The 57,671-nt window shown below is 41.2% G+C and carries 51 protein-coding genes and 1 pseudogene (1 of these 52 running past the window's edge); 29 read left to right on the top strand and 23 right to left on the bottom strand.

Translation table 11 applies throughout. The annotated features are described in order from the left end of the window. The 11 genes from AC1DV1_RS13830 to AC1DV1_RS13780 all read left to right on the top strand — a co-directional run. On the top strand, positions 1–111 hold the 3' portion of the coding sequence (locus AC1DV1_RS13830; RefSeq protein ID WP_477360093.1) for a complex I subunit 4 family protein. Its footprint begins 1,365 nt before the window's first position; only the last 111 of its 1,476 coding nucleotides appear in the window; its start codon lies beyond the left edge, outside the window; it ends in the stop codon at positions 109–111. 64 nt (positions 112–175) lie between these two features. Next, positions 176–550 (top strand): four helix bundle protein, encoded by a 375-nt coding sequence (locus tag AC1DV1_RS13825; protein ID WP_477360091.1) that lies wholly within the window; start codon positions 176–178, stop codon positions 548–550. Positions 551–635: 85 nt separating this feature from the next. Beyond that, a complete protein-coding gene (locus tag AC1DV1_RS13820) occupies positions 636–2,018 on the top strand; it encodes an NADH-quinone oxidoreductase subunit N (protein ID WP_477360089.1) in 1,383 nt (460 codons plus the stop codon). 55 nt (positions 2,019–2,073) lie between these two features. Next, entirely contained in the window at positions 2,074–2,721 is a 648-nt protein-coding gene (locus AC1DV1_RS13815; protein ID WP_477360087.1) for a DedA family protein, read from the top strand. A 21-nt stretch (positions 2,722–2,742) separates the two neighbouring features. Further along, complete coding sequence (locus AC1DV1_RS13810; RefSeq protein WP_274209777.1) at positions 2,743–3,288, top strand: inorganic diphosphatase; 546 nt, start codon at positions 2,743–2,745, stop codon at positions 3,286–3,288. A 7-nt stretch (positions 3,289–3,295) separates the two neighbouring features. Beyond that, complete coding sequence (locus tag AC1DV1_RS13805; RefSeq protein ID WP_477360085.1) at positions 3,296–4,636, top strand: hemolysin family protein; 1,341 nt, start codon at positions 3,296–3,298, stop codon at positions 4,634–4,636. Between the two features lie 12 nt (positions 4,637–4,648). Continuing rightward, positions 4,649–5,359 carry a 16S rRNA (uracil(1498)-N(3))-methyltransferase gene (locus AC1DV1_RS13800; RefSeq protein ID WP_477360083.1) on the top strand — a complete coding sequence of 237 codons (711 nt, stop codon included), beginning with the start codon at positions 4,649–4,651 and terminating at the stop codon, positions 5,357–5,359. Beyond that, the gene (locus AC1DV1_RS13795; RefSeq protein ID WP_477360081.1) at positions 5,356–6,018 is read left to right on the top strand and encodes a DUF4159 domain-containing protein; all 663 of its coding nucleotides are present in this window, start codon (positions 5,356–5,358) and stop codon (positions 6,016–6,018) included. The genes AC1DV1_RS13800 and AC1DV1_RS13795 overlap by 4 nt, the downstream gene beginning before the upstream one ends. 130 nt (positions 6,019–6,148) lie before the next feature. Further along, the gene (locus tag AC1DV1_RS13790) at positions 6,149–6,646 is read left to right on the top strand and encodes an acyl-CoA carboxylase biotin carboxyl carrier protein subunit (protein ID WP_477360079.1); all 498 of its coding nucleotides are present in this window, start codon (positions 6,149–6,151) and stop codon (positions 6,644–6,646) included. A 127-nt stretch (positions 6,647–6,773) separates the two neighbouring features. Further along, positions 6,774–9,893, top strand: a complete 3,120-nt coding sequence (locus AC1DV1_RS13785) for a SusC/RagA family TonB-linked outer membrane protein (protein ID WP_477360077.1) — start codon at positions 6,774–6,776, stop codon at positions 9,891–9,893. A gap of 17 nt (positions 9,894–9,910) precedes the next feature. Continuing rightward, a complete protein-coding gene (locus AC1DV1_RS13780; protein ID WP_477360075.1) occupies positions 9,911–11,308 on the top strand; it encodes a RagB/SusD family nutrient uptake outer membrane protein in 1,398 nt (465 codons plus the stop codon). Positions 11,309–11,710: 402 nt separating this feature from the next. Here the strand turns inward: AC1DV1_RS13780 and AC1DV1_RS13775 are convergent, their stop codons facing one another. After that, on the bottom strand, positions 11,711–13,411 hold the full coding sequence (locus AC1DV1_RS13775; protein WP_477360073.1) for an SUMF1/EgtB/PvdO family nonheme iron enzyme: 1,701 nt from the start codon (positions 13,409–13,411) through the stop codon (positions 11,711–11,713). A 237-nt stretch (positions 13,412–13,648) separates the two neighbouring features. Here AC1DV1_RS13775 and porV point away from each other — a divergent pair, with 237 nt between their 5' ends. Both porV and ispF read left to right on the top strand, forming a co-directional pair. After that, positions 13,649–14,818 (top strand): type IX secretion system outer membrane channel protein PorV, encoded by a 1,170-nt coding sequence (gene porV / locus AC1DV1_RS13770; protein WP_477360071.1) that lies wholly within the window; start codon positions 13,649–13,651, stop codon positions 14,816–14,818. Positions 14,819–14,820: 2 nt separating this feature from the next. Continuing rightward, positions 14,821–15,303: a 2-C-methyl-D-erythritol 2,4-cyclodiphosphate synthase gene (gene ispF, locus AC1DV1_RS13765; RefSeq protein WP_477360069.1), complete on the top strand. Its 483-nt coding sequence runs from the start codon at positions 14,821–14,823 to the stop codon at positions 15,301–15,303. Between the two features lie 81 nt (positions 15,304–15,384). Here ispF and AC1DV1_RS13760 read toward each other — a convergent pair whose 3' ends face one another. From AC1DV1_RS13760 to AC1DV1_RS13750, 3 genes are all read right to left on the bottom strand, one after another. Continuing rightward, positions 15,385–18,840 carry a trifunctional glycoside hydrolase family 18/polysaccharide deacetylase/glycosyltransferase family 2 protein gene (locus AC1DV1_RS13760; RefSeq protein ID WP_477360067.1) on the bottom strand — a complete coding sequence of 1,152 codons (3,456 nt, stop codon included), beginning with the start codon at positions 18,838–18,840 and terminating at the stop codon, positions 15,385–15,387. A gap of 68 nt (positions 18,841–18,908) precedes the next feature. Then, positions 18,909–19,070: a FeoB-associated Cys-rich membrane protein gene (locus tag AC1DV1_RS13755; RefSeq protein ID WP_147053364.1), complete on the bottom strand. Its 162-nt coding sequence runs from the start codon at positions 19,068–19,070 to the stop codon at positions 18,909–18,911. A gap of 58 nt (positions 19,071–19,128) precedes the next feature. Beyond that, positions 19,129–20,322, bottom strand: coding sequence for a hypothetical protein (locus AC1DV1_RS13750; protein WP_477360065.1), 1,194 nt, complete (start codon positions 20,320–20,322; stop codon positions 19,129–19,131). 317 nt (positions 20,323–20,639) lie between these two features. Between AC1DV1_RS13750 and AC1DV1_RS13745 the strand changes: the two genes are divergently transcribed. Genes AC1DV1_RS13745 through AC1DV1_RS13735 form a run of 3 tightly spaced genes read left to right on the top strand, consistent with a single transcriptional unit; the run spans position 20,640 to position 22,372 of the window. After that, complete coding sequence (locus tag AC1DV1_RS13745) at positions 20,640–21,641, top strand: NAD(P)H-dependent glycerol-3-phosphate dehydrogenase (RefSeq protein ID WP_477360063.1); 1,002 nt, start codon at positions 20,640–20,642, stop codon at positions 21,639–21,641. Between the two features lie 33 nt (positions 21,642–21,674). Beyond that, positions 21,675–21,986 (top strand): hypothetical protein, encoded by a 312-nt coding sequence (locus AC1DV1_RS13740; protein WP_477360061.1) that lies wholly within the window; start codon positions 21,675–21,677, stop codon positions 21,984–21,986. Positions 21,987–22,036: 50 nt separating this feature from the next. Next, on the top strand, positions 22,037–22,372 hold the full coding sequence (locus AC1DV1_RS13735; protein WP_477360059.1) for a hypothetical protein: 336 nt from the start codon (positions 22,037–22,039) through the stop codon (positions 22,370–22,372). Between the two features lie 313 nt (positions 22,373–22,685). On the opposite strand, the gene AC1DV1_RS13730 is transcribed toward AC1DV1_RS13735, so the two are convergent. From AC1DV1_RS13730 to AC1DV1_RS13715, 4 genes are all read right to left on the bottom strand, one after another. Continuing rightward, on the bottom strand, positions 22,686–24,533 hold the full coding sequence (locus AC1DV1_RS13730) for a DEAD/DEAH box helicase (protein ID WP_477360057.1): 1,848 nt from the start codon (positions 24,531–24,533) through the stop codon (positions 22,686–22,688). 203 nt (positions 24,534–24,736) lie between these two features. After that, positions 24,737–25,378 carry a response regulator gene (locus tag AC1DV1_RS13725; RefSeq protein ID WP_477360055.1) on the bottom strand — a complete coding sequence of 214 codons (642 nt, stop codon included), beginning with the start codon at positions 25,376–25,378 and terminating at the stop codon, positions 24,737–24,739. Beyond that, positions 25,365–27,311, bottom strand: a complete 1,947-nt coding sequence (locus AC1DV1_RS13720) for a sensor histidine kinase (RefSeq protein ID WP_477360053.1) — start codon at positions 27,309–27,311, stop codon at positions 25,365–25,367. The genes AC1DV1_RS13725 and AC1DV1_RS13720 overlap by 14 nt, the downstream gene beginning before the upstream one ends. A gap of 115 nt (positions 27,312–27,426) precedes the next feature. Beyond that, positions 27,427–27,897 (bottom strand): DUF4293 domain-containing protein, encoded by a 471-nt coding sequence (locus tag AC1DV1_RS13715; protein ID WP_477360051.1) that lies wholly within the window; start codon positions 27,895–27,897, stop codon positions 27,427–27,429. A 133-nt stretch (positions 27,898–28,030) separates the two neighbouring features. Between AC1DV1_RS13715 and AC1DV1_RS13710 the strand changes: the two genes are divergently transcribed. The 5 genes from AC1DV1_RS13710 (at position 28,031) to AC1DV1_RS13690 (ending at position 31,279) form a co-directional block, all read left to right on the top strand. Beyond that, positions 28,031–28,561 (top strand): DUF892 family protein, encoded by a 531-nt coding sequence (locus tag AC1DV1_RS13710; RefSeq protein ID WP_477360049.1) that lies wholly within the window; start codon positions 28,031–28,033, stop codon positions 28,559–28,561. A gap of 293 nt (positions 28,562–28,854) precedes the next feature. Then, positions 28,855–29,136, top strand: a complete 282-nt coding sequence (locus AC1DV1_RS13705; protein ID WP_477360047.1) for a hypothetical protein — start codon at positions 28,855–28,857, stop codon at positions 29,134–29,136. 159 nt (positions 29,137–29,295) lie between these two features. Further along, positions 29,296–29,700 carry a DUF983 domain-containing protein gene (locus tag AC1DV1_RS13700; RefSeq protein ID WP_477360045.1) on the top strand — a complete coding sequence of 135 codons (405 nt, stop codon included), beginning with the start codon at positions 29,296–29,298 and terminating at the stop codon, positions 29,698–29,700. Continuing rightward, the gene (locus AC1DV1_RS13695; RefSeq protein WP_477360042.1) at positions 29,678–30,340 is read left to right on the top strand and encodes a DUF2461 domain-containing protein; all 663 of its coding nucleotides are present in this window, start codon (positions 29,678–29,680) and stop codon (positions 30,338–30,340) included. The genes AC1DV1_RS13700 and AC1DV1_RS13695 overlap by 23 nt, the downstream gene beginning before the upstream one ends. Positions 30,341–30,472: 132 nt before the next feature. Further along, positions 30,473–31,279 (top strand): OmpA/MotB family protein, encoded by an 807-nt coding sequence (locus AC1DV1_RS13690; RefSeq protein ID WP_477360040.1) that lies wholly within the window; start codon positions 30,473–30,475, stop codon positions 31,277–31,279. Positions 31,280–31,431: 152 nt separating this feature from the next. Here the strand turns inward: AC1DV1_RS13690 and AC1DV1_RS13685 are convergent, their stop codons facing one another. From AC1DV1_RS13685 to AC1DV1_RS13670, 4 genes are all read right to left on the bottom strand, one after another. Further along, a complete protein-coding gene (locus AC1DV1_RS13685; RefSeq protein ID WP_477360038.1) occupies positions 31,432–31,734 on the bottom strand; it encodes a type II toxin-antitoxin system RelE/ParE family toxin in 303 nt (100 codons plus the stop codon). Beyond that, complete coding sequence (locus tag AC1DV1_RS13680) at positions 31,719–31,952, bottom strand: hypothetical protein (RefSeq protein ID WP_477360036.1); 234 nt, start codon at positions 31,950–31,952, stop codon at positions 31,719–31,721. Before AC1DV1_RS13680 ends, AC1DV1_RS13685 begins: the two co-directional genes overlap by 16 nt. 167 nt (positions 31,953–32,119) lie before the next feature. After that, positions 32,120–32,422 (bottom strand): DUF4286 family protein, encoded by a 303-nt coding sequence (locus tag AC1DV1_RS13675; protein WP_477360034.1) that lies wholly within the window; start codon positions 32,420–32,422, stop codon positions 32,120–32,122. A 183-nt stretch (positions 32,423–32,605) separates the two neighbouring features. Further along, on the bottom strand, positions 32,606–34,411 hold the full coding sequence (locus tag AC1DV1_RS13670) for a tetratricopeptide repeat protein (protein WP_477360032.1): 1,806 nt from the start codon (positions 34,409–34,411) through the stop codon (positions 32,606–32,608). Positions 34,412–34,563: 152 nt separating this feature from the next. Between AC1DV1_RS13670 and AC1DV1_RS13665 the strand changes: the two genes are divergently transcribed. The 3 genes from AC1DV1_RS13665 to AC1DV1_RS13655 are packed head-to-tail and all read left to right on the top strand — an operon-like array spanning position 34,564 to position 38,792. Further along, positions 34,564–36,450, top strand: coding sequence for an alpha/beta hydrolase family protein (locus tag AC1DV1_RS13665; protein ID WP_477360030.1), 1,887 nt, complete (start codon positions 34,564–34,566; stop codon positions 36,448–36,450). A gap of 5 nt (positions 36,451–36,455) precedes the next feature. Beyond that, entirely contained in the window at positions 36,456–38,096 is a 1,641-nt protein-coding gene (locus tag AC1DV1_RS13660) for a sensor histidine kinase (RefSeq protein WP_477360028.1), read from the top strand. 3 nt (positions 38,097–38,099) lie between these two features. Next, the gene (locus tag AC1DV1_RS13655) at positions 38,100–38,792 is read left to right on the top strand and encodes a response regulator transcription factor (RefSeq protein WP_477360026.1); all 693 of its coding nucleotides are present in this window, start codon (positions 38,100–38,102) and stop codon (positions 38,790–38,792) included. Between the two features lie 86 nt (positions 38,793–38,878). Here the strand turns inward: AC1DV1_RS13655 and AC1DV1_RS13650 are convergent, their stop codons facing one another. From AC1DV1_RS13650 to AC1DV1_RS13640, 3 genes are read right to left on the bottom strand one after another with little or no spacing between them, the layout of a single operon-like run. Continuing rightward, positions 38,879–39,496 (bottom strand): class I SAM-dependent methyltransferase, encoded by a 618-nt coding sequence (locus tag AC1DV1_RS13650; protein WP_477360024.1) that lies wholly within the window; start codon positions 39,494–39,496, stop codon positions 38,879–38,881. A gap of 1 nt (position 39,497) precedes the next feature. Next, positions 39,498–40,385: a UbiA prenyltransferase family protein gene (locus AC1DV1_RS13645; protein ID WP_477360022.1), complete on the bottom strand. Its 888-nt coding sequence runs from the start codon at positions 40,383–40,385 to the stop codon at positions 39,498–39,500. A 27-nt stretch (positions 40,386–40,412) separates the two neighbouring features. Continuing rightward, on the bottom strand, positions 40,413–41,693 hold the full coding sequence (locus tag AC1DV1_RS13640; RefSeq protein ID WP_477360020.1) for a metallophosphoesterase: 1,281 nt from the start codon (positions 41,691–41,693) through the stop codon (positions 40,413–40,415). Between the two features lie 133 nt (positions 41,694–41,826). Here AC1DV1_RS13640 and AC1DV1_RS13635 point away from each other — a divergent pair. Next, positions 41,827–42,771 (top strand): annotated as a pseudogene (locus AC1DV1_RS13635) (Rpn family recombination-promoting nuclease/putative transposase). A gap of 156 nt (positions 42,772–42,927) precedes the next feature. Here AC1DV1_RS13635 and AC1DV1_RS13630 read toward each other — a convergent pair. The 3 genes from AC1DV1_RS13630 to AC1DV1_RS13620 form a co-directional block, all read right to left on the bottom strand. Further along, on the bottom strand, positions 42,928–44,433 hold the full coding sequence (locus tag AC1DV1_RS13630; RefSeq protein WP_477360018.1) for a sigma 54-interacting transcriptional regulator: 1,506 nt from the start codon (positions 44,431–44,433) through the stop codon (positions 42,928–42,930). A 108-nt stretch (positions 44,434–44,541) separates the two neighbouring features. Continuing rightward, positions 44,542–45,639 (bottom strand): vWA domain-containing protein, encoded by a 1,098-nt coding sequence (locus AC1DV1_RS13625; protein ID WP_477360016.1) that lies wholly within the window; start codon positions 45,637–45,639, stop codon positions 44,542–44,544. A gap of 233 nt (positions 45,640–45,872) precedes the next feature. Then, on the bottom strand, positions 45,873–46,751 hold the full coding sequence (locus tag AC1DV1_RS13620; RefSeq protein WP_477360014.1) for a carbohydrate kinase family protein: 879 nt from the start codon (positions 46,749–46,751) through the stop codon (positions 45,873–45,875). Positions 46,752–46,914: 163 nt separating this feature from the next. On the opposite strand from AC1DV1_RS13620, the gene AC1DV1_RS13615 reads away from it, so the two are divergent. Together AC1DV1_RS13615 and AC1DV1_RS13610 are read left to right on the top strand one after the other, a co-directional pair. Further along, positions 46,915–47,334, top strand: a complete 420-nt coding sequence (locus AC1DV1_RS13615) for a YybH family protein (protein WP_477360012.1) — start codon at positions 46,915–46,917, stop codon at positions 47,332–47,334. Positions 47,335–47,390: 56 nt separating this feature from the next. Then, on the top strand, positions 47,391–48,383 hold the full coding sequence (locus AC1DV1_RS13610; protein ID WP_477360010.1) for an AAA family ATPase: 993 nt from the start codon (positions 47,391–47,393) through the stop codon (positions 48,381–48,383). A gap of 4 nt (positions 48,384–48,387) precedes the next feature. Here AC1DV1_RS13610 and AC1DV1_RS13605 read toward each other — a convergent pair whose 3' ends face one another. Continuing rightward, positions 48,388–49,236, bottom strand: a complete 849-nt coding sequence (locus AC1DV1_RS13605; RefSeq protein WP_477360008.1) for a helix-turn-helix domain-containing protein — start codon at positions 49,234–49,236, stop codon at positions 48,388–48,390. 120 nt (positions 49,237–49,356) lie between these two features. Here AC1DV1_RS13605 and AC1DV1_RS13600 point away from each other — a divergent pair, with 120 nt between their 5' ends. Then, complete coding sequence (locus AC1DV1_RS13600) at positions 49,357–50,334, top strand: phytanoyl-CoA dioxygenase family protein (RefSeq protein WP_477360006.1); 978 nt, start codon at positions 49,357–49,359, stop codon at positions 50,332–50,334. Between the two features lie 64 nt (positions 50,335–50,398). On the opposite strand, the gene AC1DV1_RS13595 is transcribed toward AC1DV1_RS13600, so the two are convergent. The 4 genes from AC1DV1_RS13595 to AC1DV1_RS13580 form a co-directional block, all read right to left on the bottom strand. Beyond that, positions 50,399–50,953, bottom strand: a complete 555-nt coding sequence (locus AC1DV1_RS13595; RefSeq protein ID WP_477360004.1) for a hypothetical protein — start codon at positions 50,951–50,953, stop codon at positions 50,399–50,401. 499 nt (positions 50,954–51,452) lie between these two features. After that, the gene (locus AC1DV1_RS13590; protein ID WP_147053222.1) at positions 51,453–52,334 is read right to left on the bottom strand and encodes a cupin-like domain-containing protein; all 882 of its coding nucleotides are present in this window, start codon (positions 52,332–52,334) and stop codon (positions 51,453–51,455) included. 262 nt (positions 52,335–52,596) lie between these two features. Further along, complete coding sequence (gene hemW, locus AC1DV1_RS13585) at positions 52,597–53,718, bottom strand: radical SAM family heme chaperone HemW (RefSeq protein ID WP_477360002.1); 1,122 nt, start codon at positions 53,716–53,718, stop codon at positions 52,597–52,599. Between the two features lie 85 nt (positions 53,719–53,803). Further along, on the bottom strand, positions 53,804–56,308 hold the full coding sequence (locus tag AC1DV1_RS13580) for a mechanosensitive ion channel family protein (protein WP_477360000.1): 2,505 nt from the start codon (positions 56,306–56,308) through the stop codon (positions 53,804–53,806). A 987-nt stretch (positions 56,309–57,295) separates the two neighbouring features. Here AC1DV1_RS13580 and AC1DV1_RS13575 point away from each other — a divergent pair. Beyond that, positions 57,296–57,671 (top strand): hypothetical protein (locus tag AC1DV1_RS13575; protein ID WP_477359998.1); only part of this gene is annotated, 376 nt, incomplete at its 3' end.

Here is a 57,671-nt window from a genome sequence, read left to right as displayed (position 1 = left end):
ATCTGCGTATTAATAATTGGTATAGGTATATACCCGCAGCCTATTTTGCATATATCTGAAGCGGCTGTTACTAATTTGATAAATACTTTGAATACAAAGCCAAGCTTTTAATATAAACTCTAAATTCTAATTTCTAAACTCTAAAAAGAAAAGAACAAAATATTGAATGAAGTAGATGGAAACCGGAGATAACAACGCTAAAAAGTTTAATCTGGAAGATAGAACATTTGATTTCGCCAATAATTGTAAAGAGTTTTTAAAGAAGATAGAGAAAAATATACATAATGTTGAATACTACAAGCAACTTGTAAGATTGTCAGGTTCGGTAGCGGCGAATTTTATAGAAGCTAACGAAAGCTTTAGCAGGAACGATTTTTCGCACAGGATAAAGATCTGTAGAAAAGAGGCAAAAGAGAGTCGTTTATGGCTCAGACTAATAGATATAAATGAACAACAACTGGCAAACTCCAGGGGTATGTTAATTCAGGAAACGATGGAATTGACAAGAATCTTTGGAGCAATGCTTGAAAAAATAAAGAATACTAATTAACAGCTAACCCGGGTTTTTGAATTTTAACGAAGCTTTAAGGGTTTTATTTAGAGTTTAGAATTTAGGTTTTAGGATTTATAAAAACATGACTACTTTAATCATCATATCTGTTTTACCAATAGTGTTGCTGTACCTTGGCTTGTACAAGGCTTCAAAGGCATTATTACCTGTTACCATTGTTGGTTTGCTTGCTGCGCTGGCTTGCGCTGTGGCCGAATACAAAAGGCCCGATACCACAATTCCTACTTTTCATGGTATGATGATGTTCAATAATTTTTCTGTTGTATTTTCATCAATAGCTATTATAACAACTATTTTAATCCTGCTGTTATCGGCCGGGTATTTTGAGAAGATAAGCAACCACGTTGCCGAATATTATGCCATTATCCTTTTCTCGTTGGCAGGCATTATTGTAATGGTTTCTTATTACAACTTAGCCATGATGTTTATCGGTATTGAAATCATGTCGGTAAGCTTGTACATACTGGCCGGTATTAAGAAGAGCGATTTTGCATCAAACGAGGCGGCATTAAAATATTTCCTGATGGGGGCTTTCTCAACAGGTTTCTTGTTATTTGGTATTACCCTGCTTTACGGCACAACAGGCTCTTTTAGCCTCGAGGTTATCAGCGATTGGGTTGTTGCTCATCCACACGCCGATCCTATGTTTTATACAGGTATCGGGCTTATCATAGTGGGCCTTTGCTTTAAAGTAGGTGCTGCGCCATTCCATTTCTGGACACCAGATGTGTACGAGGGTTCGCCAACGCTAATCACTGCTTTCATGTCTACAGTCGTAAAAACTGCCGGCTTTGCGGCATTCCTGCGTTTATTTTCGGTATGTTTTGCACCAATATCTGATTTCTGGACGCCAATTTTATTGGTTATCACTGTAGCAACATTGTTTATAGGCAACATTACCGCATTATATCAGCAAAGCTTTAAAAGGATGCTTGCTTTTTCAAGTATCTCACACGCTGGTTACCTGCTTTTTGCAATTGTGGCTTTAGGTGCAAGTTCGGCCAATTCGGTATTTATTTATGCAACCGCCTATTCTGTTGCATCCATTGTAGCTTTTGGTGCCCTTATTTTGGTGCAGCAACAAAGTGGCAGCGATAATTTTGAGAGCTTTAACGGCCTTGCAAAAAAGAATCCTTTCCTGGCATTAGTGCTAACGATAGCAATGCTTTCATTGGCCGGTATCCCGCTTACTGCAGGCTTTATGGGTAAGTTTTATATGTTTACCGGTGCGCTTGCTAAATATCAGTTTTGGTTGGTTATAGTAGCTGTTGTAAACGCCATCATCAGTATTTTCTACTACTTCAGGGTTATTGTGGCCATGTATTTCAGGTCGGCAGACAGGGCCGAGCTGGTGGTGCCGGCCTATTATAAAATTGTTTTTGCTATTTCGGCATTAGCAACTATCATCATCGGTGTTTACCCTGATTTTATTTCCTATTTCATTTAATGGTAACTGGGTACTGCAAATTGATATAATATTTGTAGTTTTACAGATATAGTGAATGGAAAGTTTTTGGGATTACCTTCAAAATTTAACGGACGCTCAATCCATCATAAGTAGGGGAGGTTTTTATTTCCTGCTTGTTGTTGTTTTTGCTGAAACCGGGTTGTTTTTTGGTTTTTTTTTACCAGGAGACTATTTGCTATTTATGGCAGGCTTGTTGTGTTCTGCAGGCAAGGTTGACKTAAATATATCTACATTGGTGTTATCGCTCATTGCAGCAGGCATATTAGGAAATTTTACGGGATATTGGTTTGGTCATCGAACGGGACCGGTATTGTTCAATAGAAACGACTCGCTGTTTTTTAAGAAGCGATATGTGATACTGGCCAGCGACTTTTATAACAAATACGGTGGTATGGCTTTGATTTTGGGCAGATTTTTCCCTATCGTTAGGACATTTGCCCCTATATTTGCAGGTGTTGTTAAAGTTGATCTTAAAAAGTTTGCTTTATACAACCTTGTTGGTTGCGTAGCATGGGTGTGCACCTTTACCTTAGGCGGCTTTTTTTTAGGAAAAAGGTTTCCGCAGTTGAAGGATTACATGCAGTATGTGGTATTAGGGCTTATAGTGATTACTACCATACCCCTTGTTGTTGCCTACGTACGAAAGAAAATTGCAGAGAATAAAGAACAGAATATTAGATAATAAATATACTACAAATACCAAATGAGTACACAACATCCATGGCACCAGGTTTCTCCTGGCGATAACATTCCCGAAATTGTTAATGCTATAATCGAAATACCTAAAGGTTCAAAAGCTAAATATGAAATAGATAAGGATTCTGGTTTATTAAAATTAGATCGTGTTTTGTTTTCATCGGTGATGTATCCGGCTAACTACGGCTTTATACCACAAACTTATTGTGACGATAAAGATCCTTTGGATATATTAGTGCTTTGCTCTATTGATGTATTCCCGATGTCGATAATTGAGGCAAAGGTAGTAGGGGTAATGCACATGGTTGACAATGGCGAGCAGGACGATAAAATCATCGCAGTTGCAAAAAATGACATGTCGGTTAATTATATTAACGACCTGAATGAATTGCCCCCACATGCCATGACCGAAATTGTTCGTTTTTTTAAAGATTACAAAAAGCTGGAAGGCAAGAACGTAACTATCGAGCATTTATTAGGTGTGCGTTATGCGCATAAGGTAATAAATGAGAGTTTGGAATTGTATAAGTCTACTTTTCCGGTAACCCAATAAATATTAGATGGACCCCGCGCATTACGAAATAAGCACCTTTTATTTAATTGCAACCGTATTCCTGGTTTTGCTCAACGGTTTTTTTGTAGCCGCCGAGTTTGCTATGGTAAGGGTGCGGGGTTCACAAATAGAAATTAAAGCAAAATCGGGCAGCGGCGTTGCCAAAGTTGCACGCGGCATACTGCATAATCTGGATGGTTACCTGGCTGCTACGCAACTGGGTATTACCATTGCTTCACTGGCCCTTGGTGTTGTGGGCGAAGAGGTTGCCACCAATATTGTTATCAGGGCATTTTTGGCAGTGGGGATAACCCTTTCGCCGGGCTTTATCACAGCCAGCCACATCCTTGCCTTTACATTTATTACGGTATTGCATATTGTATTTGGCGAGCTTGCGCCCAAATCAATAGCCATTCAAAAGTCGGTACGTACGGTGCTGGCCATATCGTTGCCACTCCGTTTTTTCTTTGTGTTTTTTAAACCCTTGATTTGGGTATTAAATGGCTTTGCTAACTTTATTTTAAAACTTTTAGGGATCAGTACCTTAGAGGGCGGCGAAGCACACCACAGTTCTGAAGAATTGCAGTACCTGCTTGAGCAGGGTAAAGAATCGGGTGCCTTAGATTCAAACGAGCATGAGCTGATTCAGAATGTTTTTGATTTTAACGAGCGTGTTGTTAAAAACATTATGGTTCCCCGCACCAAAATTTCAGGCATCGATATCACCTCAACCAAGCAGGAATTGCTGGATATGATCATCGACGAAGGCTACTCCCGGATGCCGGTTTTTGATGATGTGATAGATAAGATCATCGGGATAGTACATGCCAAAGATATTTTGCCGTTGCTTGCACGTAACGAAGAGATAGTACTGAAAAATATCATCCGCAAACCGTACTTTATTCCCGAAACCAAAAAGATAAACGACTTGATGGCCGAACTTCAGCAAAAACGTATTCAAATAGCCATAGTGCTGGATGAGTTTGGCGGAACGGCCGGAATGGTTACCCTGGAGGATATTGTGGAGGAACTGGTAGGCGAGATACAGGATGAGTACGATGAGGAAAAACCAATTGTAGAAAAAGTTAACGAGCGTGAGTTTATTGTAAATGCCCTTGCGCCTATATATGATGTAAACGAACACCTGCCCCATGACTTGCCCGAAGACGGCGACTTTGATACGGTAAGCGGCTGGCTGGGCGACATATTTGGTAAAATTCCGGATGTTGGCGAGCAAAAGGAATCAAATGGGTATAATATCACTGTGCTGCGCAAATCAGATCAGAATATCGAATCTGTTAAACTTGAATTGCTGATAAATGAAGAAGATGCTGTAGATTTACATTAATCTGCTTAGCCAATGCATCTTTTTTATACGCCCGATATTGCCCCCACGCATCCCCAATATTTTCTTAGTGAGGAAGAGAGCAAACATGCTATACGTGTTTTGCGGCTGGAGGCAGGCGACGAAGTTCAACTGATTGACGGGCGTGGAGGGTTTTATAATGCGGTTATTCACGATGCGCATCCCAAACGTACCATCCTCAATATTACATCCGTTACTCCGGAGTTTAATAAACGGAACCATTACCTGCACATAGCGGTAGCACCCACCAAAAATATCGAACGCCTGGAGTGGTTTTTGGAAAAAGCCACCGAAATTGGTATCGATGAAATATCGCTTATCATCACCCAACGGTCGGAGCGTAAGGAGGCCAAGGTTGACAGGCTTAATAAAATCATCACCGCAGCTATCAAGCAATCATTAAAAGCATATCATCCTGTATTAAATGATGCGGTTAAATTTAACCAGCTGTTAGCGCTGCCTTTTGACGGGCAAAGATTTATTGCTCATTGTGAACCGGGCGATAAGTTCGATTTACGTAAAGTAATTAACCCACACGGGCGTTATTTGATATTGATAGGCCCCGAGGGCGATTTTAGCCCTGCCGAAATTGAGTTGGCTTTGGAAAGCGGCTTTAAACCGATAACTTTGGGTGAGGCCAGGCTGCGTACCGAAACCGCCGCCCTGGAAGCCTGCTTCGAGGTGAATTTTTTAAACCGGCTATGAAAAAACTCAGTTATATCATCATTGCCTTTGCTGCATTTGTAGTTTTGTGTGGTTTCTGTGCCCCCTCGTATAAAATTGCCCGGCTTAAGTACGCCGGTGGGGGCGATTGGTATGGCGACCGTACAGCCTTAACTAACCTGGCAAAATTCTGTAATGAAAACCTGAAAACTAACTTTGATACCGATGATGAGGTTGTTGAAGTGGGTAGTGCATCAATATTTAATTATCCCTTTGTTTTTATGACTGGGCATGGTAACGTGATTTTTAGCGACCAGGAGGCCCGTAACCTGCGCAAATACCTCACCGGCGGTGGCTTTTTACATATCGACGATAATTACGGATTGGATAAATTCATCCGCCCGCAAATGAAAAAAGTATTTCCTGAACTTGAATTTGTGGAGTTGCCGCTTAATCATCCAATTTATCACCAAAAATACAGCTTCCCCAATGGCTTGCCAAAAATACACGAGCATGACGGCACCCGCGCACAAGGTTTTGGGCTGATATATAAAGGGCGATTAGTGTGTTTTTATGACTATGAGTGCGATTTGGGCAATGGTTGGGAGGATTATGGTACTTACGCCGGCGATACGCAGGAAACCCGTTTAAAGGCGCTTAAAATGGGCGCCAATATGGTGCAATATGTTTTTACGCAGTAGTTTTATTTAACCGCATTAAGTTTGCTCAACTATTTGCATTTTGCCAATAGCCTAATCCTGATATTTGCTTAACTTTAATTTGTCATTACGTTAAGAACTACACCATCCCGAAACTCAAACCCTGCAAAACATGTATCAGATAAAAATAAATGAGAAATATAGCTTTGATGCAGCAAAAGACGGTGACGGTCTGTTTATTAATAATACAGCTACTACGGCCGATATTAAACATATTAGCGAAGGCATCTATCATATTATAGAAGGCAACCAATCGTACAATGCCGACGTAATATCTTTTAACAGTGCCGATAAAACTGCCCAAATTAAGATAAACAATAATACCTATACAATTACGGTAAAAGATCAGTTTGATATTTTGCTGGATAAATTAGGCCTGAGTAGTTTAACCAGTGCTCAGCTAAGCGAAATTAAGGCCCCTATGCCGGGCCTTGTACTCAAAGTATTTGCTGTTGCCGGCGATGAGGTAAAAAAAGGAGATAACCTTTTGGTACTTGAAGCCATGAAGATGGAAAATATTATCAAATGCCCGGCAGATGTAACTATAAAGAAAATCAGGATAAAGAGCGGTGATAAGGTGGAAAAGGGACAAATTTTGATTGAATTTTAAAGATTTATCTATTCTTCACTGTAATTTTGGTACTACAATTGTAAAAAATGCGAGAAATCCTCATCGCTTTAATTGTTTTTTTGCCTTTTTGTTAATAACTTACTTTTTTTAATTAATATTTAACTCTATGAAGAAAAATCTACTAACAATTTTGTTGTTATTTTCCTGCATTTCATTMGTTTTCGCACAAAACCGTGTTATTACAGGTAAAGTAACAGATCAAAAGGATGGTTCGCCCTTACCTGGGGTAAGCGTGACCGTGAAAGGTGCCGCCGGTATTGGCACTCAAACAGATGTAAGCGGAGCCTACAGTTTTTCGGTTCCTGCATCAGCAAAGGTTTTAGTTTTTAGGTTTATCGGTTTTAAGGTTGTAGAATTGCCAATTGCCGGAAAAACTTTGAGTACTGCTTTAGAACAAGATTCTAAGCAATTAACCGAGGTTGTTGTTGTTGGTTATGGTACGCAAAAACGGGCTAATATAACCGGTGCAATATCTTCAGTAAGTGCAAAGGACATTGAAGGTACCCCAACTACATCTGTTGAACAGGCTATTCAAGGTAAAGTTGCAGGTGTTTTGGTTCAGGCAGATAACGGAAAGCTTGGCCAGGGCATCAAGATCAGCGTGCGTGGCACGTCATCAGTATCGGCGGGTACACAGCCTCTTTACATATTAGATGGAGTGCCAATTACTACCGAAAGTCAATCGAGCACCGGTGCTGCTACCAGCCCGCTTGCCGATATCAACTTTAATGATATCGAATCGATACAGGTACTAAAAGACGCTTCTGCATCTGCTATATATGGTGCCCGTGCATCCAATGGTGTAGTTGTAATCACTACCAAAAAGGGAAAAGCAGGTGCTGCCAAAATTAATTTTACAGCCCAGTTTGGTAACAGCAATCCGTCAAGGCATCGTGATTTCCTGAATGCTAAGCAATTTGTGCAGATAGAGGAGCGTGCGGGCGTAGGGGCAGCCAAACAGGATTTTGCTGCCGGTGCTTACGACACACTCGATGATGCTATTGCTGATTACAAATCATATGTTGATGATAACCTTACCTTTTTGTCGGCCGGTACCGACGACTGGAAAACAGGTAAAATTAATACCAACTGGGAAAAACAAGCTTTTCAGAGCGCACCGCAACAACAGTATGATTTAAATATATCTGGTGGTAACGATAAAACCACCTACTATATAGGCGGGCAATACCTTAACCAGGCAGGTATTATAATCGGGAATCATTTTAAAAGATATTCGGGCCGTTTAAATTTGGACAGCAAGATTGATAAAAATTTAACTATCGGGATGAACCTGAGCTTTGCAAATACGGTTAACGACAGGGTATCTGATGATAATCAGTTTAGCACACCTTTGCAAATAGTTGCCCTATCGCCAATTACCCCGTTAATTGACCCGCGCAGCGGTTTAATAAGCGGTACCCCTCCGGGCGAATCGGATGATTTTCCGCTTTATTATAATCCTTTGATCAGTAAAAACAATGCATTTTACCAGGCTAATGTTTACCGTACCATCGGGAACGTTTACGCAAATCTCGATATATTTAAAGGCCTTACCTTCCGCACCGAATTTGGCATCGATCAGTTGAACCAGGCTGAAGATAGTTATTTTGGCGCCCTTACCTACCGTAACACAAGTACCAACAACGGATTTGGCGAAAACACCACCTCGCAGGTTATTAATTATAATACCAATAACTATTTTAGCTATAAAACTCTTTTTGGCGGTAAAACAAGTTCATTGGATATGGTTTTGGGTACAAGCTATCAAAAATCAAAAAACGTAGGTAATGATATTCAAGGTAACCAGTTCCCGTCCGATGCTTACAAAAAGCTGTCGGCAGCGGCTGTTAAAACAGCGGGCTCGTCTTTTGAAACAGGCTACAGTTTTCTATCATATTTCTTTAGGGCGAATTATGCCTATAAAGGCAGGTACCTGTTATCGGGTAGTGCCAGAACAGATGGTTCATCAAGATTTGGCCCTAACAGCCGTTACGGCTTTTTCCCATCCGGTTCTGCCGGCTGGATCCTGTCTGAAGAGGATTTCCTGAAAGACAGTAAACTAATAAGTTCTTTAAAGATTCGCGGGAGTTACGGTTTAACCGGTAATGCCGAGATTGGTAACTTTTCGTCATTAGGTTTATTTGCTCCGGCCAACTATAATGGTGCTGCCGGCCAGCAATTTACACAAATAAGCAACCCTAACCTTAAATGGGAGACAACCGCACAGTTGGATTTAGCTGTCGATTTCGGGTTTTTCAATAACCGCTTATCCGGTAGCTTTGATTATTATCAAAAGCGTACAAGGGATTTGTTATTGAACGTTAACTTGCCGGGATCGTTAGGTATTTCTAACCCAAGTTCGGTGCCACTTAGTACACAGGTACAAAACCTTGGCAAGTTATATAACAAAGGTCTCGAGCTTGAGTTATCGGGCGATATATTTGTAGGGAAATTTAAATGGACATCATCAATAAATGCCGCTTACAACAAAAATATAGTCACATTTATTAACGGACAGGTTTTAGGCAGTAATGACTTAAACCGTGTAATTGAAGGGCAACCTATAGGCGTGTTTTATGGTCATGAATATGCCGGTGTCGATCCTGCTAACGGTGATGCCTTGTATTATCTGAATACCAAGGATGCTAATGGTAAAATAGATCGTACGAAGACAAATGACTATAACGCCGCACAAAATGTGGTATTGGGCAGCCCTACTCCAAAGTATATAGCCGGATTTACCAATACATTCAGCTATAATGGTATCGATTTGTCGTTTACCTTCCAGGGTGCATTTGGCAATAAAATTTACAATGGGGGTGGCCAATATATGAGCACCAGTGCAGGCAACGGTTTTGATAATCAAACCGTAGATCAGCTTAAATACTGGGATAAACCAGGCGACATTACCGATATACCCGAACCACGTTTGTTTTATGGTAACGGAGTGAACGCATCAAGCAGGTATTTATCCAGTGGTTCATATGTACGTTTAAAAACCATGACATTAGGCTACACTTTACCTAAGAATGTGGTGAGCAAGGTGAAATTGCAAAAGGTAAGGTTGTTTATGAATGCTTATAACTTATTTTTAATAACCAAGTACAAGGGATGGGATCCGGAGGTTAACTCGGATTACCAGTCGGGTAATATCAACCTTGGCGTCGATTTTTACTCGGCCCCGCAACCACGTACAATTACATTTGGTGTTAATATAGGCTTGTAATATTAAAACATACTAAAATGAAAAGAAGAAATTATATATATATATCGGCATTGACACTTACTATGTGCCTAAATGCATGTAAAAAACCGCTTGATATTAAGCCAACGGGGTCAATTGATCAAACTCAGGCCATATTAACAGCAAAAGACGTACAAAGTACCCTTGTAGGTACTTATAACCGCATGGCACAGTCAGGTGTGTATGGAGGAGAAGTATTCTTATATTCTGATTTACTGGCAACCCAAAACATTATTAACTGGACGGGTACTTTCCAGGATCTTACCCAGATGGTAAACCAGGAGATAACCAATGATAACAATTTTGCTTTAACTACATGGCAGGAAGGTTACCAGGTTATAAACTTGAGTAATAACGTGCTGGCTAATTTGAAGCTGATTACCGTTGCCGATGACGCCCAAAGAACCGAAGGTGAAGCAAAGTTTATCAGAGGCTTAATGTATTTTGATTTGGCAAGGCTTTATGGGAGGGCCTGGAACGATGGTAGTCCGTCAACAAATCTTGCTGTACCGATTGTATTAACGCCAACAACCGTAGTTAGCGATGCGTCATACGTTCCGCGCTCAACTGTTGCTGCTGTTTATGCACAGGCCATTAGCGATTTGACTGATGCCGAAGCGAAACTACCCGAAGATAATTTGTTTTATGCCAATAAATATTCAGCATCTGCTATCCTGGCCAGGCTTTATTTACAGCAAGGTCAATACGCTAAGGCGGTTGCTGAAGCTAACAAGGTGATTGCTTCAGGGGCTTTTGACCTTACTGCTACTTACGACGCTGAATTTCCTAACGGATCAGATGCTGCGCACTTTGATAATACGTCTGAGGATATATTTGCTATCCAGGTAACATCTCAGCAAGGTGTTAACTCTTTTAATACATTTTATGCTTCATCGGGTTTTGGTGGCCGTGGAGATATCAGGATAAAATCGAGCTTTTTAGCAGGTTTTGAAGCCGCTGATGAACGCGGGAAATTTTATACGGTAACATCTGTTATCAGGACAAAAAAATTCAATAACAATTTTGGTAATGCTCACGTGGTGAGGCTTGCTGAAATGTACCTGATACGTGCCGAAGGAAATATCAGAAGCAATACTGCTGTCGGTGCTACACCACAAAGTGATGTTAACACGATCAGGGCAAGGGCTGGGCTGGCCGGAAAACCTGCTGCAGATTTTGTTCCTGTTGGTGGTACACCAAATCCGTTAGGTGTAGCTGATATATTAACGGAGCGCATACACGAACTGTCGTTCGAAGGTGGTTTCTTCCTACAGGATGCCAAGCGTTTACAGCAAAATGTTGGTGCATTACCCTATAATTCACCTAAATTGATATTGCCTGTTCCATTGCGTGAAATACAGACCAATCCTAAACTTGTACAAAACGAAGGTTATTAATCAAATTGAAATAGTTTTAAGAACCCCGGTGGCTTTATGCCGCCGGGGTTCTTTAGTATAATGGTAGTTGTTTCTCGTTTATAACGTAAGCACTTATGTCACGGCGTCTATCAAACAAGGGCCATTGGCGAAGCATAACTTGCTTATCCCGCTAAGTGCGCCGGACGATTCACGCTGTCTTTTTAATGCCCTGGTAATGAATCACGCTTGCAGTACGCTTCGTTATTATCTCTTCAAAGGCTTTAATATTCCATACGTGGCAACGGGTGTAGCCAGTAAATCACCCGTCAAATTGAGACTGCTTCATTTTCGTAGTTATCAACTATAGCTGCTTTTTCCTGCCAACAAATAAGGCCATTCAATACTGAACGGCCTTAATACTTAAGTTTAAAATTGGGTATCTTATTTAGCCTTAAAGGGCTTTGGTTTTTTAACAGGGTAGTGCGGCTTGCCGTTAGGATAAACTTCCGGAGCACCTACTAAGGTCATCGCGCAACGGAAACCAACTTCGGCACTTGACTCGTCCTCGTCCATAAAGCGACGGGTGGCGGGGTTCATCCAAAAAGCAAGGTCATTCCATGAACCGCCTTTATAAACTTTGGAATGGTCATTTACCAATGAGGTTGTACCATACAGCGCAGTGCTAACAGTATCTTTTTCGCCCCTGAAATCGGGATCGTATTTTTTGCCCGAATCTTTAACCAATGATGCAACTGCGGCTTTAGTAGCCGCCGCGTTGGCTGGTGTTCCTGGTGCTGCAACGGCGCCGTTAGCAGGTGTGCCTTGCGCAGGTGCACTGTTCACAGTGTTTGGATCCTGGCCTTGCTGTAATGCCAGGTAATCGGCATATTTCATTTTTTTGTTTGACTTGGCCGGGTCTTTAATTGGCTTGCCATATTTGTCTTTAGCATATAAGCCTTTTGATGGATCAGCTAAGCGTTTGTTGGTATACTGGTTACCACGGAAGGGATTAAAATCTTCAAATTCTTCAAACGATGTTTGACGATAAGTATCCTGCACCCACTCGTTAACATTACCCGACATTTGGTATAAGCCAAAATCATTTGGCGGGTAGGTACGTACCGGCGCTGTTATGTCGGCTTTATCATTTAAGTAACCGCCCACGCCCATGTTGTCACCGGCTCCTCTTTTAAAGTTGGCCAAAATTAAACCACGGGTTTTGCTTTTTGCCGAACGAACGCCCATTCCGTTCCATGAATACATTTTACCGTCATCAATATTTTCAAACTGCGTATTTCCGGCCAATGCCAATGCAGCATATTCCCATTCAGCTTCTGATGGTAAACGGTAAGCTTGTTTTAAAATACCATCTTCCATACGTACCGGCCTTACGGGTTTTGCATTTTTGCCTGTGCCGGCAGCAGCGTTAGGGCTTAAGTTAGGCAGCATTTTTTTACCGTCTACGCCGGTGCCTCTCATCTGTCCGTTAAGATAAATATCGGTGTTAAAAGGCTGCGATGATCCGTTTGCAGCGGTTGCACGACCACCATTTTTACCTTTTGCATTTTGATCTTTCCAGGTTACTAAACGCCCGGTTTCGCGTAAAATATTTTCATTGGTACGGTCGGTACGCCATGAGCAATAATCCTGTGCCTGATCCCAGCTAACGCCTACAACCGGGTAATCCTGAAATGCAGGGTGACGAAGGTAGTTATCTACGTAAGGATCGTTGTATGATAACGGTTTACGCCAAACCAGGGTATCTGGTAAAGCATTGTAATATAATTCGCGGTCTTGCGGGAATGTAATGCTTAGCCAGTGCAAATAATCCAGCCAATCCTGGTTAGCTACTTCTGTTTCGTCCATATAAAACGAGGGTACGGTTACCCTGCGCCTTACATTGTTATAGTCATAGGTTACGTCCTGATCGGCACTACCGCCCATTACAAAGGTACCACCTTCAATAGGTACCAGGCCCGGACCAGGTGCGGGGTGTGTTTGCCTGTAACGCTCGTAGCCACCATTGCTTTTGTTATTATAAACTAACCCGGTTTTTTGCGATACCGGTGGTTTACTACAGCTGCTTACCAATGCACATGCGGCCGCAAGGGCTAAAGCAGTTTTAGTAAAAAGTATTTTCATAATTTTACAATTATATTAATGACGTAAATTTAGAAAAAAATGGACATAATGCTAACGCTAATGTGCCTTCTTCTAAATAAATCAAACAATTATCAAAGTTTTTAACGAAAAAGTACGGCAAATAGTTGCAATATTTTGTTTTTTTTGAGGGTTTGCTATTAAATATTCCTTTAAAAATCCCATCTAAATTATGGGCCTATATTTATCAATTAAAATAATAAAGCTAAATTGCACCCAATGAAGTTTTTTACATTTCGGAATATAACCTTCTTATCATTGTATTTAGTGCCATTTACTGTTGTGGCGCAAACAAGTACTGATGGTAGCACATATAGAGGATCACGTGTTGAGGTGCCTTTTTTGAACATTACCCCCGATTCGCGTTCGGGTGCAATGGGCGAGGCGGGTGTTGCTATTTCTCCGGATGTTAATGCCAATTTCTGGAACCCCTCAAAGCTTGCATTTCTTGAAAGCAATGATGAACTTTCGTTGTCTTATTCTCCATGGCTAAGGCACCTGGTTCCCGATATCAGTTTATCCTATTTAAGCTATGCCCATAAGCTGGACGACCGTAATACACTTGGGGCATCGCTGCGCTACTTTAATTACGGATCGCTTCAATTGAACGACGATTTTTCAAATAGCCAGGGCACCTATACGCCAAATGAATTTTCGCTTGATGTGAGTTATGCACGCAAGTTTGGCGAAGGTTTTTCTTTAGGGCTAACCGGGCGTTTCATCCATTCAAGTATTTCAAGTGTTTCGTTTGCGACAGCCGGATCAACTCAGACCGGCCGTGCCGGGAATGCTTTTGCTGCCGATGTATCTATGTTTTATAAAACCACTTATGGGGATGATAACCTGTTTGCTTTTGGCGCCAATATATCTAACATCGGTACAAAAATCAGCTATACTACCAACGGGCCTAAATATTTTTTACCTGCCAATTTAAAGTTAGGCGCTGCTAATACCTGGAACCTGGATGAAAATAACCAGATAACGGTTGCTTTTGATGTAAACAAGTTGTTAACACCAACGCCGCCTGTTAAAGATGCTAATGGTAATATTATAAGCGGTAAAAATGATGATGTATCGGTACCGTCGGGTATTTTTCAATCATTTGGTGATGCACCTGGCGGTTTTAGCGAAGAACTGAAAGAAATCAGCCTATCGCCAGGGGCCGAATACTGGTATAATAAGCAATTTGCCATACGTGCCGGTTATTTATATGAAAACCCAGGCAAAAGCGACAGGCGCTATATCACCCTTGGCTTCGGCCTTAAATATGATATTTTTAAATTCGATTTCTCATACCTGGCAGCCAGCCAGCAAAATAGTCCTTTGGCCAATACCTTGCGTTTTAGTTTGTCGGCAAGTTTTGGCGGTACCTCCAATGTGTCAAAATAATAATGGGTAAAATTAAAGTAGGGTTTGGTTTTGATGTTCACCAGTTACGTGAACAACACCCATTTGTTTTAGGCGGTGTTAACTTAGAGCACCACGCAGGCGCTTACGGCCACTCAGATGCCGATGTGCTTTTGCATGCCATTTGCGATGCATTGCTTGGCGCCGCTAACATGCGCGATATAGGTTTTCATTTCTCCAATACCGACAATCGTTGGAAAGGTATCAGCAGCCTTATCCTGCTTCAGCATGTTGTTGAACTTATAAAAGAAAAAGGCTTTAGTATCGGCAACATTGATGCCATGGTATGTTTGGAAGCGCCTAAGATAAATCCGCACATCCCGGCTATGAAGGTTCATATAGCCAAAGCGGCATCTATAAGTGAAGATGATATATCAATCAAAGCTACCACTAATGAGCAACTGGGATTTATAGGCCGTCAGGAGGGTGTTGTTGCTTATGCGGTTTGCCTGATCGAAAGAGAATAACCTAAGAGGCAAGTGAGTCAAGGCAAAAAATATTCCAGACGCGGGATATTTTTTGTCTTGACCTTCATGCAGTTCTTCAGCCTACATGTACCACTTTTTTACCACCCAAAATAGTATTGCGGCAGTTATTAGCAAGATAACAATAATATATATTGCCGAGTTATTCTTCTTTTGATCGCCTTTAATATTTACGTTACCCGTCCGCTTCAGCACGCCCCATCCGCTTAACTCGCCTTTAAGGGCTTTGCGCATCGATTTAAACAGTACGTAATACATTAGCTGCCTCCACAGGAAACGTTGTGGTATAATGTAAACAAGCTTCCTGTAATCTTCTTTTTCCATACGGAAGGCTATGATGCCCACAATGAAATCGACAACCACGAAGGCCACATAATAGATGAGCATTTTCTCCGGCTTTTCGCCAAATAAGGCAAAGATCATCATCAAATCTGCCAGCGGCGAAAACAGCGGTAATATGATCTGGAAGATGAGAATATTAGGCATCCCCACCATTCCGAAGAATTTGTATTTTTTGTTAAACAGCGCGTCGCGGTTTTTCCAGAAACTTTGGATTACACCAAAACTCCAGCGGAAACGTTGTTTAAGCAACATATCGATAGTTTCCGGAGCCTCGGTATACGCAATAGCCTCGGCACAATTTCTTACAATATAGCCCTGTTTAAGGATACGCATGGTTAAATCGCAATCCTCGGCCAATGTATCATAAGTAAAGCCGCCAGCCCGGAAAATGGCTGATTTGCGGAACGCCCCGATAGCACCAGGCACTACCGTAATGCTGTTGATGAGGTCAAAAGCACGGCGGTCCATATTTTGAGCGGTAATATATTCTATCGACTGCCAGCGGGTGATGATATTGGTTTCGTTGCCAACTTTTACCGTACCTGCCACAGCGCCAATTTCCTCATCGGTAAAGTAGCTCATTAAGTGATAAATGGCATCGTTTTTAAGTTGCGTGTCCGCATCAATACACACCACAAAATCGCTGGTGGCATGGGTTATCCCAAAGTTTAATGCCGATGCTTTACCACCGTTGGGTTTAGTTAATATTTTAACCAGCGGATGCCCGTCATAGGCTGCAGATACTACCGCGAAAGTGTCGTCTTTGGATCCGTCATCAACAAAAATAATTTCAAAAACGGGATATTCTGTTTTCAATAAGCTTTGTATGGTGGCAACAGCATTTACCTCCTCGTTATATGCAGGTACAATAATACTAACCGGGGGCAGGGGCAAATTATCGCCACGCAGTTTTGCGGTCTTTTTGTTCTCGCTGTTTTGCCTGAGCGCCAATATGGCAATTAAAACAATACGGCCAATGGCCAGGAATATAGCCGACAAAAACACGTATATTAAAAACCAGTTGAAGTAATAATAGCCATGGACTGCAACATCATACATTGGGCCAAAAATCCCAGTATGGTCGTCCTTTATAGGTGGCATCAAGTCATCCTTGGTTTTGTCAAGCACATCGGCAATGGTGGTAAACTCATAACCATGTGTTTTAAAGTAGTGAATAATGGCAGGTAATGCCTTTACCGTTTCTTCGCGGGTGTCGCCGCCGGCATCGTGCAGCAATATCATTGATCCGTTGCCTGCCTGCCTGATGGTGCGGGCAACGATGCTATCGGCGGTTACGCCGGGCTGCCAATCCCACGGGTCAATGGATTCGCCAATGGTGATGTAGCTTTGTCTGCGGCTTTCGGCAACAGGGATAACTTCGGCAAGCGTTTCAGGCTCGGCATCCGCATTAAATGGCGGGCGGAACAATATAGTACTGCGGCCTGTAACCGATTCGATGATCTTACGGGTGGCATTTAGCTCCAGCACCACACGTTGCAGGCTGATGGTTGATATATCGGGGTGGAAAAACGTGTGGTTTCCTATTTCATAACCGTCCTCATAAATGCGCCTGAGGATGGCTATGTTTTTTTCGGCCATGGAGCCCACTACGAAGAACGATGCCGGAACCTTTTCTTTTTGCAGGATGTCAAGAATGCGCGGGGTGTAATCCGGGTCGGGCCCGTCATCAAAGGTTAAAACAACCTTTTTAGGCTTGTACCCATACTTGCGAATCATATACTTGGTAGGCAGCCTTTTATAAGTTTGGGCAGTGATGGTATAATTGCCGGTATCCAGTTTTACGTCAATCTCACCGGTTTGTGGCGTGGTAATCAGGTCAAGCACCTCGCCATCGCCGTCATACTCCACGTTTTTACGGCTGTTTAAACCAACAGATGTTAATCTGCGCATATCTACACCTGTTTTACGCAACGAATCGATAGATAGGTTTTTTTGAAAAAACGACCAAAGTCTGGGATCTTCGGTACCCATGCGCCACAATGCCACGCCGCCTGTTGCCCAATCGTCGGCCATGCGGATAACGTTAAAGTTGGTAGCCGCATCGGCAAAGTAAATGTCATGGTCAAGGCTGTCCTTATCCATGTATGCAAAATGCGAGTTGGCCGATATGGGATCGAAGGTGATCTTGCTTTGGTTTTCCTGTGCGGTACTAATAGCCTGCTGATAGCCGATAGATTTGCCAATGCTGGTTTCGCGCCAGTCATAAGCGCCGCCTGCAAAGGTTAAAATAATTTTTTCGCTGGGGACTTTGCTGCATACGTCGTCCAGAATTTGTTCAACCCAGTGCTGGTTTGATAAATCGCCGGGGTTACTTAATTCATTATGCTCATCAATAGCCATAATGAACAGGAAATCGTTAACATGTTGTAATCGTACAATATCGTACGATTCATCTTCGGGCACTACGTTTTGGGTAACAAGAAAACCCTTCGCTTTTAATGTTTTGTAAAGCTCGGTTTGAAAAGTGATGTAGTTTTTGCTGTTACGGTCTTTTATTTCGTCAAGATCAACATTGATGCCTTTAAACTTATATTTTGTAAGGGCGTTTGTAACGCTATTGATAAAACCGGCCCGTAAAGCAGGATTTTTAATAATGCGCTCAACATCCTTGCTATCATAACCACCCTCCTGGTTGTTTTTATTTACATAGTTTGATAGCGTGAGTATAATTGGCTTATTGTATTTTTTATTAACATTGATGAGACCGGTATCAACTTTGGTAATTACGGTATCAACACCCGGAAGGATGGAAAAGCCTTCGCTTACCACCATATCCAGCTTAGGCATATTGTCAAGCAACGAGTAATAGGCCTGCGGTTCCCATGGGCGGTAAAAGGCAACATTCAGGCGGTCTTTATTGTTGGGGTGCTTGCGTTGGTGTTGTCGTTTGGCACGTTCAAGCGCTTCAATTTCGCCTTTTTGTATCTTGAAAGACCTGTATTTGGTTGACCGTTTGATTTGCGCAAGCTCCTCTTTCGACATTTTTTTTGGCGCCAGGTCAAGGCTCGGCAAGCTGGGGTAATAGGTAGATTTAATGGTAACTATTACAGCTATAATGCCTATTACCAAAAATGCAAGCAGCACACGGCTGAGCCATTTAAAGCGGTTCCATCTGCCGGGGGTATCTGCCTGAAAAATTTGCTTATTTGAAGCCATTAAGTGAGATTACTTCTGGTTTAAAAGTATAGGTAACAAATGAAGATATGATGAATGGATGTTGTAACTTACTTATGTGTTTTGCCAGGCTCGATGCCGGAAAAATCAACACCGCATTTACAATTGCCGCCGCAGCTTTTTTTTGCCGTGAGGCTTTTATACATCATACGGCCAATGTAAAAAACAGCAGCGGCAAAAAGAACAATAACTAAAATTACCTGGATGTTCATAGTGCAAAAATACTTAATTTTTAATATATACGTACAGACGCTTCTAATAGTATATAGTTTAACGTGGCATAAAGGCAATTGTTCCGCCAACCCAGTCAAAATCTTTATTATATCGTACACCAATCATCTTTCCGCGGCTTAGCCGGGCCAAATTTATGGCCAGTGTGGGTTTCTCGTCTCCATCCGGCCAGAGGTATAATAATCTGATTTCGGCCTTTACACCCCCAAGGGGCGACTGTACAACCGGCTCGTAGTTTACTTTTTGCTGTAATATCCAGTTTTCCGGATCTTTAATATTGCTGATATCATCCAAGGTAACATCAATAATTACACCCTGCCCGGCAAAAGAAAACAGGGGTTTCAATACATAGTTCTCCAGGTCGGCCGGCAGGTAATCTACCTGGTGTAAAAACTGTGTTTTGGGAATATAATCGCCGCTTAAAAAAGGCATGGTAAATTTACTGACGCGGTAAAACCAGTTGGGATGGGTTATCCACTCCACATCAAAAGGCTTCCTGATATCAACAACCTTTTCAAAAATCTCCGGATCGTTGTCAATTTCATCAAAAATCAAGCGGTTATAAATACGCTTAATTAATTGATGTTCGCCATTTGCCATGTAAAATAGATGATTACCTTGTTGTACCAGTTCGCTTAAAGATACCACCGGAATGCCAAGGTATTTTTCTGTAATATAAAAGTCGACAGCGGTTTTTTGCTCCGGGGCATTTACATCCATTAAAACCACTTCGGCGGGTTTGCAATCGCCAATAATTGTCCTTTTGAGCAGGTCAATATAAGTAGCCCTGTTTAGCCCGCTAAAATAAACGGTTTCATCATCGGCAATATCAAAAACATCTGCATAAACATCGCCCAGCAAAGCCTGGAAGCCATATAATGACGGAAACCCCTGCATTTCTATCAGCTGGGGCACAATATTGCCATGGGCATCTTTACAGATTCCAAAATCGAGCGCTATAAAATGAGGATGGTTGGTTTCATTGGCAACACGCCACTTATCGGGTATTGCCCGCTCGGTAAGTTCCTTAAAATCGGGCTTCAGTATAGTGCCGATAATGTCATCACCGGCGGCTATCAGTTTGTCGCGAAAATCGGCTGTCAGAAAAACAGGTGTCTCGGCCACACGGAATTGCACAGGATTGTGCAACCCATCATTAAGCTTTGTTAAAAACTCCTGGTATTTTGCGTTGGTAAAGCCCGTGTTAAATGTTTTCCTGGCTGATGGGTTCATATGGTAAAAAAGTTTTATCCCCCCGTCATGCTGGGGAACGAAGCATCTATTTGCCACTTTTAAGGCGGCGATGCATGTTGGTCAACAGATCCTTCGTTCCTCAGGATGACAGCGCTTGATAGCAGTGACAGTATAAACAAACTTAACCAATTTAGTTTATCATTTTAAAAGCCCTCTAACTTTAATCCCCATTAAAAACATTTCAACCTTTTGCCTTTAACCTTTCGCCTTTTACCTTTCCCCTTATCTGAATAAAAATTCCTTAATTTGCCTTGTCAATTAAAACTTAAACCTGGCATTACTACTTTATTTATTCAATGTACAAGAAAAAGATAACCGTTGTTGGCGGAGGAAGCTGGGCTACTGCCAATGTAAAAATGTTGGTTGATAACACTACAGAAAAAGAAGTTTTTTGGTGGATGAGGAATGCGCAGGCTGTAGAACATTTGCATAAGTTTGGCCATAACCCTTATTATTTAAGTTCGGTTGAAATAAAGCTGCCTAAAGAGAATATATCAACAGATTTAAAATTGTTGATACAGGTGGCCGATTTTGTATTGCTAAATGTACCTGCGGCGTTTTTAAAGGAAGCGTTAACCGGTATTACTCCGGCGGATTTGGCAGGTAAAAAAATTGTATCGGCGATAAAGGGAATCGTACCCGATGAAAATTTAATTATAGGCGAGTTTTTGCACCAAAAGTATGGTATTCCGTTTGAGGATTTTATAGTGATAAGCGGCCCTTGCCACGCAGAAGAAGTGGCATTAGAAAAACTTTCTTACCTCACCATCGCATCGGGCGATGCTGCCTTGGCCGCGGAATTTGCGGGGATGATTAATACCAGGTATATTAAAACCAACGTATCTGATGATATTTATGGCACCGAGTGGGGTGCTGTATTAAAAAATGTATATGCTATTGCTGGTGGTATTTGCCACGGAGTGGGATATGGCGATAATTTTCAGTCGGTACTTATTTCAAACGCGATACGTGAGATGGAACGATTTGTCGCCGAGGTGCACCCCATTAACCGTGATATCAAAGAATCGGCTTACCTGGGCGACTTGCTGGTTACAGCCTACTCGCAGTTTAGCCGTAACCGTACTTTTGGCAATATGATAGGCAAGGGGTACACCGTTACATCGGCCCAACTGGAAATGAATATGGTTGCCGAAGGCTATTATGCAGTAAATTGCCTACAGCAGGTTAACAAACAGTACAAGGTAAATATGCCCATTTGCGATGCTGTTTATGCTATTTTGTATCAAAAACAGTCGCCAGTGGTAGAAATGAGGCTTTTGGCCGACAAATTGAGTTAATGGTAATAACATTAACTCAATTTGTTCATTACCATGAAAAATCTATTCAAAATTGCAATGTTTGCGGCCAGTACCTTTATGATATCGCCAGCATTTGCACAAACCCACAAAGACAGTACAATTGGACATAAAATTTCAAAAACCGCTAAAAAGGTTGGTCACAAAACATCACAGATTGCGGCTAACGGAGCATCGGCGGTAGTTGATAAGAAGTACGAAGGAAAGGTTGGGCCTGGCAACCATACGGTTTACATTGATGAGCACGATAAATACTATTACGTGAACAAAAAAGGTCACCGGGTTTACGTAAAAAAATCTCAGCTTATTGACAAGCCGGAAAAATAAAAGTTGTATCTTAACAGTGCAGGTTTAGGCCTGCACTTACCATGTTTGCCATGAAAAAATATTCTTTAGTAATGCCCGCTGTTTATGCCCTTACGTTGTTTGCATTTGCATGTAACAGTAACCAGGCTGCAAAAAGCGAGGTTAACAAAAAATTAATGGGCAAATGGGTATCAAAAGATGGTGCTACTAAACTGGAGATAACAGAAAAAGGTTTTACTACTGATGATGGGCAACCGGTTACTGAAGATTATTTTGTTCAAAAAGATACCATTTTTACATCGTACCAGGGTAGCCGCCCTTATACCAAATTCCTGATCAAAAACCTGGACGATCATAAGCTTACCCTGTTTTACCCCGATTCGGATTTGGTTGAGTTTGGGAGGTAGGTTTAATTCAAAATTCAAAAGTAAAAATTCAAAAAAACGGTTGGGGTTTTAAAATAAAACTCCCATAAAAAACAAAAGCCCCCATGCTGGCGGCATTGAAGGCTTTGTTAACAAAACTAAACTAAAACTGCTTCCTTACCAGGGGAAGCCCATGAAAACTATCTTTTCTTTATTACAATCAAGAGTTAAGAGTCAAGAGGGAGCTGCAATAGCTATTTTGATTCCTGGTTCTTTTTTAATTAGAATCAAGTAGTAAAGAAAACTGCGTTTGCAGCTATCTTTACCCTTGATTTTAATCTCTTGACTCTAAATATTAGAATCTTCTTTTGCGTTCCGGGCGTTCTTCGCGGGGTTTGCCCGAGAAGTCACGGAAGCCACCACTACGACGATCGCCGCCGCCTGAGTTGCTTCTTTCGCCACCACGGTAACCACCGCCGCCTTCGCGACGTTCGCCACCACGATAACCACCACCGCCTTCACGACGTTCGCCACCACGGTGACCACCGCCGCCTTCACGACGATCGCTGGTGCCTTCGCCGGATACTTCTATCCTAACCGGGCGGCCTTTATATTCGGCACCCTGGAAACCGGCGTTTACTTTTTCAACATCCTCGTTAGGTACTTCGAAGAATGAGTAAACACCCTTAACATCTATTTTACCCACGCTGCGGCCGCTAATTTTTGATTGATTGCAAATGTAACCTAACAAATCGCCACGGTTAAATTCATCAACCGAACCTAAGTTTATAAATAAACGGGTGTAAGCAGATGGGCCGCTTGGTGCACCACCACGTTCGCCACGATCATCCCTATCCCTGCGGCCGGTTTCTTCAACACTTGCGTTAAGATCTGGCGCGTTTTTATAATAATCAAGGAAACGGTTAAACTCAATAGATGCAAAGCGTTTGATAAACTCTTCTTTGCTCATATCCTTAAACTCGTCCATAATACGCGGGATGTATTGCTCAATCTGCTGCTCATTAACCTGTACGTTATGTACTTTATGAACAATAGAGAATAATTGTTTTTCGCAAACATCAAACCCTGTTGGTATTTCGGCTTTAACAAAGCGTTTACCCAGGGTGCGCTCAATCTGGCGTATTTTACCTAATTCTTTGGCGTTAATAATGCTGATAGATACACCTGTTTTACCGGCGCGGGCTGTACGGCCGCTACGGTGAGTGTAGTTTTCAACCTCATCAGGTAACGAGTAGTTAATAACGTGTGTTACATCATTAACATCAATACCACGCGCAGCAACGTCAGTAGCAATTAACAATTGCAGGCTGCGTTCGCGGTAACGTTTCATTACTTTATCGCGTTGTTGTTGCGACAGGTCGCCGTGTAAAGAATCGGCATTGTAACCGTCTTTGATCAGGGCTTCTGCAATATCCTGTGTTTCAATTTTGGTACGGCAAAATACAATACCAAAAATGTCGGGGTTAAAATCAACAATACGTTTAAAAGCGGCATACTTGTCACGGGCACGTACAATGTAGTACTCATGCTCGATGTTGGCGTTGCCGGTGTTTTTTGTGCCCATGGTAAGCTCAAATGGCTCATTCATGTACTTTTTCGCTATGCGGCGAACTTCAGTTGGCATGGTGGCCGAAAACAGCCAGGTTTTTTTCTCGTCCGGAGTGGTAGATAAGATATTATCAATGTCTTCCTGAAAGCCCATATTGAGCATTTCATCAGCTTCATCCAATACTACAAATTTTACCTTCGAAAAATCTATCGCCTTACGGTTAATGATATCAAGCATACGGCCCGGAGTGGCCACAACGATCTGTACGCCGCGTTTAATCTGGCGTAACTGATCCATGATGCTTGCTCCGCCATAAACGGCAACAACGTGAACGTTGTCCATCTTTTTGGAGTAATTTTTAATGTCGTTCGTGATCTGTAAACAAAGTTCACGTGTTGGGCATAAAACAAGTGCCTGTGGATGATTTTCTTCAAAATCCAACAGTTCTAATAATGGTAGGCCAAAGGCAGCAGTCTTACCGGTCCCGGTTTGGGCTAATCCGACAAAATCGTTGCTGCCTGTTAACAATACCGGAATTGACTGTTCCTGGATTGGCGTTGGGTTTTCAAACCCTAACTCAGAGATGGCATTAACAATATCATGACGGATTCCCAGTTCAATAAATGGGTTCATGAATTAAAATAACGAATTTGGCAACATCGCCAAATCGGGCGCAAAGATAGCGCTAATATTTTACAAAAGCAATAAGTATATGCAAACAGATTCGCTTTTCAAGGATATATTTTCAAATTGATGCTAATTGCCTTTAAAATAGCTATTTAATTACGGAGTTTGTAATTTATCGGGTTGTTTTTATAATGCCCAATGTTGTTTTTCTACTCTACAATCCGGTTACTCAATGCAAAAACAATTAGCTCGGTGATGTTCTTTACTTCCAGTTTTCTGAAAATGTTTTTGCGATGGGTTTCAATGGTAAGGCTGCTCAGAAATAATTTTCCGGCTATCTCTTTGGTGGTTAATCCATTTTTTAGCAGTTGAATCAGTTCAATCTCGCGTTTGGTGAGCTTGTACTTTTTGATTAGATCATCACTATAAGTTTGCTGAAAAGGTTGCTGGCGGTTATTATGGTAATAGGTTTGGCCGGCCATAACGGTATTGATAATGGTGATAAGCTGCTCGGTAGTGGATGCTTTAGGGATATAGCCATGCCCGTACTGCATGCATTGTTTAATAATATTCCGTTCCTCGTACATAGATATAAATATGATGCGGATAGCCGGGAAATCTTTTTGGATTTGCTTAGCGGCCTCGATGCCATTCATATAGGGCATTAAAACATCCATCAGGATAAGATGGGGTACTTTGGTATTTAGCAACTGCATTAATTGTTTGCCGTTGGTTACCTTATCTATAACTTTCAGGTTGTCGGCCCGCGCCAATGACTGTTCAACACCAATTGAAAAGGCGGGATGATCTTCGGCAATGATAATTTGGATGGCTGGTTTAGCTGGCGTCATTATCGGGAATTAAATTGTGTTTAAGGTCAAAAGGTATTGATATGATAAATGTCGATCCGTTTTTGCTGGTATCAATGTGCATTTCCCCGTTCAGGAATTCAACCCTCGAGGCGATGTTTTTTAAGCCAATTCCTGCTTTATTGACTACAGTACTCATCCCTATCCCGTTATCTTCAATTATTATCTGGATGCCGGTGCCCAGTACAGCCAGCTGCACGCTGGCTTCAGATGCATCGGAGTGTTTAGTAATATTGGTAATTAATTCATTAATAATACGATAAATTAAAATAGCAGTGGTAACCTTATCTATTTTTTCTTCGTCGCCCTCGGTAACCAGTTGGAATTTTATCCGGCCATGGTAGTTAATATCGTCAACCCGGCTTTGCAGGGCTATAAATAGCCCATCTTCCGAGAAATCGGGCGGGAGCAAGTCATGCGAAATAGCCCGTACATCGTCTGTAATCTTCGTGATCAGGTCAATTGACCGTTTATAATCTAAAGCTTCCTGTTTTGTTTTGGCTTTTTCCGGATGGTTGCTCAAATGCAATTTCAGGGTGCTTAAGGTGGCGCCAACGTCGTCGTGCAAATCGCGGGCTATACGTTCGCGCTCCAATTCCTGTATCTTAATAATTTCCCGGGCCCAACTGGTGCGCAAATTAAAGGTTTCGTTAAGGGCCCGGATGCTGTCGTTTTTTTCTTTTTTGTATTTGAAAACGAATATCACCGTAAGGGCCAGTATCTCGAAAGTAAATGCCACCACGATGTTGCCCGGCGGAATAAAAAAAAGTTGCCCAAGTTTAAGGGTATTTAGTAAAAAGTCAAGAAATGCAAACAGCAGGAAAATGGTAGATATTGAATAAATAATAGTGTAATAATGTTTTTTTATAACGCCGGCAATTACATTAATACCTATCAACATTAGGCCGGCCAGGGTGAGGTAATAGGCGGTAAGGCGCACAAAAGCAACAAAAGTATTATTGGCAGGCAAAACAAATGAATTTGCAAAAACAAGTGCCAGGATAATTAGCGCTATGAATTTATATACCCTGAAAATTTTATAAAGTAATTTAAAATCTTGTTTTTGGTTGATGAAGATTTGTAAAATATTGATGCCCAGGTAAACGGGTAAAAGCAGGAACAGGCTTTTGGGTATAAGCGCCCATGGTTTGTATAGCCAATCGGGGAACGTGAACGTATCTAATAAAAATTCATTGATGTTAAACCCGATGAGCGATAACACGTACGCCGCATGCCACAGGTGTAACTTGTTTTTAAGCGCAAACCAAAGCAAAACGTTAAATACCAGTGCAAACAGAAAATAGCCTATGAATTTGCCCAGCAGGAACGAGTTATGCGTTTCGTATTGTAAATAATCCTCAGTGGTGGTAATATCGGTTGGAAAGTAGATGTTATCGGTATTAATGGCGCGCACCTTTACCAGCAACAGCTTTGTTTGCTGCGGTGCCATTAGTATTTTGAACGATGGGCTCCTTACAGGGTACTCGCGGTTATCAAGCGGGTTTAAACTTGATTGTGTGCCATGAAATTTTAAGGGCAGCCTGCCCTCATCAGCTTCATATAAATCAAATAACAGGTAGTTGTTATAAAAACTCCACAATATGGGGATTTGGATGGTGGTGTCGTTTTTTACATAAACGGCCAGCCAGTAGCTATCGCTCGTAAAACCACGGTTAAACACTTTCCGGTTACGGTCGTGCTTAAATTTATGGGCTTTAAGGCTATCGTAAGCGGCGTTGGGGGTTAGCGTGCCTGTGCCATCCTTAAACCAGGTGTAATAGTTGCTCAGGTAATCATTAACAGGGCCTTTAACAAGTAAGGTGTCGATATTATTTGCCGATACGCGTAAGCAGGYGCACAATATTACCGGTAAAATAAGGCCCTTAAGTTTGGCAAATTTTGTTAATAAACCCATTACATAAATTCACATAAATGTAATGGATTTATTACGCTAAATGAAATACCTGTTAACAGGTATTGTAATGGCAGTTGCCTGTAAGTTATTAAAAATGAGGCGGGAATGTGGTGCGTTACCTAAGCCTATCAGCAGATTTAATTAGCTTTTCGTCGTTTTTAATACCCTTGGTGGCCAATAAAAGCATAACAATGCTTATAGATGTCAGGAACAATCCAATACCCATAGAGTGTGTATCCAGTTGCACACCTTCGCCTACTGCTTTTTTTACAGTTTGTGCCATCCAAAAACTGTAGCCAAATAATGCCAATATGGCGCCATAGCAAAAAGCCAATTGTTGCTTACGGTTTTTGAACAGGAAAATAATAACCAGCGGTATAAGGGCCACTATAGCGGTTACAGCGGTAAGCGCTGTAAAAGATTCGATATTTTTTTGCACGCCGTTAACATTCTGAAAAATGCCGGTGACCGAAATAGTTACCTGGGCATTATTTACATATACGTTATGTGCCAGCGGGAAAAAGTAAAGGGCAAACAGCACCAGGCTGGCCGCAAGCAGGTAAATGCTTTGTATTCGTTGTAGCATAATATTAAAATTATAGAGGCAAATATAGTTGTTTTAATTATTGCCTTCAGGCATTTTATTGACCCTGAAAATTTGCTTTTAATGATAATTATTATAGTATATTTAAACGGATTTTCTAATAACTATTTAAGCGATGACCCCAAGCCCTGATAAAAACCTATCGCCACAGCAGGTGAAGTTTGAAGATGCGCATCTAAAAAAAATCTTCCTCGAACATTTAAACAGCATTTATTGCGGCAAACAACATCTTATCGATTTTTTTGATGAGATAAAAACCCTTGCGACTTTGCAGTATTTAAAAAACGCTATACAGGATTGCCGCGATGACGCCGAGAACCAGATAACGCATATGGACGGCATATTTAACGCGATAGGCGAAGATCAGTCAAAAATAAGCGTGCTGGGTATGAAAGCCATGACGCTGGAAGCCTACATAACCGCCATCCGTACGGGCAAAACACCTATGGAGCGTGATGTGTTTATTGTATTTTACCTGCAACTGGTTGAAGGCATCGAGGTTACTTATTTTAAAGTGCTGAAGAACCTGGCTAAGGCAATAGGTTACAGCAACACTTTTTTAGATAAACCATTTAACCAGGCAGTTGAAGATAAGCTGATGTTTGAAGGGATTTACAAAGAATACATAACCCAGCCAGCAGGATAATTTAAGCAGAAGATTTTCTTAAAGTTTAATTTTTTACCTTCTGGTAGTGTGCCACCCCGTACCAGGGTGTAGCATCAGTACCGGTACACACAATGTTGGTATGCATAGTACCCGAAAATAAGTAAAAAACAAACTGTCTTCAATTAATATTCATTTGATGGAACTACTTGACTTGATCAGTTTAGTTATAAATCCGGGATTGGCGGAGTTTTAAACTTAGAAAGTCTTGAACAATCCTTTAGGCGTAATTAGCCAATACTATTTATCCCAATTTATTACTTAAATTTGCCTTCATGAAACGGGTTTCAAAAATCATTCTTTTCGTAATTGCGCTTGGCTTAATGGTAGGCGTAAAGCAGCCTGTGAAGGCGCAATGCGCGCAATGTGCTGCAACTGTAGAGACTAACACCAAAAGCGGCGGTAACGCGGCTAAAGGTCTTAATAAAGGCATCCTGTTTTTGCTTGGTGCTCCTTACTTTGCAGTTGCTGTAGCAGGGTATATCTGGTACAAAAAATATCGCCGTAAAAACGTTAACCTTAACGAAATGCGGCACGAAAGGCTTAACCTAAACTAATAGAAAAAGATCGTCATTGCGAGGTACGAAGCAATCCCCCACATGCACATCACCATGCCTATCGGGGATTGCTTCGTGCCTCGCAATGACGGAGAAATGTGTTAGGATAGTAATCAAAATAAAGAAGGCTTTACGTTAACATTTCCCCCATTACCCACTATGCCCGAAACGCAAAAATCATGGGCTATGCTCAATTGTAAATGCCCGCGTTGCCGCAGGGGCGATATGTTTCAGGGCGGCCCTTATAGTTTTGCAAACAAAATAAATTTAAACTGCCCGCATTGTAACCTGTATTTTGAAATTGAGCCCGGCTATTTTTACGCGGCCATGTATGTAAGTTACGCGCTTAATGTGCTGGAGGCCTTAGGCCTTGCCTGGCTTACTTATTTGGTTACGCACAATTCCGATTCGCCCTGGTTATATCTTGGTGTATTAATAGGCGGCTGTATTTTTCTGGCACCTATTAATTTCAGATATTCGCGGGTGCTTTTGTTATACTGGTTATCGCCAAAGATACATTACCAGGCTTATTTAGATACCGATGATTTACCAGGAAAGTCTTGATTTTTTAAAAGACCTGGCCGAAAATAATAACCGCGACTGGTTTACGGCCAATAAAGAACGATATGATGCCGCACGTGAAAACGTGATTGATTTTACCAGTAAGCTGCTGGCCAAACTGCAAAAGATAGACCCGGCTATTGATGAAAACACGGACGCCAAAAAACGGGTGATGCGCATTTACCGCGATATCCGTTTCAGCAAAAATAAAACACCTTATAAAAATAATTTCGGCGTAAGCATTCCGTCCGGCGGTTCAAGGGGTGGTACGGTTGAGTTTTATTTGCAAATTCAGCCGGGTAATTCTTTTATAGGAGGAGGTTACTGGATGCCCGAGGCGCCACACCTGAAAGTTATTCGCCAGGAAATTGATTACAATGCTTCGGAGTTGAAGGCTATTATTGACGATAAAGCGTTTGTGAAGCTATTTGGCGATTTCAGAAAACAAGAACAGTTAAAGTCTGTTCCTCGTGAATATAGCGTTGAAAATGAAAACATCGACCTGCTGAAGCTAAAAAGTTTTGTAGCCTGGCATAAAATTACCGACGAGGACATAACTGCAGGGGATGCCGTGCAACAGGTAGCCGATATTTGCAGCAAAATATACCCGTTGAATGTTTTCCTGAAAAATGCGCTTGCATAACAATACTACTGTCCTGTCATGATTAGATTGACGTTTAGTCTTGAGTCGAAAGTCTCAAGTTCTAAGTAAGAAACAAGAAAAATATGACTTGGACTTCCGACTAATGACTTAATACTACATAATATCTATTTTATGAAAATCAAATATCTTCTATTAGCCGCTATTTTTTGTTTGGCCCTTAACTCATGTAAAATATTATCGCCAAAAGAGTATAAGTCGTTAGTCGCGCAGCGCGATTCGTTGAATACGCGTACCGGTAACCTGGAAGAAGAACTTTCGCGCCTGCAAAATGATACCGCACGCCTGCACCGCCAGATTAACGATTTACGCGACAATAACAACGCTTTAAATAACAACCTGGATGTTACTTCAACCAAAGCAAACCAACTGGCTGTCGACCTGCAAAAGCGCGAAGCACGGCTGAAAGAGGTAGAGGAGATCCTTAAAAAACGCGACGAGGCAACTAATGCTTTAAAAAACAAATTACAAAAAGCATTATTGGGCTTTCAGCAAAGCGGCTTAACGGTTGATATCCGTAACGGCAAAGTATATGTATCGCTTACGGATAAACTCCTGTTCCCGTCGGGTAGTATCATTATTGACGATAAAGGCAAGGAGGCGCTAAAACAACTGGCCGCCGTATTGAACAAAGAGCCAGACATTAACATGGCTGTTGAAGGGCATACCGACGATAAAAAAGTAAAAAACCTTGGCCAGATTAAAGATAACTGGGATTTGAGCGTATTGCGTGCTACATCGGTAACCCGCTACCTTACTGAAGTAGAAATGGTAGATCCGCACCGCCTTACCGCCACAGGCAAAGGCGAGTTTCAACCCATTGACACCGCCGACAGCGACGAGGCCCGTACCAAAAACCGGAGGATTGAAATTGTGCTCACCCCGAAACTGGATGAACTGTACAACCTGATTAGCAAATAACAAAAAAGCTCCCGAATCCTGGGAGCTTTTTTGTTATTTACTGCTGCTACCGCGGGTTTTCAACCCGTGGTATTTATGGTTTCAACTTTTAGCTGAAATTAGGCTAGCCGTTAAATTATGGAGCCGAAGAGTTACGCTACACTGTCTTTCGATCAATAATTTTGCCGCCTCGGATTTTGCCTGTTACCAATAAATGCTATTAATTCAATCGTTTGAGTTTTTGGCTTTATTCTATATACGATAGAAACTTGTTTAATAAGAACGCCAATATGCGTATGCTTCAGCTTTGATGATTTGCGGAACATCAATGGTTGTGTTTGGAGAGTTAGTAAATATTCATTAACTCTTTTAGTAAAGTTGAATATTTCTTTATCTGTCCAATGCTCCTGAAGATAGGCGATCCTTTTACCGAATGTTTCAACAGCTTTAGGTGTCCAGGCTATTTTAAGCCCCATTTTCCAAATAGCTTTACAACTTCATCATGGGGGACAATTTCGCCACCGTCGGCCTGAGCGATTCCTTCTAACACATCTTTTTGTTGATCGTCAGTTAACTCGTCAAACCAATCAGCTTTTCTATCTGATAAAAAAGCTTTTACATCCATAATTAAGCTTTCGTCATTAATGCCAATAATGGTTTGCAAAATATCTAATTTCTCTGCTTGTATATTCATGACCTAAAGTTTAATACTAAAATAAACATTTATTTTGTCAATTTAGATACAAAAACTAAACCCGCAGCCCGCGTTAGTGATAGCAGCGGATACCGGCCGTGAGGCTAAGGCAGGTGCAGTATGAGCGGATAGCACGGGCCGCAGGCAACGCCCATATCATTTAAAGTCTACTCCATCTCCTCCATCAGCGTATTAAAAATTACAAACTTTTCATCAAACATTTGCTGATGGGTGGCCTGTAACTTGTGCAAATGGTTCATGTAATACTGCTGAAACTGATCAATATTATCGGCATTGTATTGGATGCAGTAAGTAACTCCCTCGTTCGGAGAATCGATAACCCTTAAAACGCGGTGTGAGCTAAAATGTCCGGTAGCCATTACAGCCGGAATATGGACGGTTTTCATATAATGAAGCCACTCGTCGTGAATAGCTTCGTCAAGTATTATGGTGTCGTTATATACAATCATGGCGCGAATTTAGTTAATTAGGTTGATTAGGTGAATGGTTGATTGAGTTGATTAGGTGAGTGGTTGAATGAGTTGATTAGGTTCAGTGGTTATTGGTTGAATTGGGCTATACATTCAAAAAACTTACTTAGACGCTTATCTTAACCTAATCACCCCATTCAACTTAATCAACCACTCACCAACCTAAGAATCTGTTTTATCGCCCCTCAATAATCTGAACCGTTTACGGGCTTCGTTTATCCAAAGGCTGCCGGGATAATCGGTGATTATTTTTTGGTACCAGGCTTTGGCATTTGTTTTATCGTCAAGGTGGTTTTCGTAAATATCGCCCAGCATAAAAACGGCGTCATCAGCCCAAAGTTCGGTAGGGTGATCGTTGAAGATTTTTTTGAGCAGGGGCACTGCATCATTATAGTTTTTCTGCTGAATGAAAATGCGTGATTTGGCCATCAGTATATCGTCGCTAAGGCTGTTGCCCGGGAACTTTTTGTCAATACTGTCTAACGTCATTAAAGCCTTTTCGGGTTGCCCGGCAAAAATCTGGAGGTCGGCCCGGGCATATATTTTTAAAGCACCACCGGCGCTGTCGGCCGCAGTGTTGTCATTAATTAATAATAGCAGGTTGAGGGCGTCATTTGCTATTAATTGCGATGTAGCCGCCTTCAATACATCCAGCTGCCCTTTGGCCCAGGTAAAATCGCCGGTATAATAGGCCATTTTTGCATTACGAAATTTGGCATCCTGGCCTATATTGGTATTCACAAAGCTCTTTTCAACCTGGCTATATGTCAGGGTAGCTTCCCAGGGCAGGTTATTCAGCATGTAAACATCGCCCAAATCAAGCTTACAACCGGCAAGCAACTCGGCGCGGATATTAGGTATTGTGATAGCGCTCTCCAATAATTTTTGAGCATCATTAAGTTTGTGGAGTTTAAACGCCTGCAAATTGGCCAGCTTTTGCATGGCGAAAACCGTGTTGTTGTTGCGCCCAAATTCGGCAAGCAGGGCTATGTAGTCCTGTTCAAGGCCCAGTAAGTCGGCAGGCATGTATTTGCCCGTAGTAACCTTCAAGTTTTTGGTGTTGATGAGTTCGATCTTAGCAGGAATATATAATGGATTGCCTGCACCCTTGGCAATAATATATTCATAACCACGAATAGCGGCATCGTAAGCCTCGCTGCTGGTAAGCGTGCGGCACAACTCGTAAATATTATTACCATCATCATTTTGCCTGCGGCTGAGTGCTAAAGCCTGGTTAAGCGCCAGGTCGTATTCTTTTTGCTGCATATACTGCCAGGTAAGCAACTCAATATAGATGGTTTGCTGCGGGTCTTTTTGAATACGCCTCAGCAGTGCTGCCTTAAGCAGGTCATAATCGGCTGCACCCTCAAAAACTATGGCAAAATTGCTTTCGGCCTGGGTAATAAAGCTCGGGTTTGCCGGCAAAAAATTAAGATACTCGTCGGTAAGTGATATCTTATCGCGTTTAAAGCGATAAAGATTAATGAGCTCATATGTAAAAGCTTCGTCGTTTTTAAGCAGTTTACGGCCCTGTATAAATATTTTTATGGCATAGTCAATATTGGCATTCTGGTAAAACTGGTTGGCCAGGCTGGCAATCTCCATTTGGTCGGCAGGTAAATTTTTCAGCAGATCGTCATATATATTGTTTGCTTTATCAAGTTTGCCCTGCTGAGTGTAAATGGTGCCCAGCATTATCTGATACTGGTTTATGTTGGGGTGTTTACGCTGCAGTTTTTTGGTAATGCTTTCGGCCTCGTCAAATTTTTTGAGGTTTAAAAGAATATTTACGTAATAGGAGTAATAGGTTTCGTTGTTTTGCTTGTATAGTTTTTGGTAAATTTCAAGCGCTTTTTGTGTTTCGCCATTGGCATTGTATTGCATGGCCAATTGAAGTTCATTATCCTGTGCAAACAGTGTACAGGTACCCAACAAAACGAAAATAATAATTGCAAATAAAACCCTCATCTAATCAAAAATAGGTAATTAATACGAATGCCGGGGTTACTTTCGGTTAATATCCGTATAAAGGTGACACCGGGTAAAATTGTAGTGACATTTTGATAACCTTAACTAATTTTATCTAATTTGACCTGATTAATAAAATTGCATAAGCAAATATGTTTGGGCGTTTAAGGATTTTTCTTTTTATTGTATTTACAACAATTATATGTTCATGCAAACATGTAAAGCAAATCCCAATTGCCGATTTTTTTAAAACCCCTGAGAAAACAGTTTTTAAAATATCTCCCGACGGCAAGTATATAGCATACCTGAAGCCATACAAGGATAAACAAAACCTGTTCATACAATCGCTGGCCGATGGTACCGAACATATGGAAACATCCTTTGATGATTATCCTGTAAATGGATGGTATTTTTGGACTTATAATAATCAACTGGTTTTTAACCAGGATATTGTAGCAAACGATGGGTTTAAAATGTACGCGCTTGATATATCTACACACCAGATGCGTACAATCCTGTCGCTCGAAAAAGTACGGGTAAACCTGGTTAACCGCAACAAGCAACAGCCGGATATCATCACCATCAGGATGAACAAACGCGATCCGGCTAATTTTGATATCTACCGCCTGAATATTAAAACTGGAGAGCTTTCGCCCTATCTCATAAACCCTGGCAATATAACCGAATGGTTTCCGGATGCTGATGGAAAAATCCGACTGGTAAAATCGTCAGATGGGGTAGACGAAACTATTTTATACCGGCCCGATGATAACTCACCCTTTAAACCTATTATTCAGAATAATTTTAAAAACTCGGTAAGGCCGATTGCTTTTGCGGGCTCGAAAAATAATTTTTACGCGTTATCAAACGTAAATCGCGATAAAATGGCGCTGGTTGAAATTAATGCCGAAGATGGAAAAGAACAACGTACCGTTTTTAGTAACAGCAATGCCGATTTAATGTATGTTGAATATTATAAAAATAAACATCGCCTTGAATTTGCCAGCTGGGATGAGGCCAAACCACGAAAATATTTTTTATCGCCCGATATACAACGCCTTTATAAAAAGTTGGGAGACTTGCTAAAAGGCAACGAAGTAAGGGTTGTTGACCGGGACAGTTCTGAAAATAAGTTTATTTTGTATACCTATACCGATCGCAGTCCGGGTACTTACTACCTGTATGAGGCCAGCAACTGTAAACTAACTAAACTGGGCGATAATAATCCGTCTTTAATTCCAACGGAGTTGTGTTCTATGAAGCCCATTGCCTACAAAGCCAGCGACGGCCTCACCATTAATGGCTATTTGACCATGCCATTGGGCAATAAAAAAACTAATTTACCTGTGGTAGTAATGCCGCACGATGGCCCCTGGGCCCGCGATACCTGGGGGTACGACGAGCAGGTACAATTTTTGGCCAATAGGGGCTACGCGGTTTTCCAGATGAATTATCGCGGATCAACCGGGTACGGCAAAGCTTTCAGGAGTGCGGGGTATAAGCAGGTAGGCGGCAAAATTCAGGATGATATAACCGACGGTGTACATTGGCTGATAGATCAAAAAATAGCCAACCCTAAAAAGATAGCCATTTTTGGTGGTCGCTTTGGTGGCTTCTCTGCATTATACGGCGTGTCTTTCCATCCCGAGTTATATAATTGCGCGGTTGTACAATATGGGCTCATCAACTTTTTTACCTATATTAAAGATGCCCCGCCGTTTTTTAAGCCTTATTTAAAAATGACCTATGAAATGGTTGGCAACCCCGAAACGGATGCGGATAGGTTAAGGGCCATATCGCCGGTGTTTCATACCGATAAAATAAAAGTGCCTTTAATTATTTTTCAGGGCGCTAAAGATCAGCGAGCCAATATTAGTGAACTGAACCATTTTGTGTATGAATTACGGAAGCATGATGTTGATGTAAAATATTTTTTAAAACCCAATGAACGCGCTTTTTTCAGGAGGGAGCGTAACAGATTTGAAATGTATACCGAGATAGAAAAATTCCTGAATTACAACATGAGGGTTAAACCATGACGGTTATGCCTGCACAAAAAACTGCTTACCGGAAAAACTTTTTGCTGATCATCATCTTCCTGGTGCTCATATCCATAACATTTGTGGTAGCGCTTTTTATATCGTACAGCCTTACATCCAAATATGTTGAAAACGAGTTCTCATCAAAAAAGGTAGATGTACTGGAACAAACGTTAAAGCCATACTACGATTTTTTTCAGAATAAGATCCCCGAGATACAATTTTACGGTGGTTTTTTGGATTCGGCTTCGGCCCGCAAATATGCTTCAACGGTTTTTAAAGAATACCGGTTTGTAAAAAAGATTGTTTTTTATGATGTGCAGATAGGTACCCGTAAGCCAGTGGTGCCGCGTGCCAATAACCTGGATATCTCGGTAAAAGCGATTTACCTGTACGGCCAGGGCAAAGATAAAATATGGGGCGCAAGGCAGCGGCATATTGGCGATGAACCTGATTTTACCGCGATGGCGTCCAAATTGCGTAACTATATTGCCTTTTCGGATACGACACGCCTGCCCAGCCAGGATGAGATGTATAAAACCTTCTGGGATGTAAAACCTAATAAAATAACCTACACCAATACTTTACGCCCCCTTGATGTTAAAAACTACCGCGAGCTCCTGAGGGGCAAAACAGTATCGGAACCGTATAAACAAAATATGATGACCTTTTACCTTGAGCCACTTTTGCTAAAGGTAAGAAATACCCATCACGAACTTTATCAGAATGTATCTATACAGCCGGTGGTTTATGATCCTATTGATAGCGATGGAAAAAAATTGATAACAGAAATACCTTTCGGTGCTTTTTCTGACTATAAATTGTTTTTTAGCTCTGAGCAAGGATACTTAACCGCCGAAACAAACCGGCGCTTTATGCCCATCGGGGCAGCAGTATTGATAATAACGCTTTTTTTAGTGGCCATAGGCTGGCTTATTTACCGTAACCTTAATGTGAATATCAAGTTGTTTAAGTTACAATACGATTTTATAAACAATTTTACCCATGAGTTTAAAACACCTGTAAGCGTAATAAAAATAGCTGGTTCAAATTTAAAAGGCGACGGGGAACTTACCGAGCGGCAGCGCAAACATTACGGGAAAATTTTGGATGAAGAAGCAGATAAACTAAACGATTTGATGAACAAGTTGTTATCATTCACCCAACTGGAAAATAAATCGATCAATATTAAAAAAGAGGAAATTGTAGTGGCCGATTTTGTAGAGCGTTATATTGATACTTTTAAAATTAAGTATCCCGATTTTAAGCTAAATTATACCAGTAACGGTGTGCATACTTTTTATACCGACCCGGTGCTTCTGGGTAGTATTTTTCAAAACCTGGTTGAAAATGCTTATAAGTATTCGCACCCTAAAAAAAAGGAGCTTAACATCAATATCATACAAAAAAAAGGCAACATCGTGTTTTCCTTTATAGATAAGGGGATAGGGATTCCCAGGCATGAACAGCACAACGTGTTTAAGAAATTTTACAGGATAGAGAACCAATATAACCAAAACGGGAGCGTTGGTTTGGGTTTGGCATTTTGTAAAGAACTGGTTAATTTTATGGACGGCGAGATAACGGTGAACAGTAAGGTTAATGAAGGTTCGGAATTTATAGTTACGCTTCCAAACGAAAATTAAAGTATGAACAAAGAAATCAAAATTGCGCTGGTTGAAGATGATGAAAACCTGCGTTTCCTGGTTGCCGAGCGTTTGCAAACCGAAGGTTACAAAGTGCTGGAAGCCGACAACGGCGAAGATGCGGAGACAATGATACTGGCCGAACATCCTGATATTGTACTGCTTGACTGGATGCTGCCCGGTAAAACGGGATCGGAAGTTTGCGGCAATATCAGGGAAAGCGGGTATGATAAGCTGGTGATTATGATGACAGCCAAAGCCCAGGATGTTGATAAGATTGAAGCTTACAACTTTGGCGTATCAGACTATATCACCAAGCCGTTTAATATGGACGTGCTTGTGGCTATGATTGACAGCAAAATTAAATTCAGCCTGAACAGCGAGAAGGCGGAATCATACAAGTTTGCCAACATGGAGCACCTGCCTAATACCCACTTACTCATTCGCGATGGCCGTAAAATTGAACTTACCATATTGGAGAACCGGATATTACTATACTTCCTTAAAAACAAAAACAAGGTTATTAACCGCGAAGAACTAATGATGGAAGTATGGGGCTACAACGCCGATGTAAATACCCGCACCCTGGATATGCACATTGTACGCCTGCGCAAAAAGATAGAAACAAATGCAGATTCGCCGCAATATTTACAAACTGTGCGGGGGATAGGTTATAAGTTTGTGTATAATCAGTAATGATTTCGGAATTGGGATGTTCGATTTCGGATTTAGAATTGAATAGATATATGATAACGTCATTGCTTTTACAGGTAATGACGTTCCTATTTCCTGTAGACCCTAGCCACAATAAAATCGCCCAAAAAAGTTCGTTCGCTTTTGGGGGAGTAGTTGTTGCGATTAAAGCAAGCCTCAATCTCCGGTAGCTTATTAGCTTCTATACCGTCAATCATCCTGAAAAATAAAAACATACTTTTTAAAAGAAAGGCCTGCCACCATTTACCTGTTAATTGAAAATCGCAATTGAGCCAAAGTGCACCAGGTTTTAGTAACGAGTGGATCTTATTAAATACCGTTTTTAACGTTGCTTCAGTAAAATTATCGAATAGAAAAGGTGTGATCGCCACATCAAAGCCAGGGGACAGGTTTACAGCTTCAATAACATCATTTATAAAAATAATTTCATTGCCGCCGGTATCCCTCTTTTGGGATAGCGCCATCATTCGTTTTGCTGCTTCTACATAGGTTATCTTTAGCCCTGTTGGATGTAACCTTGTAATTTCTTCGAGTATCCAGCCTGTGCCACCGCCAACTATGAGTATATTATTGTTGGGGTGGATGTGATTGATTAAATAAAGCTGCGTATTGATTATGGCTTTACCATAAACTAAACGCGAAAGGATATCATAAAAACTGGCCGAATTATTAAAGCTGGCGGCCATATCAACGGCCCTTGAAAATGAGATTAACGGCCAATAACACTACGTACTGAAGAATAAGTACGCCATCCATAAAGAAGAAATAATAGTACTCGTCTTTTTTCCAGGCCGATTTAAAGATAAGCCAGCCGGTTAAAAATACGGTCAATGTCAACGCAAAAAAGTCGAGACTAAAGCCGTTATCCCTGAAAATAAACAGGAGGACCACATAGCCCGCTAATAACACCTGGCAAAACAGGTACGCATTTTTTTCGCCCCAGACTACGGGGATGGTTTTCAGGCCCATTTTGCGGTCGTCAAAAAGATCGCGAATATCAAAAGGAATAGTAAGCGCTCCTATGAACAAAAATCGTTTGGCTATCAGTATAGTAGTATCGCGCATGGATACGCTGGCGGCATGGAGATGCATAGCCTCCAGTATAGGGAATAGTACGCAACTCATTGTCCATACCAGGGTAATAAGAAATGGTTTTAGGCCGGGTATATTGCGCAGCCCGAATTTTTGCTCACCTACAGCAAACAAGGGCAGGCCATAGGCAAACGATAAAATACCCAGAAAAACGAGAAGGATTTTTGATTCAGTGGTGATCAAAAAAAATAATGGAACCAGCGATAATAACGAAACTATGGTAAACGTAACCATGAGCCGGTAATGGGCAAAAAACCAGCGTACACGTTTATAAGGTGATTTTTCGGGTTTTTGAGGTTTGGTAATAATAATACAGAAGTTGTAGATTCCTAATGTAGAGGTAAACAACAAACCCAATACCGGCAACACCGGTTTTGACCCTATCAAATGGAATGTTACCAACGCCTGAGCCACCGCGCAAAGCGACATGAAGATATTACTGAACAGCAGGAAATCAAAAACAGACTGAAGCGTTCTTTTCATTGGTAATGAATGTGCCTGGGGTTGATGTTACGTAAGCTTACCCGAAGGAGCATGCCCGGCTTTTAATGTAAATATCGTAATCTCTGGTAATATTCCAACCCTGCCGTATAAACCAACAAAGCCATAGCCCACATTTACATATAATTGTTGCATACCTTGCTGGTAATGCCCCGCCCACTCGTTATAAACATATTTTATCGGGCTCCACTGAAAATCATTTGTACGCACACCAAATTGCATACCGTGCGTATGACCCGAGAACATCACATCAATTTGCGGGTAATCTTTTAAAACCTGCGCCCGCCAATGCGAAGGATCATGGGATAGCAGGAGTTTTACCGGCAGGTCATCCGTGTTTTTGGTAGCCAGGTCCATGCGGCCGTGTTTAGGGAAGCGGCTGTGCAGGCTCCAGTTTTCGATGCCAAGGATACCTATTTCTTCGCCCTCTATTTTAAGGCGGCGGTTCTCGTTACGCAATAAATCCCAACCCATATTTTTGTGGGTGAGTATCAGATCATGCTGATCTTTTATTTTGTCGGCCGGATTTGGCCAGTCGCAGTAATCACCATAATCGTGGTTGCCTAAAGAGGAGTATACGCCAAGCGGCGCCTTTACTTTACTAAAAATATCCTGGTAATCCCTCATTTCGTTGGCTTGGGTGTTAACCAGGTCGCCGGTAAAAAATATAAAATCGGGCTTCTCTTTCAAAAGCATTTCTACCCCGCCCAGTACCGCTTTCTTATTATAAAAACTCCCCGAATGGATATCAGAAATTTGCCCCAATTTAATGCCGTCAAATGCGTTTGGCAAATTGGGCAGGTATAGGGTTTGATAACGTACATGGTAGTCATATAACCCCTTTGGCATATTGATTTTTATGGCAGCCAAGGGGACAGCGCCGGCAAGTAACCCTGCCTTTAATAAAAATTCCGACCGGGGGATAGCGTCCGGCGGCACCAGGGTATTATGAGCAGATGTTTGATTTTTAAACCTGTTTTTACGCCATACCAGCAATCTATTTGCATCGTCAATGAGCAGGAATGGTAAAAATGTAAGTTTACCTATAAAAAGCAACGAAAATATGAGCAGGCCCGCTGCCCTAACGCCAAGGCCTGCAAATTGTACATAAACACCGGTAAGCAAGCCAAAAATAACAATAAGGCAAGTTGTCCAATATAAAAAGATAAATACCTTTTTTCGTAAAAAATGCCATTTCCGGAAAGCGCCACGAATGCCGTTTAATACATAAAGGTCAATTAGCAAAAGCGCCGAAATGATTAATATGATATTAAGTGCCTGTTCCGCCATTTAGAGCAAATATATCAATATTAAAGTTTTTTGTGATTGAATACAAAAGCGAATCTGGTGTAATGCAGTAAATCGGCAGGGCATTAAGTTTTCCGGGAGCAATTTGAAATAATATATTCTTTTATATTTGATAATGCACAAAAGTAAACCACCCGTTACCGGGAAATATATTGATCCTTTAGTAGATTTTGCTTTTAAAAAGATATTTGGAAGTGAACCTAATAAGGATTTGCTGACTGCTTTTTTAAACGAAGTTTTCAGAGGGCGTAAACACATTGTTGACTTGGTTTATAATAAGAACGAGCATCCGGGAGATTTAAAAGATGAAGGTGCCGCCATATTCGATTTACTTTGTACTGGTGCGGGGGGCGAATAATTTTTGATAGAGGTGCAAAGAGGGCGGCAAGGGTACTTTAAGGAAAGAGCTTTGTTTTATACCAGCCGCTTAATAAGCGACCAGGCACCAAAAGGTAGACGCAGCGATTGGGCTTATAATTTAACCGAAGTATACCTGGTTGCTTTGCTGGAGGATTTTACATTAGAGATTGACGCTGAGACGGGTTACTTACATGATATTTGCCTGTGTAATAGGGAGACCGGTAAAATATTTTATGATAAACTGGGTTATACATATATTGAATTGAGTAGATTTGTGAAAACGGAAACCCAATTGGAAACCGATTTAGACAAATGGTTATATGTTTTAAAGAACATGAGTCAGATGGATAAGATCCCGGTTTACCTGCGGAAACCGATATTTGAAAAACTATTTAACATAGCGGAATATACTAACCTGAGCAAGGAGGAAAAAACGATGTACGATAGCAGCTTAAAATACAAATGGGACAATAAAAATGTACTGGATTATGCCTTAAACGAAGGTAGAGAAGCGGGTAGGCAGGAAGGCATTAAAGAAGGTATTAAAGAGGGTATTAAAGAAGGCATTAAAGAGGGTATGGAGAGGGGGAAATATGAAGAAGCCGTTGCAATTGCCCGTGAAATGAAAAGGGAGGGCTTTCCGGTTGTTCAAATAATAAAGTTCACTAAACTATCAATTGAAGAGATAAAAAAACTTTAGTTTATATATTGGAAAACATATAAATGAAAACCCACAACTTGTTAAAGCTTGTGGGTTTTTTAATTGGATTTGAAAAGCTGACAATTCAGTTCTTCTCCTGGCCCAGGAAATAGTGCTATATCTAAAGTTATAGAACGCTAAAATTTCTTCAATAATTTAATAACGGTCATCATCTAAATCAAGATCGTCTTCATCAGGTTGCAGGTTAAACAAACTGTTAAACATATCTGAGAAGGCAAAGCCATTATCTAAAAAGCCTTTGTTTAATTGCGAAAATTCAGACAGGCCATGCAGTACAAACTCCATCAGCAACAAAGTTTGGTTTTCGCTCAGGCGCGGATGCAGCTTTTTAACCAGGTCTTTTAAGCCGGCAACCTCAGATAGCTCTCTTTTATAGTCAATTGCCGACATGTCATCAACTAAAGCCAGGTTATTGCCTTCGCCAAACCAATTGATAATGCTGGCATAAGGGTTTACGCCTTTAGCCTTTTTAGCCTTTTCAGGATCAGGAAAAAACGTTAGCAACAATGTTTTAATAGCTTTACCTATCAGGATGTTGGCCACTTTGCCGGGGCCTTCCAGTTCGCCTTCATAAACCAATTCAATTTTGCCGGTTATAGCCGGGATAACCCCTAAAAAGTCGGTAATGCGTACAAAGGTGCCTGGTTCATGGTTCATGATCATGCGGCGTTCGGCATTGCTTACCAGGTTTTCATAAGCTGATATGGTTAAGCGCGCTGATACGCCCGATTTTTTGTCGATATACTCAGAGTTGCGGGCCTCAAAAGCAATTTGCTCAATAAGGTCTTTTACCAGGTCGTCGGCTTCAACGGTGTTACGTTGCTCGTCGGTTAACGATGCTTCCTGCTGGGTGATCTTCCTTGAAATTTCGACTGTACGGGGGTAGTGCGTTAATATCTGGCTTTCAATCCTGTCTTTTAGCGGCGTTACAATGGAGCCACGATTGGTATAATCTTCAGGGTTGGCTGTAAATACAAACTGGATATCTAAAGGCAGTCGCAGCTTAAAACCGCGTATCTGGATATCTCTTTCCTGTAAGATATTGAATAGCGATACCTGGATACGTGCCTGTAAATCGGGCAACTCGTTGATCACGAAGATACCACGGTGTGCACGCGGGATTAATCCAAAGTGAATAACACGTTCGTCAGAATAGGTTAGCTTTAAGGTGGCGGCTTTAATAGGATCAACATCGCCAATTAAATCGGCTACAGTAACATCGGGCGTAGCCAATTTTTCGGTATACCGCTCAGAGCGGTGGATCCAGCCTATTGGCGTATCGTCTCCTTTTTCTTCGATAACACTATGGCCGTACCATGATATTGGATTATACGGATCGTCAAACAGATCTGACCCTATAACATAGGGTACATATTCGTCAAGTAAATTGATTAGCAAACGCGCTATACGGGTTTTAGCCTGGCCACGTAAGCCAAGCAGTAAAATGTTGTGGCGCGATAAAATGGCTGTTTGTAAATCGGGTATTACTGTATCCTCAAAACCTATGATACCTGCAAATCCACCTTCGCGTTTTTTAAGCTGTTCTATCAGGTTAGCACGTAATTCATCCTTAACCGAACGACTTTTATAACCACTTTTTTTTAGCTGACCGAGGGTTTTTATATCTAATAATTTACTCATGTTTCTTTTATAGTCCGGAAGTCGGGAAGACCGAAAGTCCGAAAGTTTATTGATGATTTAATGTAGCTTCTTTCGGACTTTCCGGACTTTCGGACTTCCCGACTAAACTTATCTAACCGTTTTTCTTCTGTTCTTAATATAATCTTCAAAAATGTATTCACCTAAACCATTCAGCGAGCTGTAAAAGGCCTTGCCGCCATTGGTCTCTGTGAATTTACGCACAAACTGCTGCAGGTAAGGGTCTTTGGCTATCATAAATGTGGTTATAGGTATTTTTAGGCGCTTGCATTGTGCGGCCATGTTCAGGGTTTTGTTAACCACTTTTCTATCCAGGCCAATGCTGTTTTTATAATACTTGGTACCTTCCTTTAAACAGGTTGGCTTACCATCGGTAATCATGAATATCTGCTTATTGTGTGTTTTACGGCGGCGCAGCAAATCTGCTGCCAGCTCCAGCCCCGCATAGGTATTGGTATGGTAAGGGCCAACCTGCAGGTATGGCAAATCCTGTAGGGTTATGGGCCAGGCATCGTTACCAAAAACAACAATATCCAGCGTATCCTTGGGGTATTTGGTGCGGATGAGCTCGGCCAAAGCCATGGCTACCTTTTTGGCCGGGGTAATCCTGTCTTCGCCGTAAAGGATCATCGAGTGTGAAATATCTATCATCAGCACGGTAGAGGTAAGGGTTTTATAATCCATTTCCTCAACTTCCAAATCGCGTTCGGTCATCATAAAATCACCGATGCCATGGTTAACCTGGGCATTATGGATAGATTGGGTCATGTCTATCTGATCCAAACTGTCGCCAAACTCAAACTCACGGCGTTCAGCATTTTTTTCATCGCCCTGCCCTGATTGTGGCGAGCGGTGATTGCCTTTACCCGATTTTTTAAGTTTGCCAAAAATCTCCTCTAATGCCGATTGCCGGATGCTTTGTTCTGTTTTAGCCGTAATATTAAAACCGCCGGTTTGCTGGTCGTCGCTTAAATATCCCTTTTGCTTAAGTTCATCAATAAAATCGCCCATACCATAATCATCGTTGGTAAGGTTGTATTGTTTATCAAGTTCGTTTAGCCAGGCTAAAGCTTCGCCTGCATCGCCCGATGTATAGTTGAGCAACTCAAGGAATAATTTCAGTAATTCTTCAAATCCGCCTTTAGGGATCTGGTTGGGGGTAAATCTTGAAAATCCAAAACCACGCATATCTTGTCCTTTCTGTACTATAAAGGAACGGATAATTATTCTGAAAAGTTTCGCGGTATGAGGATTAAAACAAATTGTTAGGTAAGAATGACAAATGGCAGATGTGTGGGTGTGCAGATTTCAGATGCGCAGATTTTGGTATTTAAAAATGGAAGCCGCCGACATAAAGGGCCGATAGCAGTCTTTACTATCAGCCCTCAAGATATTTTGAATTTTGAATTTTTACTTTTGAATTAAATATACACCAAGCTATTCAACAACTCGGTGGGGTAAATAGGGTTGGCACCTCGCTGACTGGCAACATAGGCGCCTACGGTACATGCTTTATCAACAACCATTTGCATAGGGTGATTGGCCAGCAACCCTGCCACAAAAGTGGCCAGGAAGGCATCACCTGCGCCTACCGAATCTCCAACTTTTACAGGGCATCCGGGGCTTTCATAAAACTCATAATCGTGCCATACTATCGCGCCGTGCTCACCGCGGGTTACACATATGGTACGGTTATGGTATTTGGAGCGGAATTCAGTTATCTGGTCGCGTAAAGAGCTGTTGCTACCACCAATTAACAGGTTGGCCTCTTCTTCGTTCATTTTCACCACATCGGCGCGGGCCACAAGCGTTTCGATAGTAGATAGTGTATAATGCGGCGGGCGCAGGTTTACATCAAATATTTTAAGGGCATCAGTTTCGTCGAGCAGGTTCAGCAAGGTTTCGCGCGTTTGGGTGGAGCGGCAGGCCAGGCTACCATAAACAATGGCCGCCGAATTTTTCGCCGCGGTATTAAGCGCATCGGTAGTTTCAATACAATCCCATGAAACAGGCTCGGGAATGATGTAAGTAGCCTGGTTATTCTCGTCAAGCTGCACCGTAACCTCGCAGGTTGGGTATTCATCCTCTTGTTGGATGAGGTCGGAATACAGGCCGTTTGATTTCAGAAATTCAATCAGCATGTCGCCGCTATTATCCAAACCAACCGAGCTTGCAAAGGCAACGTTTACGCCTTGCTGTACCAGGTGCCTGGCCACATTCATAGGCGCGCCGCCCGCTTTTTTACCATCGCCAAAAGCATCCCATAAAACTTCGCCGAAGCTTAATACCTGGTTTTTCATAAAAGAGTTTTTTGTTAAGGCAGTGAAATCAAAGATAACAGGATTTTTGACACGGTTTAAGGATTTAGCAGGATTTTAATGTAAGACAAAAGTCATCGAATGTAAACTAAACAAAATCCTGTTGATACTGTCAAATCTTGAAAATCGTGTTTATATTCAACGTATGAAAAAACTTACATTTTCTTTTCTTCTTATCCTTACGGTTTGTGTGTGCCGTGCGCAGGACAAGCAAGCAATTGCCAATTTAATGTATACCCAGCAAAAAGCATGGAACCGCGGCGATGTTGAGGGTTTTATGCAGGGTTACTGGAAATCAGATTCGCTGGTATTTGTAGGCAAAACCGGCCCCGATTACGGCTGGCAAACCACATTTGATCACTATAAAAAGCGTTATCCGGATAAAGCGGCCATGGGGCAGCTTAAGTTTACCCTGTTGCAGGTTAAAGTGCTCGATGCAACTAATGCCTTCGTTTTGGGTAAATGGCACCTTAAGCGAATTAAAGATGAGCTTGGTGGTTATTATACCCTTTGGTTCCGCAAAATTAACGGCGAGTGGAAAATAGTATGCGATCATACCAGCTAAATATCATATTTGAGATTTGCTTAAAAGCTTTATACCTTTGGCCGGGATTTTAATGGATGAAAAGAGGTTTGGTTATAGGCAAGTTTATGCCTTTGCACAAGGGGCACATTGCATTAATTGATTTTGCTTTACAGCATTGCGATGATTTGATTGTTTTGGTAAGCGCCAGTTATGACGAACCTATATGGGGCAGCCAGCGGTTGGAGTGGCTGAAGGAAACCTATAAAGACAATATTAAAGTGAGGCCATGGCTGTTAAACTATGATGAAGCCGTTTTGCCAAACACCTCTGTATCCTCAGAAGGGGTGTCCCGCATTTGGGCCAATTACTTACAAAAGGAATTACCTGCTGTTGATATCATATTTGCATCAGAACCCTATGGCGCTTATATGGGGCGGTTTTTGAATTGCGAGAGCATGATATTTGACGAGCCACGCAAAATAGTACCCGTATCGGCTACGCAGATCAGGGCGAAGCCATTCGCCTTTTGGAATTTTTTGGCCGATGCTGCCAAGCCCTATTTTACCAAAAAGATATGCCTGCTGGGTACCGAATCTACCGGGAAAACAACGATGGCAAAACGACTGGCCCATCATTTTCATACGCTTGATGTTCCCGAAATGGCCCGCGATATTTTGGAGCACACCAACGAATGTACCGAAGAAGATTTACTACAGATAGCCGAACTGCATGCCAAAACCATCAACGAAAAGATAAAAGTAGCTAACAAGATTTTGTTTGTAGATACTGATCTGAATACTACCCGGTCATATAGTCACTTTTTGTTTGATAAGGATTTGCAGGTACCCGAATGGGTTGAAGCGACAAATCATTTTGATTTGTATATATACCTGGATGTTGATGCTCCCTATGTACAGGACGGCACCCGCCTTAATGAAAACGACAGGAACCGGCTGGACGAAAGCCACAAACAGGAGTTAGCGAATCATGGTATCCACTATGTGTTAATACAGGGCGATGACTGGGACGAAAGGTTTGAAAAAGCAGGTAAAGCAGTAGTGCAGTTTATTAAAACAGGGGCGGTTTAGGATTTTACTTGTTAACCCAATGCCTTTTAAAATCCGACGGATTTTGGCCCTCTATTTTATTGAATAGTTTGTTAAAGTACGATAGGCTTTCAAAACCAACAGCGTAACATACTTCGGTTACATTTTTATCCTGCATGAGCAGGTTTTTGGCAACATCAATGCGGTATTGGTTTACAAAATTGGTAAAGGTGATATTGGTTTGTTTTTTGAAGTACCTGCAAAAGGCCGCTGTGGTAAAATTTACTTTGGCCGCTACCACATTTACATCGGGGTTGCGGTTGTAGTTACTGCCTATGTATTCATACACGGCACCCATCCTGATTTTATCTTTCAAAAAAAATTGCAGGCTGATTTCATCATCATTTAAAATGGTTATTTCAGAAGAATTGGCCAGCACCTGGAAAATCTCCATCAGTGCCAATAATTGGTCGAATGAGTTTAACGCCGGTAACTGCTTTAACTTTTGTACCGCTATGCTTTTGGTTTCGCCATGAAATGCAATGCCATTGGCCGCTTTTTTAAATAGTTGATTAATAGGGGTAAACTCGGGTGTTATGGCAACGGCTGTGCCCAAAAAATCTTCTCGCAATTGAACAACAATCTGGTGATATTCGCTGCGGAGGCGGTAATCAAAATTAAGGTGGGGTAAATTGCTGCCGATCAAAACCAGGTCGCTTTGGGTATATCCCGATATGTGCGAACCAACATGCCTTATGCCTGCATCAGCCTCTACATATACCAGTTCATATTCGGGGTGGTAATGCCATAAAAAGGTATTACGGAGCCTGGGCGAAAACAGCTTGAATGATTTGCCCGGTTCAAAATCAACTACCTCTAACTGTATTTTATCCATCCATTGTCTATTGATGTTTAATAAAGATACATATTTGGTCAATGTAGAGCAAATAATGGTCATTGTAAAGAATAACCGCCTTTGCAAGGGGCGATAAATTTGTATTATTAACCAATACAAATGATGAAGACAACAGACGCCTCCATGACCATGACACCCGGACCGGAAAACGCCCATAAAGAAATCCCCGGCAATCCATCTACAGCCAAAACGAGCAGCATTCACCTTAATGAACGCAAGAACAACGAACCGTTGCGGGTATTAACCGAAGCAGACTGGAAGTTTTGGGTAGAAAATGGATACGTGATCATTAAAAATGCCGTACCTAAAGAACAGGTTGCCAAATTGGCCGCTTACCTGTGGGAATACGAAGATAAGGATGCCGATAATGTAGAAACCTGGTATAAAAGGCCCAGCGCCCAAATGCAAATGACCGAGCTGAATAACACGGGTATGGTTGAGATTTATAATCAGCAATTGATGTGGGATAACCGGCAGTACCCCAAAGTTCATGCGGCCTTTACAGATGTTTGGGGTACCGAAAAACTTTGGGTTACCATTGACAGGGCCAACCTTAACTTTCCGCTTAAACCAGGTTTTGAATACAAGGGATTTATTCATTGGGATTATGACCCCGAAACCAAGCCGCAAAATGTACAAGGTGTACTTGCCCTGGCCGACCAGACAGACGAAGCCATGGGTGGTTTTCAGTGCATTCCCGAATTGTACCGTACCTACGATACATGGAAACTTACCCAGCCTGCCGACAGGGATCATTACAAACCAGATACTACCGGTTTTAAGATAGAGAAAGTGAAACTGGAAGCCGGCGACCTGCTGATATTTAATAGCCTGCAGCCCCATGGTATTCGCCCCAACACCAGTAACAACAAAGTGAGGATAGCACAATATATAGCCATGATGCCCGCCCAGGAAGATAATGAGGAATTGAGGCAGTGGCGCATTAACAGCTGGCAAGGCCGCGAAGCCATGCAAGGCTACGCCTTCCCCGGCGACCCGATGGAGCGCGAAAAACAAAACCCGGTAGCAGAATTATCCGACTTAGGAAAGAAACTCCTGGGATTGGAGAAGTGGTAGAAAGATGATGTGCTTTGTTCTCCGTTGGCTGTGTCCTCACAGCCAACTTTTGCCGTATAGATGTTTATTCCTTTTTAGCTTTTTTCTTTCTCAAGTACTTGCTGAAAACATTAATATACCTGTCGTCAAATTTCACTTTAGTGATATCATCAAAAGCAATTTTATCAGGGATATCATAAATGAAACCTTCTCCGTTAAAAAATTCGATATGGACTTTTTTGGCGGTTATCTTTATTATCGGGCCTATACTAAATATCTCTTTAGTGGGGTCCTCAACTTCTACAATTACATTTAAGTTAGTAGCTTGTATGCTTTTAAGAGCTGATTGCCAGTTGCTCAAATCAATTTGATAGCTGATCCCAACTTTGGCGGCCTCGCCTTCGGCTATCATTATTTGTTTAAAACACTTTTCAAATTTGTTGTGCCTTATTTTCTTTACCTGTCTAACGGGTATTACACTGTAGCCATGCAGTGTAAAGTCGCCTGCTTCGTGCAGCAAAACAAGATCATCGGAAAAATCAAGAATATACCCGCTGCTTGTTTCATCGACACCCCGGGCTACCGTTCGTGTAATTTTGACGTAATTGCCTAAATGAAGTTTTAATTTATCAGCGATCATAAATGATAAGTTTTGCCTTAAAGATATAATAATACCTGTGATTGGCCGAGGTAAACTGGCTGTGAGGCAGGCAAGCGCATTAAATATTTATTGACGATGACCTGTTATTTAACTAGCTAAGGTAACAAGCTTATAATGTAAAAATAGCTATAACCATCAAACGATACCTTGTGTTTATGCATAGCCCAGGTAAAAAGATCCCAGCCCTTTAGGCTCCTTGCCTGGGCCAACAACAGGCGCAAACATTTAGATGCGTTTGAATTGCGAACAACAATAATTTAGTGTTAACCATGTTTAATTATAACATATTAATTATCAGCTGCTTAAAAATAAAATCCGTAAAATGTGTTAAGTTATGTTAACCCAGTTTGATGCGTTTGTCCTTAGGGTACGAGCATACAGCCGACGGTAGAAATAAAAATAGCGGAGAAGAAAACCTCACCGCCATAAAAAGTCTTTAATAAAACCCGAACCAGGCAACACGACCTGGCAACAGAAATCAAAAAGGTTTGCCCGCTGCAAGCTCTTTGTTAGCCCATTTAACAGCCAATTCCTCGCGGAACTTTGCGTATTTCTCCTTAAAAGCCATCTTGAGCAAGCTATCTACGCCGCCTTTAATTGCCAGGTTGTACAAGCTGGCGGCTTTGCGGGTCATGGACGCATCCCAGGCACGCAGGCTTAATGAATAGGAGCCGTCAATATATTTCATCCAGTGCCAATATCCGGTAGGCATAAACAGGGTATCGCCGTGCTCTAAAAATACTTCGGTACCTTCTACACCGTCCAGTGCAGGGAATTTTTTTACATCGGGGTTCAGCACATCATAATCCTCCAGCGCATAGGTAGCGTTAGGGATGCAGTACAGGCGGCGTTTCCATTTATTTTCAAATAATATAACGTGCTTACGCCCGCCAAAATGGGTGTGGAAAATGTGGGGTAAATCGATATCATAATGTAAAAACGTTACCGAGTTTGATCCACCGAAGAACATGCCGGGCATGCTTTCTAAAAAGCCACCCATGAGGTCTTTGGGTAATACAATATCATTTAATAATTGGGGCGCCTGTTTGAAAATATTGAAAAAGAAGATACGCAACTCTGTGGGTTTACTGCGTATCAGATCAATATACTCATCAAAAGGCATTTCGGTAGCCGATGAATTGATAGGTTTTGATGGATCGGCTTTGGAGTTATCGTACAAGGGCACCACCTTATTGCCAACAACGCTCTTAAGATATTCTGGTGTCCATTTTTCGCGGGCGGGCCATGTTTTGGTGAGGCCCTTGATTACTAATGGACGGCGCGGGTTTAAATAATTGTTCTTGAAATCCTCCGGAGAGATATTTTCAACAGTATCAATCGGCTTAAGTATAAAACTCATAAATGTTACCTTCCGGTTGGGTTAAATTTAATTAGGGATACTACAGTATTACCAAAAAGTAAACAAAGGAACGAAATAAAACACCAAAAGGTAACCGGGTGATGTCAAAAAAAATGTACCCGCTTCATCATTTACTCATAAACATAGCCTTTTTGGCATGGTTAACGGCCAGTTTTTCGTTCCAACCCATATAATACTTTGCGCTTAGTTGTTTCTTAATTGGAGTATCAAGTTGCCAAAAAGTGACCACATTTGATACCAGTTAAAAGAAGAGACCGGCGGCTATATTATCAGCGTAAAGCTTGCCGGCGGCTGTCAGATAGATGATACCATCCTTTTCAATAATCCATTCTTTATCAAAAAACTCGCGGGCCTCTATTTGCAACTGATCTGATGCGCCTTTGGCTATGGCATTCAAGCGGTTTAAATCCAGCCCCCACATGGTGCGGATGGAGGTCATGATGTATTCGTTCAGTCGGTTATTTTCGGTGAGGGTTTCCGTTTCGGCAGGTATTTTACCGCTGATGATGGCTTTAGTATATTTAGCGTTATTGGCAATATTCCATTGCCTTACCTCACCGTTATAGGAGTGTGCCGATGGGCCGATGCCCAGGTATTTAACCCCCTGCCAGTAGTTGGAGTTATGTTTTGAATATTTACCAGGTAGGGCAAAGTTTGATATTTCGTAATGCTCAAAACCATGCTCGGCCATGGCTTGCATCAAAACCATAAATTGGGCCGCGCTTTGCTGGTCGTTCATGGGCGGCTGTTTTTTTTTGCTGATGAAGGCTGCCAGGGCGGTTTGTGGCTCTACCGTCATGGAATAAGCAGATATGTGCGGGATAGACAATTCAAAAATCCTATCCAGGTTTTGCTTCCACTTGGTGTCGGTAAGTAGGGGGTAACCATAAATTAAATCGGCCGTAATGTTTTCAAAACCGGCATCCTGTACCCTTTTTACAGCCGTTTCAGATTCGCGGGCACGGTGAGCACGGTTCATCCAAACCAAATCCTCGTCAAAAAACGATTGAATGCCAATACTAAAACGGTTTACATCGGTTTGTTTAAACGCCTTTACTTTGGCCACATCCAAATCATCCGGATTGGCTTCCAGCGTAATTTCGGCGTCTGAGGCAACGGTATGCAGTTCTGTTATGGTATTAATAAGCAGGTGAATTTCATCCGCAGCCAGTACCGAAGGTGTGCCGCCGCCAAAGTAGATTGTCTCAACTGTTTCGCCGTTTAGGAAACTTTTTTGCAGCTTAATTTCGGTTACCAGTGCCTGCACCAATTCATCTTTATACTGTGGCGACGTACTAAAATGAAAATCGCAGTAATGACAAGCTTGTTTGCAAAAGGGTATATGTATGTAGATGCCTGCCATTATTTTTAGTGCTTAAATGGCAAAGGTAAGCGCAAATAGGCTTTTAATGCACACATAAAATCATCTTACTAAATCAACGGCTATTTTAACGTCTTGCCGGTGGAAGCCCCGCATCACCAGCCTCGTCGACTTTTCGGGGAATACCGATATTTCCCGGAAAATTAACCTGTATATCTTTTTGCCCTTTCGGTATCTCTATCCCCTCTTTATCAAACTCAATATATATTGCCAGCATCACGCTGCTTTTCAACCCTTGCCATTTAGAGATATCATCGGCCCAAAATAAAGCCTTAAATTCGATGGCCGAGTCGCTAAAGTTATTTAAAAATACCGATGGGGCCGGGCTTTTCATAATATCATTATTGGCCTTTATAATCCCGTTAAGAATGCTCTCAACTTTAATTACGTCTGCGCCGTAGGCAACCCTTATCAGTAGTTCCACCCGGCGGTTGTTATTGCTTAAGGTCCAGTTTATCACGTGTTGAGATATAAGGTCGCCGTTGGGTACAATAAGTTCCGATCCATCGCCACATTCAATTTTGCTTGACCGGATTCCAATTTCTTTAATTGTGCCCGATTTGCCGCTTACCTCAATAACATCGCCTACCTGCACCGGTTTTTCAAAAGCCAGTATAACGCCCGATACCAGGTTGTTTACTATATTTTGTAAACCGAAACCAATACCCACACCCAATGCACCAATAATAATAGTTACCCTATCCATAGGGATACCCGCAGCTGTTATGGCTACAAAAAAGCCAACCACAAACACGGTTAACCTGATGAGTAATATTGACGAACGGGTTTTTTTAGCCTGCGGAGTCAGCTTGGTTTGCTGTCCTGCAAAATCATAAAAATAACTGATCACCCTTGCTACCAGGCCAGATAACCATATAACGGCCACAAACACCAAAATGCTGCGGAAGGTAAATGCGGTGCTGCTTACCTGGTGCGGCGAGTTTAAAAAATCATTTGCCTGGTCATATATATAATCGTCGATGGCCAGGTTTTTAGCCAAAGCCACAAACCATAATATACCAATAATTTTAACCAGGAAACCTTTTGATTTTTTTTGTAGCTCTTTAAAATCAAGAAAAGATGTAATGTTATGTCCTGATTTTTTGTTGCCCTCTAATTGTAAAAACAAGCTTTCCATCAGTATTTGCAACAGTATATAAAAGCCCATGGCCAGGCACAGGTTTAAAGTAGCAGTAACACTAAATATTTTGGCCAGGCTAAACCGCCCCGTAATGTTTAGGAGTATGGCAAACCCATGCAGCGCTATAAATACTTTTAATATCAACTGCATATAAGGCGGGTACGCTTGTGCTGTTTGTTTTACCTGTTTAAGCAGCTGCAACGAATAATAGATTACTACTCCGGATAACAGCAACAATAAAATCCTGTCTGTGTAGGTTATCAAAACCATAAGGCTGCTGATGCAAAAAAATGTAGCAGCTATAAATAACACATAATAGAATTTATATAGCGGCCTGGGCCAGTTGTTTTTAATCAACAAGCCAATACTTGCCATCATGATTAAAAACATGGTATGCGTAAATGCCTGGGTAGGATGATCATACAGGTAAGGTGATACCAGGCTAAAAACAGTTAAGGTTGATAGGTACGGATACTTTACTATGTAATTTGTTTGTTCAAATATGCCATCGCATTCACTGTTCAATTTTGCCACTTTTTTGCGGCTGTTGTAAATCCATCCAAAAAAAGCAACTAATATCAATAAGTTTACGATGTGCGCAACAAAGTTTGATTTGTTGGTTATAAAGTAGGCGTAAAGCAGGTAAATCAAGCGGCCGGTCTTTGTAAAAGCAACACTTAGGGTGTTAGGCGTTTTACTTGGGTGTGGGTTCCAGATAAAGCCATATTCATTGGTAAGTGCATTAATTGTAAATTCGTGAATTTTTAAATCTATCCTGTCATCAAGGTCAATTAGCAAAATGGATAAGGCTGATACCCTGTTTTCGAGCAGGCCAATCCTGATCATCGATTTTTTGGCGCCGTTATCTAAATTTTGCCATTTGGTATCCAGGTCTTGCACCTGCGCAATGGTTTTGGCTCGAAGGCTGCTATCTGAAGGGGCATTGCGCAAAACAGTATCCGACTTAAATTCAGATACCTTGTCGTTAATAGCATCAAGCTGATTGTTGTAAATAGTTATCCGGTCTTCCCATGAGTCCATTTGACTTTTAAGATGATCAATGATGTCCCTGATGGTAACCAGGTTTCCCAACGTAGATGAACGATCGATGGCGTTACGCATCAAGGCCATCCGTTTCTCTAAAGTAGGTAGCTCCTGGCTTATCTCTAAAGTGTCGAAACCGCGCGACAGATCTGAATTTGTTTCCACGTATGAGGTAGTATAATCCTCAATTTTACCAAGCAGTATATTTACCGAACCATCTACATTTTTAAACGAACGAATTACAGAATCTCTTCGCAAAACCTTCTTCCGTAACGAGTCTCTTACAGATAGGTGGACCTTCTTTTTTTTGACCTGGGCGGGGCAGTCCTGGGTTAATGCCAGTATAGCAATTAAAAAGAGGCAGATGGTTTTAAATAGGTTTTGCATTATCAATTATACGTAATAGATATTGTTGAAGTATTGCCGGTAGCCAAATAGTTTTTAAACTATCGGGAGTTTGAATAATTATACTGATAACGGTATTAACAGAGCAATTGTGTTTGCTGTTTTTATTATTTAACGAGAACAGGGTAAAGGGAGAGGAAGATTAGCGCTAAGTTTAAATTTTCAAGTATTTGATTGTAATAAGTAGATGTAATTTTTATACCTAAGTGTCGAATTTAAAGAACAACGTAAATCGCTCGCTTAAGTTAATAAAATCGCGTGCGCTGATTAAGGTATATTTCTCCGGTGTTAGAAGTGATGCCCCGTTTTTTTTGATTGCTTACGGGACGTTAAGTACCGGCTATAATTCACTACAATATTTAATGCAAATTGTTAGTATGCAAAAGAGTTAGTGAAAAAGTATAAATATATAATTATCGTTTAAAACGTATTAAATATCAAAATTTATCTGTGTTGTATTTTGATTTATCAAAACTGTTAATTGATATTATGATATATATAATGACATAGATTAAGCACCATGCTGTCATGCAAAATAGTGCTATTTGAAACTCTTGTAATTTTTCGTTAATTAAAGTTGGAAAAATTTCGCAAAAAACTATCAACGATATCATTGCCACTCCTAAATAGCCAACTCTTTTATATATTTTCATGAATTTCTATGTGTAATTCTGTATTATTTACGAAAAGTAATTTTAATTAAATTGTTTAACAAAAAAATATAATTTAATTAAAAATAATTTTTATTGRCAAATTTACCGTAATTACGAATGAATTTATTGATAAAGTAAATTATTTTCATTTCAATTCTATTTATTAATTTGTTTAATTTTTTTCAATTAATTTTTCGTGTAAAAAACTCATTAAAAAAAATATCGTGTTTTTTTTTAAAAAATATTTTTTTTTATTGAAAACGATATATATCTTGTGGCGTTCAATTTTTAATTAACAATTAAACTTATTTTCCTTATGAACCTAATACTTGTCACTTACAAGGATTTTAACTCACTTAAAACCTACTATTTGTTTTTAATCTTTTGTATTTGTGTAGTTGCTTTGACGGCAGTATTTAATTTTATATTAATGTCAGATACGGTAATATATAACTATTATTCACAACAGCTTGGTGCGGATAGGATAGAGGAATTTATTAACCTTCAAAAAAAATACCAGTATTTAGGGTATATCATATTGCCAATTTGTTACTCAATTAAATTTTTTTTAATCAGCATGTGTTTAATGGTCGGTGCTATTTTTAGCAACTTCAAAATAAGCTTTTCAAAGATTTTTAAAATTGTCATTATCAGCGAAACCATCTTTCTTATTCCGCTTATCATTAAAATAA

It is taken from the genome of Mucilaginibacter sp. P4_D1 (assembly GCF_056401935.1).
The sequence above is the reverse complement of the archived record's forward strand: the minus strand, read 5'-3'. Positions and strand labels throughout refer to the sequence as shown.

Excerpts from the sequence above, each read along its gene's own strand:
- AC1DV1_RS13825 (WP_477360091.1), top strand. The coding sequence starts at position 176 with ATGGAAACCGGAGATAACAACGCTAAAAAGTTTAATCTGGAAGATAGA.
- AC1DV1_RS13820 (WP_477360089.1), top strand. The coding sequence starts at position 636 with ATGACTACTTTAATCATCATATCTGTTTTACCAATAGTGTTGCTGTAC.
- AC1DV1_RS13810 (WP_274209777.1), top strand. The coding sequence starts at position 2,743 with ATGAGTACACAACATCCATGGCACCAGGTTTCTCCTGGCGATAACATT.
- AC1DV1_RS13805 (WP_477360085.1), top strand. The coding sequence starts at position 3,296 with ATGGACCCCGCGCATTACGAAATAAGCACCTTTTATTTAATTGCAACC.
- AC1DV1_RS13800 (WP_477360083.1), top strand. The coding sequence starts at position 4,649 with ATGCATCTTTTTTATACGCCCGATATTGCCCCCACGCATCCCCAATAT.
- AC1DV1_RS13795 (WP_477360081.1), top strand. The coding sequence starts at position 5,356 with ATGAAAAAACTCAGTTATATCATCATTGCCTTTGCTGCATTTGTAGTT.
- AC1DV1_RS13790 (WP_477360079.1), top strand. The coding sequence starts at position 6,149 with ATGTATCAGATAAAAATAAATGAGAAATATAGCTTTGATGCAGCAAAA.
- AC1DV1_RS13780 (WP_477360075.1), top strand. The coding sequence starts at position 9,911 with ATGAAAAGAAGAAATTATATATATATATCGGCATTGACACTTACTATG.
- AC1DV1_RS13775 (WP_477360073.1), bottom strand. The coding sequence starts at position 13,411 with ATGAAAATACTTTTTACTAAAACTGCTTTAGCCCTTGCGGCCGCATGT.
- porV (WP_477360071.1), top strand. The coding sequence starts at position 13,649 with ATGAAGTTTTTTACATTTCGGAATATAACCTTCTTATCATTGTATTTA.
- ispF (WP_477360069.1), top strand. The coding sequence starts at position 14,821 with ATGGGTAAAATTAAAGTAGGGTTTGGTTTTGATGTTCACCAGTTACGT.
- AC1DV1_RS13760 (WP_477360067.1), bottom strand. The coding sequence starts at position 18,840 with ATGGCTTCAAATAAGCAAATTTTTCAGGCAGATACCCCCGGCAGATGG.
- AC1DV1_RS13755 (WP_147053364.1), bottom strand. The coding sequence starts at position 19,070 with ATGAACATCCAGGTAATTTTAGTTATTGTTCTTTTTGCCGCTGCTGTT.
- AC1DV1_RS13750 (WP_477360065.1), bottom strand. The coding sequence starts at position 20,322 with ATGAACCCATCAGCCAGGAAAACATTTAACACGGGCTTTACCAACGCA.
- AC1DV1_RS13745 (WP_477360063.1), top strand. The coding sequence starts at position 20,640 with ATGTACAAGAAAAAGATAACCGTTGTTGGCGGAGGAAGCTGGGCTACT.
- AC1DV1_RS13740 (WP_477360061.1), top strand. The coding sequence starts at position 21,675 with ATGAAAAATCTATTCAAAATTGCAATGTTTGCGGCCAGTACCTTTATG.
- AC1DV1_RS13735 (WP_477360059.1), top strand. The coding sequence starts at position 22,037 with ATGAAAAAATATTCTTTAGTAATGCCCGCTGTTTATGCCCTTACGTTG.
- AC1DV1_RS13730 (WP_477360057.1), bottom strand. The coding sequence starts at position 24,533 with ATGAACCCATTTATTGAACTGGGAATCCGTCATGATATTGTTAATGCC.
- AC1DV1_RS13725 (WP_477360055.1), bottom strand. The coding sequence starts at position 25,378 with ATGACGCCAGCTAAACCAGCCATCCAAATTATCATTGCCGAAGATCAT.
- AC1DV1_RS13715 (WP_477360051.1), bottom strand. The coding sequence starts at position 27,897 with ATGCTACAACGAATACAAAGCATTTACCTGCTTGCGGCCAGCCTGGTG.
- AC1DV1_RS13710 (WP_477360049.1), top strand. The coding sequence starts at position 28,031 with ATGACCCCAAGCCCTGATAAAAACCTATCGCCACAGCAGGTGAAGTTT.
- AC1DV1_RS13705 (WP_477360047.1), top strand. The coding sequence starts at position 28,855 with ATGAAACGGGTTTCAAAAATCATTCTTTTCGTAATTGCGCTTGGCTTA.
- AC1DV1_RS13700 (WP_477360045.1), top strand. The coding sequence starts at position 29,296 with ATGCCCGAAACGCAAAAATCATGGGCTATGCTCAATTGTAAATGCCCG.
- AC1DV1_RS13695 (WP_477360042.1), top strand. The coding sequence starts at position 29,678 with ATGATTTACCAGGAAAGTCTTGATTTTTTAAAAGACCTGGCCGAAAAT.
- AC1DV1_RS13690 (WP_477360040.1), top strand. The coding sequence starts at position 30,473 with ATGAAAATCAAATATCTTCTATTAGCCGCTATTTTTTGTTTGGCCCTT.
- AC1DV1_RS13685 (WP_477360038.1), bottom strand. The coding sequence starts at position 31,734 with ATGGGGCTTAAAATAGCCTGGACACCTAAAGCTGTTGAAACATTCGGT.
- AC1DV1_RS13680 (WP_477360036.1), bottom strand. The coding sequence starts at position 31,952 with ATGAATATACAAGCAGAGAAATTAGATATTTTGCAAACCATTATTGGC.
- AC1DV1_RS13675 (WP_477360034.1), bottom strand. The coding sequence starts at position 32,422 with ATGATTGTATATAACGACACCATAATACTTGACGAAGCTATTCACGAC.
- AC1DV1_RS13670 (WP_477360032.1), bottom strand. The coding sequence starts at position 34,411 with ATGAGGGTTTTATTTGCAATTATTATTTTCGTTTTGTTGGGTACCTGT.
- AC1DV1_RS13665 (WP_477360030.1), top strand. The coding sequence starts at position 34,564 with ATGTTTGGGCGTTTAAGGATTTTTCTTTTTATTGTATTTACAACAATT.
- AC1DV1_RS13660 (WP_477360028.1), top strand. The coding sequence starts at position 36,456 with ATGCCTGCACAAAAAACTGCTTACCGGAAAAACTTTTTGCTGATCATC.
- AC1DV1_RS13655 (WP_477360026.1), top strand. The coding sequence starts at position 38,100 with ATGAACAAAGAAATCAAAATTGCGCTGGTTGAAGATGATGAAAACCTG.
- AC1DV1_RS13650 (WP_477360024.1), bottom strand. The coding sequence starts at position 39,496 with ATGGCCGCCAGCTTTAATAATTCGGCCAGTTTTTATGATATCCTTTCG.
- AC1DV1_RS13645 (WP_477360022.1), bottom strand. The coding sequence starts at position 40,385 with ATGAAAAGAACGCTTCAGTCTGTTTTTGATTTCCTGCTGTTCAGTAAT.
- AC1DV1_RS13640 (WP_477360020.1), bottom strand. The coding sequence starts at position 41,693 with ATGGCGGAACAGGCACTTAATATCATATTAATCATTTCGGCGCTTTTG.
- AC1DV1_RS13630 (WP_477360018.1), bottom strand. The coding sequence starts at position 44,433 with ATGAGTAAATTATTAGATATAAAAACCCTCGGTCAGCTAAAAAAAAGT.
- AC1DV1_RS13625 (WP_477360016.1), bottom strand. The coding sequence starts at position 45,639 with ATGCGTGGTTTTGGATTTTCAAGATTTACCCCCAACCAGATCCCTAAA.
- AC1DV1_RS13620 (WP_477360014.1), bottom strand. The coding sequence starts at position 46,751 with ATGAAAAACCAGGTATTAAGCTTCGGCGAAGTTTTATGGGATGCTTTT.
- AC1DV1_RS13615 (WP_477360012.1), top strand. The coding sequence starts at position 46,915 with ATGAAAAAACTTACATTTTCTTTTCTTCTTATCCTTACGGTTTGTGTG.
- AC1DV1_RS13610 (WP_477360010.1), top strand. The coding sequence starts at position 47,391 with ATGAAAAGAGGTTTGGTTATAGGCAAGTTTATGCCTTTGCACAAGGGG.
- AC1DV1_RS13605 (WP_477360008.1), bottom strand. The coding sequence starts at position 49,236 with ATGGATAAAATACAGTTAGAGGTAGTTGATTTTGAACCGGGCAAATCA.
- AC1DV1_RS13600 (WP_477360006.1), top strand. The coding sequence starts at position 49,357 with ATGATGAAGACAACAGACGCCTCCATGACCATGACACCCGGACCGGAA.
- AC1DV1_RS13595 (WP_477360004.1), bottom strand. The coding sequence starts at position 50,953 with ATGATCGCTGATAAATTAAAACTTCATTTAGGCAATTACGTCAAAATT.
- AC1DV1_RS13590 (WP_147053222.1), bottom strand. The coding sequence starts at position 52,334 with ATGAGTTTTATACTTAAGCCGATTGATACTGTTGAAAATATCTCTCCG.
- hemW (WP_477360002.1), bottom strand. The coding sequence starts at position 53,718 with ATGGCAGGCATCTACATACATATACCCTTTTGCAAACAAGCTTGTCAT.
- AC1DV1_RS13580 (WP_477360000.1), bottom strand. The coding sequence starts at position 56,308 with ATGCAAAACCTATTTAAAACCATCTGCCTCTTTTTAATTGCTATACTG.